Annotated in this window: 55 protein-coding genes (1 of these 55 cut by a window edge); 29 read left to right on the top strand and 26 right to left on the bottom strand. The window is 68.4% G+C overall.

Annotation, left to right across the window (positions count from 1 at the left end; all coding sequences use genetic code 11):
• The 4 genes from ACLJO0_RS04980 to ACLJO0_RS04965 form a co-directional block, all read right to left on the bottom strand.
• A protein-coding gene (locus tag ACLJO0_RS04980) for an ABC transporter ATP-binding protein (RefSeq protein WP_410576739.1) crosses the window boundary here: on the bottom strand, nt 1–446 show its 5' portion. Its footprint begins 343 nt before the window's first position; the window shows 446 of its 789 coding nt (coding positions 1–446); its start codon is at nt 444–446; the stop codon falls past the left edge of the window.
• Nucleotides 446–1,540, bottom strand: a complete 1,095-nt coding sequence (locus tag ACLJO0_RS04975) for a FecCD family ABC transporter permease (RefSeq protein WP_410576738.1) — start codon at nt 1,538–1,540, stop codon at nt 446–448. Before ACLJO0_RS04975 ends, ACLJO0_RS04980 begins: the two co-directional genes overlap by 1 nt.
• Nucleotides 1,521–2,261 carry a class I SAM-dependent methyltransferase gene (locus ACLJO0_RS04970; RefSeq protein ID WP_410576737.1) on the bottom strand — a complete coding sequence of 247 codons (741 nt, stop codon included), beginning with the start codon at nt 2,259–2,261 and terminating at the stop codon, nt 1,521–1,523. The genes ACLJO0_RS04975 and ACLJO0_RS04970 overlap by 20 nt, the downstream gene beginning before the upstream one ends.
• Before the next feature lie 394 nt (nt 2,262–2,655).
• Entirely contained in the window at nt 2,656–3,666 is a 1,011-nt protein-coding gene (locus ACLJO0_RS04965) for a helix-turn-helix domain-containing protein (RefSeq protein ID WP_410576736.1), read from the bottom strand.
• A 609-nt stretch (nt 3,667–4,275) separates the two neighbouring features.
• Between ACLJO0_RS04965 and ACLJO0_RS04960 the strand changes: the two genes are divergently transcribed.
• The 8 genes from ACLJO0_RS04960 (at nt 4,276) to ACLJO0_RS04925 (ending at nt 13,823) form a co-directional block, all read left to right on the top strand.
• Nucleotides 4,276–5,697: an FAD-dependent oxidoreductase gene (locus tag ACLJO0_RS04960; RefSeq protein WP_410576735.1), complete on the top strand. Its 1,422-nt coding sequence runs from the start codon at nt 4,276–4,278 to the stop codon at nt 5,695–5,697.
• On the top strand, nt 5,675–6,796 hold the full coding sequence (locus ACLJO0_RS04955) for a Gfo/Idh/MocA family oxidoreductase (RefSeq protein WP_410576734.1): 1,122 nt from the start codon (nt 5,675–5,677) through the stop codon (nt 6,794–6,796). Before ACLJO0_RS04960 ends, ACLJO0_RS04955 begins: the two co-directional genes overlap by 23 nt.
• Nucleotides 6,793–7,983, top strand: coding sequence for a hypothetical protein (locus ACLJO0_RS04950; RefSeq protein WP_410576733.1), 1,191 nt, complete (start codon nt 6,793–6,795; stop codon nt 7,981–7,983). The genes ACLJO0_RS04955 and ACLJO0_RS04950 overlap by 4 nt, the downstream gene beginning before the upstream one ends.
• A gap of 104 nt (nt 7,984–8,087) precedes the next feature.
• Nucleotides 8,088–9,446 carry a UDP-glucose dehydrogenase family protein gene (locus ACLJO0_RS04945; RefSeq protein WP_410576732.1) on the top strand — a complete coding sequence of 453 codons (1,359 nt, stop codon included), beginning with the start codon at nt 8,088–8,090 and terminating at the stop codon, nt 9,444–9,446.
• Nucleotides 9,447–9,514: 68 nt separating this feature from the next.
• Complete coding sequence (locus ACLJO0_RS04940; RefSeq protein WP_410576731.1) at nt 9,515–11,146, top strand: MFS transporter; 1,632 nt, start codon at nt 9,515–9,517, stop codon at nt 11,144–11,146.
• On the top strand, nt 11,100–12,092 hold the full coding sequence (locus ACLJO0_RS04935; protein ID WP_410576730.1) for an isopenicillin N synthase family dioxygenase: 993 nt from the start codon (nt 11,100–11,102) through the stop codon (nt 12,090–12,092). The genes ACLJO0_RS04940 and ACLJO0_RS04935 overlap by 47 nt, the downstream gene beginning before the upstream one ends.
• Before the next feature lie 96 nt (nt 12,093–12,188).
• Nucleotides 12,189–12,593, top strand: a complete 405-nt coding sequence (locus ACLJO0_RS04930) for a YciI family protein (protein ID WP_410576729.1) — start codon at nt 12,189–12,191, stop codon at nt 12,591–12,593.
• Nucleotides 12,594–13,823: an RNA polymerase sigma factor gene (locus ACLJO0_RS04925; RefSeq protein ID WP_410576728.1), complete on the top strand. Its 1,230-nt coding sequence runs from the start codon at nt 12,594–12,596 to the stop codon at nt 13,821–13,823.
• Between the two features lie 62 nt (nt 13,824–13,885).
• On the opposite strand, the gene ACLJO0_RS04920 is transcribed toward ACLJO0_RS04925, so the two are convergent.
• Both ACLJO0_RS04920 and ACLJO0_RS04915 read right to left on the bottom strand, forming a co-directional pair.
• The gene (locus tag ACLJO0_RS04920) at nt 13,886–14,743 is read right to left on the bottom strand and encodes a DUF11 domain-containing protein (protein WP_410576727.1); all 858 of its coding nucleotides are present in this window, start codon (nt 14,741–14,743) and stop codon (nt 13,886–13,888) included.
• A gap of 149 nt (nt 14,744–14,892) precedes the next feature.
• A complete protein-coding gene (locus tag ACLJO0_RS04915; RefSeq protein ID WP_410576726.1) occupies nt 14,893–15,570 on the bottom strand; it encodes a nitroreductase/quinone reductase family protein in 678 nt (225 codons plus the stop codon).
• Nucleotides 15,571–15,680: 110 nt separating this feature from the next.
• On the opposite strand from ACLJO0_RS04915, the gene ACLJO0_RS04910 reads away from it, so the two are divergent.
• Nucleotides 15,681–16,115 (top strand): MarR family transcriptional regulator, encoded by a 435-nt coding sequence (locus tag ACLJO0_RS04910; protein ID WP_410576975.1) that lies wholly within the window; start codon nt 15,681–15,683, stop codon nt 16,113–16,115.
• Nucleotides 16,116–16,123: 8 nt separating this feature from the next.
• Nucleotides 16,124–16,450, top strand: coding sequence for a YciI family protein (locus tag ACLJO0_RS04905; RefSeq protein WP_125792063.1), 327 nt, complete (start codon nt 16,124–16,126; stop codon nt 16,448–16,450).
• Here ACLJO0_RS04905 and ACLJO0_RS04900 read toward each other — a convergent pair.
• Nucleotides 16,447–17,274 carry a class I SAM-dependent methyltransferase gene (locus tag ACLJO0_RS04900; protein ID WP_410576725.1) on the bottom strand — a complete coding sequence of 276 codons (828 nt, stop codon included), beginning with the start codon at nt 17,272–17,274 and terminating at the stop codon, nt 16,447–16,449. The genes ACLJO0_RS04905 and ACLJO0_RS04900 overlap by 4 nt on opposite strands.
• Nucleotides 17,275–17,416: 142 nt before the next feature.
• Between ACLJO0_RS04900 and ACLJO0_RS04895 the strand changes: the two genes are divergently transcribed.
• Nucleotides 17,417–18,070 (top strand): NAD(P)-dependent oxidoreductase, encoded by a 654-nt coding sequence (locus tag ACLJO0_RS04895; RefSeq protein ID WP_410576724.1) that lies wholly within the window; start codon nt 17,417–17,419, stop codon nt 18,068–18,070.
• Between the two features lie 157 nt (nt 18,071–18,227).
• On the opposite strand, the gene ACLJO0_RS04890 is transcribed toward ACLJO0_RS04895, so the two are convergent.
• Complete coding sequence (locus ACLJO0_RS04890) at nt 18,228–19,148, bottom strand: proteasome assembly chaperone family protein (RefSeq protein ID WP_410576723.1); 921 nt, start codon at nt 19,146–19,148, stop codon at nt 18,228–18,230.
• A 104-nt stretch (nt 19,149–19,252) separates the two neighbouring features.
• Between ACLJO0_RS04890 and ACLJO0_RS04885 the strand changes: the two genes are divergently transcribed.
• Nucleotides 19,253–19,792 (top strand): PH domain-containing protein, encoded by a 540-nt coding sequence (locus tag ACLJO0_RS04885; protein ID WP_410576974.1) that lies wholly within the window; start codon nt 19,253–19,255, stop codon nt 19,790–19,792.
• Nucleotides 19,789–21,321 carry a PH domain-containing protein gene (locus ACLJO0_RS04880; protein WP_410576722.1) on the top strand — a complete coding sequence of 511 codons (1,533 nt, stop codon included), beginning with the start codon at nt 19,789–19,791 and terminating at the stop codon, nt 21,319–21,321. Before ACLJO0_RS04885 ends, ACLJO0_RS04880 begins: the two co-directional genes overlap by 4 nt.
• On the opposite strand, the gene ACLJO0_RS04875 is transcribed toward ACLJO0_RS04880, so the two are convergent.
• Nucleotides 21,312–22,220, bottom strand: coding sequence for an SDR family oxidoreductase (locus tag ACLJO0_RS04875; RefSeq protein WP_410576721.1), 909 nt, complete (start codon nt 22,218–22,220; stop codon nt 21,312–21,314). The genes ACLJO0_RS04880 and ACLJO0_RS04875 overlap by 10 nt on opposite strands.
• Before the next feature lie 111 nt (nt 22,221–22,331).
• Here ACLJO0_RS04875 and ACLJO0_RS04870 point away from each other — a divergent pair, with 111 nt between their 5' ends.
• From ACLJO0_RS04870 to ACLJO0_RS04860, 3 genes are all read left to right on the top strand, one after another.
• Entirely contained in the window at nt 22,332–23,111 is a 780-nt protein-coding gene (locus ACLJO0_RS04870) for an IclR family transcriptional regulator (RefSeq protein WP_410576973.1), read from the top strand.
• A 41-nt stretch (nt 23,112–23,152) separates the two neighbouring features.
• Nucleotides 23,153–23,647, top strand: a complete 495-nt coding sequence (locus ACLJO0_RS04865; protein ID WP_410576720.1) for a GNAT family N-acetyltransferase — start codon at nt 23,153–23,155, stop codon at nt 23,645–23,647.
• A 110-nt stretch (nt 23,648–23,757) separates the two neighbouring features.
• Entirely contained in the window at nt 23,758–23,952 is a 195-nt protein-coding gene (locus tag ACLJO0_RS04860) for a hypothetical protein (RefSeq protein WP_125788486.1), read from the top strand.
• Nucleotides 23,953–24,230: 278 nt separating this feature from the next.
• Here ACLJO0_RS04860 and ACLJO0_RS04855 read toward each other — a convergent pair whose 3' ends face one another.
• The 9 genes from ACLJO0_RS04855 to ACLJO0_RS04815 form a co-directional block, all read right to left on the bottom strand.
• Nucleotides 24,231–25,502 carry an aspartate aminotransferase family protein gene (locus ACLJO0_RS04855; RefSeq protein WP_410576719.1) on the bottom strand — a complete coding sequence of 424 codons (1,272 nt, stop codon included), beginning with the start codon at nt 25,500–25,502 and terminating at the stop codon, nt 24,231–24,233.
• Between the two features lie 373 nt (nt 25,503–25,875).
• Nucleotides 25,876–26,571, bottom strand: a complete 696-nt coding sequence (locus tag ACLJO0_RS04850) for a GntR family transcriptional regulator (protein WP_410576718.1) — start codon at nt 26,569–26,571, stop codon at nt 25,876–25,878.
• A gap of 4 nt (nt 26,572–26,575) precedes the next feature.
• Nucleotides 26,576–27,361, bottom strand: coding sequence for an SDR family NAD(P)-dependent oxidoreductase (locus tag ACLJO0_RS04845; RefSeq protein WP_410576717.1), 786 nt, complete (start codon nt 27,359–27,361; stop codon nt 26,576–26,578).
• A gap of 2 nt (nt 27,362–27,363) precedes the next feature.
• Nucleotides 27,364–29,073: a hydantoinase B/oxoprolinase family protein gene (locus tag ACLJO0_RS04840; protein ID WP_410576716.1), complete on the bottom strand. Its 1,710-nt coding sequence runs from the start codon at nt 29,071–29,073 to the stop codon at nt 27,364–27,366.
• Nucleotides 29,070–31,130: a hydantoinase/oxoprolinase family protein gene (locus tag ACLJO0_RS04835; protein WP_410576715.1), complete on the bottom strand. Its 2,061-nt coding sequence runs from the start codon at nt 31,128–31,130 to the stop codon at nt 29,070–29,072. Before ACLJO0_RS04835 ends, ACLJO0_RS04840 begins: the two co-directional genes overlap by 4 nt.
• Nucleotides 31,127–32,758, bottom strand: coding sequence for a thiamine pyrophosphate-binding protein (locus ACLJO0_RS04830; protein WP_410576714.1), 1,632 nt, complete (start codon nt 32,756–32,758; stop codon nt 31,127–31,129). The genes ACLJO0_RS04835 and ACLJO0_RS04830 overlap by 4 nt, the downstream gene beginning before the upstream one ends.
• Nucleotides 32,759–32,998: 240 nt before the next feature.
• On the bottom strand, nt 32,999–33,625 hold the full coding sequence (locus ACLJO0_RS04825) for an MSMEG_1061 family FMN-dependent PPOX-type flavoprotein (protein ID WP_410576713.1): 627 nt from the start codon (nt 33,623–33,625) through the stop codon (nt 32,999–33,001).
• Entirely contained in the window at nt 33,618–34,775 is a 1,158-nt protein-coding gene (locus tag ACLJO0_RS04820) for an NAD(P)/FAD-dependent oxidoreductase (protein WP_410576712.1), read from the bottom strand. The genes ACLJO0_RS04825 and ACLJO0_RS04820 overlap by 8 nt, the downstream gene beginning before the upstream one ends.
• A 17-nt stretch (nt 34,776–34,792) precedes the next feature.
• Nucleotides 34,793–35,773, bottom strand: a complete 981-nt coding sequence (locus ACLJO0_RS04815) for a glutathione S-transferase family protein (RefSeq protein WP_410576711.1) — start codon at nt 35,771–35,773, stop codon at nt 34,793–34,795.
• Between the two features lie 95 nt (nt 35,774–35,868).
• Here ACLJO0_RS04815 and ACLJO0_RS04810 point away from each other — a divergent pair, with 95 nt between their 5' ends.
• Nucleotides 35,869–37,245 carry a WS/DGAT/MGAT family O-acyltransferase gene (locus tag ACLJO0_RS04810; protein WP_410576710.1) on the top strand — a complete coding sequence of 459 codons (1,377 nt, stop codon included), beginning with the start codon at nt 35,869–35,871 and terminating at the stop codon, nt 37,243–37,245.
• A gap of 67 nt (nt 37,246–37,312) precedes the next feature.
• Here ACLJO0_RS04810 and ACLJO0_RS04805 read toward each other — a convergent pair whose 3' ends face one another.
• Nucleotides 37,313–38,299, bottom strand: coding sequence for a PQQ-dependent sugar dehydrogenase (locus ACLJO0_RS04805; RefSeq protein WP_410576709.1), 987 nt, complete (start codon nt 38,297–38,299; stop codon nt 37,313–37,315).
• A 315-nt stretch (nt 38,300–38,614) separates the two neighbouring features.
• On the opposite strand from ACLJO0_RS04805, the gene pqqA reads away from it, so the two are divergent.
• The 5 genes from pqqA to pqqB all read left to right on the top strand — a co-directional run bounded on the left by pqqA (nt 38,615) and on the right by pqqB (nt 41,685).
• On the top strand, nt 38,615–38,710 hold the full coding sequence (gene pqqA / locus ACLJO0_RS04800) for a pyrroloquinoline quinone precursor peptide PqqA (RefSeq protein WP_007033797.1): 96 nt from the start codon (nt 38,615–38,617) through the stop codon (nt 38,708–38,710).
• A 77-nt stretch (nt 38,711–38,787) separates the two neighbouring features.
• Nucleotides 38,788–39,477, top strand: a complete 690-nt coding sequence (pqqC, locus tag ACLJO0_RS04795) for a pyrroloquinoline-quinone synthase PqqC (protein WP_410576708.1) — start codon at nt 38,788–38,790, stop codon at nt 39,475–39,477.
• Nucleotides 39,478–39,479: 2 nt separating this feature from the next.
• On the top strand, nt 39,480–39,752 hold the full coding sequence (pqqD, locus tag ACLJO0_RS04790) for a pyrroloquinoline quinone biosynthesis peptide chaperone PqqD (protein ID WP_125788472.1): 273 nt from the start codon (nt 39,480–39,482) through the stop codon (nt 39,750–39,752).
• Nucleotides 39,743–40,825 carry a pyrroloquinoline quinone biosynthesis protein PqqE gene (gene pqqE / locus ACLJO0_RS04785; RefSeq protein ID WP_410576707.1) on the top strand — a complete coding sequence of 361 codons (1,083 nt, stop codon included), beginning with the start codon at nt 39,743–39,745 and terminating at the stop codon, nt 40,823–40,825. The genes pqqD and pqqE overlap by 10 nt, the downstream gene beginning before the upstream one ends.
• Nucleotides 40,822–41,685, top strand: a complete 864-nt coding sequence (gene pqqB, locus ACLJO0_RS04780) for a pyrroloquinoline quinone biosynthesis protein PqqB (RefSeq protein ID WP_410576706.1) — start codon at nt 40,822–40,824, stop codon at nt 41,683–41,685. Before pqqE ends, pqqB begins: the two co-directional genes overlap by 4 nt.
• On the opposite strand, the gene ACLJO0_RS04775 is transcribed toward pqqB, so the two are convergent.
• The gene (locus ACLJO0_RS04775) at nt 41,682–42,656 is read right to left on the bottom strand and encodes an aldo/keto reductase (protein WP_410576705.1); all 975 of its coding nucleotides are present in this window, start codon (nt 42,654–42,656) and stop codon (nt 41,682–41,684) included. The genes pqqB and ACLJO0_RS04775 overlap by 4 nt on opposite strands.
• Before the next feature lie 107 nt (nt 42,657–42,763).
• Here ACLJO0_RS04775 and ACLJO0_RS04770 point away from each other — a divergent pair, with 107 nt between their 5' ends.
• Entirely contained in the window at nt 42,764–43,282 is a 519-nt protein-coding gene (locus tag ACLJO0_RS04770) for a helix-turn-helix domain-containing protein (RefSeq protein ID WP_410576704.1), read from the top strand.
• The gene (locus ACLJO0_RS04765) at nt 43,279–44,499 is read left to right on the top strand and encodes an MFS transporter (RefSeq protein WP_410576703.1); all 1,221 of its coding nucleotides are present in this window, start codon (nt 43,279–43,281) and stop codon (nt 44,497–44,499) included. The genes ACLJO0_RS04770 and ACLJO0_RS04765 overlap by 4 nt, the downstream gene beginning before the upstream one ends.
• 44 nt (nt 44,500–44,543) lie before the next feature.
• On the opposite strand, the gene ACLJO0_RS04760 is transcribed toward ACLJO0_RS04765, so the two are convergent.
• Both ACLJO0_RS04760 and ACLJO0_RS04755 read right to left on the bottom strand, forming a co-directional pair.
• Nucleotides 44,544–45,920 carry an amidase gene (locus ACLJO0_RS04760; RefSeq protein WP_410576702.1) on the bottom strand — a complete coding sequence of 459 codons (1,377 nt, stop codon included), beginning with the start codon at nt 45,918–45,920 and terminating at the stop codon, nt 44,544–44,546.
• Between the two features lie 7 nt (nt 45,921–45,927).
• Nucleotides 45,928–46,917 (bottom strand): D-2-hydroxyacid dehydrogenase, encoded by a 990-nt coding sequence (locus ACLJO0_RS04755; protein WP_410576701.1) that lies wholly within the window; start codon nt 46,915–46,917, stop codon nt 45,928–45,930.
• A 98-nt stretch (nt 46,918–47,015) separates the two neighbouring features.
• On the opposite strand from ACLJO0_RS04755, the gene ACLJO0_RS04750 reads away from it, so the two are divergent.
• From ACLJO0_RS04750 to ACLJO0_RS04740, 3 genes are read left to right on the top strand one after another with little or no spacing between them, the layout of a single operon-like run.
• Entirely contained in the window at nt 47,016–47,756 is a 741-nt protein-coding gene (locus ACLJO0_RS04750; RefSeq protein ID WP_125792037.1) for an Asp/Glu/hydantoin racemase, read from the top strand.
• A gap of 44 nt (nt 47,757–47,800) precedes the next feature.
• Complete coding sequence (locus ACLJO0_RS04745; protein ID WP_410576700.1) at nt 47,801–48,571, top strand: maleate cis-trans isomerase; 771 nt, start codon at nt 47,801–47,803, stop codon at nt 48,569–48,571.
• 3 nt (nt 48,572–48,574) lie between these two features.
• Nucleotides 48,575–49,267, top strand: a complete 693-nt coding sequence (locus tag ACLJO0_RS04740; RefSeq protein WP_125788462.1) for a GntR family transcriptional regulator — start codon at nt 48,575–48,577, stop codon at nt 49,265–49,267.
• A 4-nt stretch (nt 49,268–49,271) separates the two neighbouring features.
• Here ACLJO0_RS04740 and ACLJO0_RS04735 read toward each other — a convergent pair whose 3' ends face one another.
• From ACLJO0_RS04735 to ACLJO0_RS04725, 3 genes are all read right to left on the bottom strand, one after another.
• Nucleotides 49,272–49,748, bottom strand: coding sequence for a DUF4262 domain-containing protein (locus ACLJO0_RS04735; RefSeq protein WP_125792035.1), 477 nt, complete (start codon nt 49,746–49,748; stop codon nt 49,272–49,274).
• A gap of 635 nt (nt 49,749–50,383) precedes the next feature.
• A complete protein-coding gene (locus ACLJO0_RS04730; RefSeq protein ID WP_410576699.1) occupies nt 50,384–51,445 on the bottom strand; it encodes a tartrate dehydrogenase in 1,062 nt (353 codons plus the stop codon).
• Nucleotides 51,442–52,905, bottom strand: a complete 1,464-nt coding sequence (locus ACLJO0_RS04725; protein ID WP_410576698.1) for an NAD-dependent succinate-semialdehyde dehydrogenase — start codon at nt 52,903–52,905, stop codon at nt 51,442–51,444. The genes ACLJO0_RS04730 and ACLJO0_RS04725 overlap by 4 nt, the downstream gene beginning before the upstream one ends.
• 88 nt (nt 52,906–52,993) lie before the next feature.
• Between ACLJO0_RS04725 and ACLJO0_RS04720 the strand changes: the two genes are divergently transcribed.
• Nucleotides 52,994–54,244, top strand: coding sequence for an aspartate aminotransferase family protein (locus tag ACLJO0_RS04720; RefSeq protein ID WP_410576697.1), 1,251 nt, complete (start codon nt 52,994–52,996; stop codon nt 54,242–54,244).
• Nucleotides 54,244–54,741 (top strand): DUF3830 family protein, encoded by a 498-nt coding sequence (locus ACLJO0_RS04715; RefSeq protein ID WP_125792031.1) that lies wholly within the window; start codon nt 54,244–54,246, stop codon nt 54,739–54,741. The genes ACLJO0_RS04720 and ACLJO0_RS04715 overlap by 1 nt, the downstream gene beginning before the upstream one ends.
• Before the next feature lie 61 nt (nt 54,742–54,802).
• Here ACLJO0_RS04715 and ACLJO0_RS04710 read toward each other — a convergent pair whose 3' ends face one another.
• The gene (locus ACLJO0_RS04710; RefSeq protein WP_410576696.1) at nt 54,803–55,786 is read right to left on the bottom strand and encodes a hypothetical protein; all 984 of its coding nucleotides are present in this window, start codon (nt 55,784–55,786) and stop codon (nt 54,803–54,805) included.
• Nucleotides 55,787–55,837 lie beyond the last annotated feature (51 nt).

Here is a 55,837-nt window from a genome sequence, read left to right as displayed (position 1 = left end):
GCCACCAGTACCCGTTGCCGTTCCCCGCCGGAAAGTGTCAGCACACTGCGCTGGGCGAGATGGGTGATGTCCATCCGCCGCAACGCTTCCCGGCACAGCGCGCGTTCGCGGGCCGAAAGCCGGAGGTTGCCGCGCTGATGCGGCGACCGGCCGAGCGCGACGACCTCCTCGACGGTGAAGTCCAGATCCGCCCGGCTGTCCTGGGTGAGCGCGGCGATCCGGCGGGCCGTGTCGCGCAGGCCCTGTTCCGCCAGGTCGATGCCGTCGAGCAGGACGGCGCCGCCGGACGGGGTCAGCGCCCGGTAGACGCAGCGCAACGCCGTCGACTTGCCGCTGCCGTTGGGGCCGAGGAGGCCGACGACCTCGCCCGAGCCGACGTCCAGGCGCAGTTCGCGGATCAGCGTCGATCCGGCCACCTCGACGGAAAGATCGCGCAGGGAAAGCATCAGCGACCCCCGAACGCGTAACCGCGGCGCCGCATCACGACGAGGAACACCGGGACGCCGATCAGCGCGGTGATCACGCCGAGCGGCAGTTCCTCCGGCGCGACGAGGGTGCGGGCGAGCAGATCGACCCACACCAGGAACACCGCGCCCACCAGCGGCGCGAGCGCCAGCACGCGGCGATGCCCCGAACCGGCGATCATCCGCACCACATGCGGCAGGACCAGCCCGACGAACCCGATCGAACCGCTGACCGCCACCAGCAGTCCGGTGACGACCGCGGTGAGCAGGAAAAGCCAGCGGCGCAAGGCGGCGGCGTCGGTGCCGAGGCTCATCGCGGTCTCGTCGCCCATGGACAGGACGTCGAGCGCGGTGCCGTACCGCAGCAGGACGATGATCGCCACGGCCACCCCGAGCGCGGCCAGCGGCAGGGACGCCCAGGTCGCCGCGCCGAGGCTGCCCAGCAGCCAGAACAGCACGGTCTGCGCGGCCTGGCCGCTCGGCGAGAGGTAGACGAGCACGCTCATCACGGCTTGGAAGGCGTAGGTGAGCGCGACCCCGGTGAGCACGAGACGCAACGGCGTCAGGCCGAATTTGCTGCGGGCGGCCAGATAGACGAGTGCCGTCGCGCCAAGCGCGCCGAGGAAGGCGGCAGTCGACAGCGCCAGCACGCCGAGCCCGGCGAACAAGCCGAACACCACGACGGCGGCGGCACCGACCGAGGCACCCGACGAGATCCCGAGCACGAACGGATCGGCGAGGGCGTTGCGGACCAGCGCCTGCACGGCGACCCCGACCACCGCGAGCCCCGCGCCGACCACGGCCGCCAGCAGCACCCGCGGCGTGCGGACCTGCCAGACGATCGAGTACCCGGTGACCTCGTCGCCGGTGATGGTGCCGCCGGTGATGGCCTTTCCCAGGTAGCGCAGGACATCCGGGAGAGCGACGGTGGACGGGCCGAGCGCGATGCCCGCGATCAGCGAGATCACCAGCGCCGCCGACAGCAGGAGCACCGGACCGGTGAGCCGCAGCGAGCGTGAGGTGTCGTCGTCCGGTTCGGCGAACAGGCGAAGCGTTTCAGCCGGCACGTTCACCACGCACGATCAGGCGGCGTGCGTGGTTGTCGTACGGCGAGCCGTCGAAGTCACCGAAGCACTCGACGCCGGTGAAGCCCACCGTCTCGAACAGTGCCTTCAGTTCAGCCGCGCTGTACAGGAAGGACAGGATCGACGCCTGCTTCGCCGCACCGTCGCGGACCAGCGTCCATTCGGTCTTGAGGCGGGTCCAGTCGTCGAGGATGGTGTCGCGCATGAACACCGTCCCGCCGTCGACGTCGACCGCTTTCGGACGGCCGACCCAGCCCGCGAGCACCTCCTTGCCGAGCACGTCGATCAGGAGCCTGCCGCCGGGCGCGAGGCTCGCGTAGGCGTTTCGCAGCACGGTGAGGTTGTCACCGGGCTCGGTGAAGTAGCCGAACGACGTGTACATGTTGATGATCAGGTCGTACGCGCCGGGCTCGGCGTACTCGAACATGTCCGCCTGGATCAGTTTCGCGGCGACTCCGGCGCTTTCGCAGGCCTCTCGCGCGCGTTCGAGCATCGCCGGGCTGAGGTCGACGCCGGTCACGTCGGCGCCCTTCTTCGCCAGCGGCACGACGTGGATCGCCGGGCCGCACGCCAGATCGAGCACCTTCGCGCCGTCGGCGACCTGGAGCAGCGGTGACGTGGCCGTCAGGCGTTCGGCCTCTTCGGCCCGGCTGGGCGGGAACATCACGTCCGCGAACCCGACCCACAGGTCGTCGTCCTCGTACCAGTGCATCTCTCTCCGCTCGCCGGACCACATGATTCAGCCCCACAAGTCGTCGAAAGGTCGTCTTCGGTTCCCGGTTTCGCCGCCTTTCTCGTGGAGTGATCACGCGATCGCCGGTCCAGGTGCCTGGTTGAGGTACATGAAGGCCCCCTTCCTGTACCTAGGCGCAAGGAAGGGGTCCTTCATGTACTTCGGCTGGCGTGAAGGCCGAGTTTCCTCGGCTGAGCGGAGGGAAGGGGTCCTTCACGCGCTGTCGCCGTAGTGCTGGGGCACAAGATGGCGTTCCTGCGCGCCCGCCGCCTCGGCTCGGGCCGAGCTCAGCCCGGCATGCCGTGAGGGCCTCCTTCCCTACCCTCAGGGTAGGTAAGGAGCCCTTCACGGACCTGCGATCCCGGCCGCACGCTCAGGGAGGCGGGATCAGATCGATGAGGAAAGTCTGGTCAGGCGCGCCGGAGCAGCGTTCCCGGACGACCTCCGTACCGGCGACGGTGTCCATGTCGCGCAGGCCGAGGCATTGGCTGGTGCCGACGGGACGGATGACGAAACGCCCCTCCTCCGTCGGACCGGCCGCGCCGATGGTGAACAACTGGTCCATACCATCGTCGTCGCAGTCGTCGCGGGGTTCGATCAGGTCGTGCCCCAGTCCCTCGTTCACCACCGTGAGGCAGCCGACCCCGCTTTCCGGATGGTGCCACTGGATCTGCACTGCGTTCTCTTCGCCGACCGGGTCGATGAACAGATGCGGAGCCGCGTCGCTGCCGCAGAGCTGCTGGGCGACGACGGTGCCGGCATAGAGCCTGGTCCGGTCCGCCCCTTCGGCGAGACAGAACTCGGGCGAGCGGGCGGGCCGGATCTGCGCCCAGCTGCCCACCTCCCGGATGTCCAGCCCCGGTATCACGGCCGCGGTGTCCTTGCCCTTCGTGGCCGCGCCGAAGGACCGGGTCAGATAGCCGAGTGCCCCGACGAGGACGATGCTCACGACCGCGGCCACGATCAGCGGTCCGCGCCAGCGAGGTCGCCGGGGCGGCGGTGCGGGCTCCGGTTCCGGTGCCGGCGGGAGCGCGGGAGTCACCTTCATGTCGTCGACGAGCCGCAGCGGAACCCCCATCGCGATCCGCGTCCTGGCGCCGAGCCACCGCCGCACGTCTTCGTCGTTCAACCCGCACGCGCGCGTGAACGTCTCCACGAACGATTCGCGGGGCAGTGTGGTCCGGCCGAGAGTGGTCGCGACCGTACTCGCCGGAAGCGTTCCCCCGAGTTCTTTCGCCCGTCCGGCCAGTTGTCGATAAGTCAATCCGGACCACGTTCTCAATACACGCAGTGCCGCTGTGAACTCAGCCGGTGAAGACGCTGAGTCCGGTGACGGAACCCCCGTCGACGACTCCCCGTCGTCGCCCCCCGCATCAACGATCATCGCTCTAGATTGACTGAACCGATCTCGACCCTGATACCGCCATTCAGCGGCGCCGGAATCTGCTGTTCGGGCCACTCGAACGATTTCGAACAAGGCCGAACTACCCGAAGGTTGCCCATGCGCTGGTCAGGAAGTCAGGCTGGCCCCAGTCGGTCCCCAAGCCGGCCACCTCGGGGGAGGCTCGGGAATACCGGGCCCGAAGAAAAATGAGCAAACCGGAAGAGCCCGCACGATCATCGTCAAGGGCGACGGTGAACCCGGCGGAAACACCCGGTTCATCTCGGAAGGCATCCACTGAAATCTCTGCTTTGAAGACCGGATGACGCCTGACGTCGCCCGCATCGGGCTGCATCTGCTGATTCCGAAGAGAAAACCTCGTGCGCCGCACATCTGAGCACACACGAGGAATGAAAGCTGCGATTCCAGCAGCGAACCGGCGGTTCGCAGACCGACGCGCCGCGCCGATCGTATCGGCCCGGTGACCGTGCGTTGACATAAGCAACAGCCATGTCTCGCGGCGGTATGGCCCGGTCTCGTTCGAACCCGGTCGTCCATGAATGGCGAACATCGGATTGTGGAGCGTTGTTGATGCATAGCGGGCAAAATGATGTGGCCGAGAGGCAGGTCGTCGTCGTCGGGGCCGGTAATGCGGGTCTTTGCGCCGGTATTGCGGCGCTGCAGGCCGGCGCGATCTCCGTCAGTGTCCTCGAAGCCGCGCCGAAAGAACTGCGCGGCGGGAACAGTTCCTTGACCAGGACCATGCGTTTCTCCTGGCAGGGAAGTCCCTTCATCGCGGCCCTGTTGCGGGAGGCGGACAAAGACCGGGCCGAAGAGATCCTGGACGGCCGGTCGGGGTACTCGGACGAGCAGTACGTCGACGACTGGCTGCGGGTGTGCGGCGACCAGGTGGACGTCGCCCTGATCGAGTCGATCGTCCGCCGTTCGACGGAAACGATCACCTGGATGCGCGACTTCGGGCAGCGCTGGGCCCCGCGGCCGACCCCGCTCCCCGGTGACGTGCCGATCGTGCTCGACGGCGGCGGTCAGAGCCTTCAGGACCGCAACTTCGCCCGGTTCGAACAGCTCGGGGGAACGGTCTTCTACGACAGCGCGGTCGCCGGCTTCGAGAAGACCGCCGACGGCCGGTACCTGGTCCACGGATCGGGGCCCGCTTTCCCGGTGATCGCCGACGCGCTGGTGCTGGCGTCGGCGGGCTTCGAGGCGAACACCGGGCTGCGTGAACGCCACCTCGGCGAGGAGTGGCGGGACGTGAAGCTGCGCGGTGTTCCGTTCAACGAAGGCGCCCCGCTGGCGGCCGCCGTCGAATTCGGCGCCGACACCGCGGGCAACTGGGAAAAGTGCCACACCACGCCGCAGGGCATCGAACTGCCCGACTACATGTTGCCAGGGCAGATGCACAAATCCCACGGCCTCGCCAGGTACGCCTTCCCGCTGGGTGTCGTGGTCAACCGGGAAGGGCGCCGGTTCTTCGACGAAGACGGCGGCTACAGCAATCTCACCTACGTCACGCTCGGGCAGAAGATCCAGGAACAGCCGGGACGGATCGCGTTCCAGATCTTCGACGACAAGGTCGTCTCGGCCGGGTCGCTCCCGAACGGTTACCTCGGCGACCCGGCGTCGGTGACCGTCTCCTCGATCGAGGAAGGCGCCCGGCGGCTCGGCATCGACGCCGCGAATCTGGCCGCCGAAATCGAGCGCCTGCATTCCGGCAGCACGGAGAAGCGGCTCGACACGCCTCCGTTCCTGTTCGTCCCGGTGGTCTGCGGCCTGACCTTCACCTACGGCGGGCTGTCCGTGTCCCCCGGTGCCGAGGTGCGTGGCGGCGGCGAACCGATCGACGGTCTCTACGCGGCGGGTGTGATCGTCGGCGGCCTTTACGACCAGGGCTATCCGGGCGGCACCGGCCTGATGGCGGGTGCCGTGCTGGGCCGGGCCGCGGGCACGTCCGCCGCCCGCCATTCCATCCGGTCGCGGGGAGGGGAAGCCCGTGTCGGCACTGTCGCTGGCTGAGAAGACGATCGTCATCGTCGGGCTCGGCAAGATCGGGTCGTTGTACGCCGCATGCTACGGGCAAGCGGGTCATCGGGTCCGCACCGTGGACGTCGGCGCCGGCGCCGACTGGGACCGGGTGGAAGAGGTGCCGGATCCGTCGGACGTCGACGCCTGGGTGGTCGCCACCCCGACGGCGACCCACCTCACCGTGGTCGACGAGATCCTGCGGCTTCAGCCCGACGCGCGGATCCTGCTGGAGAAACCGGCCTGCTATCCGGACGAACTCGACGCCCTCGCCCGCACGGTCCTGCGGCATCCCCGCGCCCGGATCATCGTCAACGACGTCTATTCCCACAGCGAAGCCGTGCAGCGCTTCGCGGCGTCAGTGCGGGAAGCCGGTGAATTCGATCCGATCCGGAAGGTCACCATCGAATTCACCAAGAACCGGGAGTTCGACGTCGCGAACGGCCGGTTCGTGGACACGCAATACGGCGAAGCCGGCTACGAGGGCTTCCACATGTTAAGCATTCTGCGCGCGATCCTTCCGGCCGATCAGTACCGGACGTATCTGCGCACGGCACCGTCGTCGGTGACGGCGGAGATGCGGGTGCTGACCTCGGCGATCGACCTGCCGGACGTCGAGCTCTACACGTCCTCGACCGGCGCCGTCGCCTTTCCGGCACTGGCCGGATTCGCGTTCCCCGAGGACGTGTCGAGGGATTTCATCGCCCCCGCCGCCATCCCCTACGGCTCCGAGTTCCGGTATCGCTTCGCCGACGTGGAATTCCGCTCCGGCAAACACGTCACCTTGGTCTTCGAACCGTTCTTCGGCTCGGACCTCGACCACAAGAACATCCACGCCGTTCACATCCGGCACGCCGGCGACCTTCTGGAACCGGTGGCGGCGCGCCATTTCCTGATCACCGTCAACCATTTCAAGGAGGCACTTCTGACGCAGCTGAACCTCTTGGGGCACCTCGACGAGGGCACCACGGTGACCCGGCCCGCCGAGCACCGGTTCCTCGCCGCGCTGGGTTCGGCGATGTTCACCGGCACCTTCCCGCAGACAACGGAAAACGACCACGAAGAGTTCGCACGAATTGGGAGCGAAGCATGACGCGAAGCATTGAGGACCTTTCGACACTGTTGCGACCGGCCAAGGACATGCTGGCCGAAGTCTCGGACCGGGAAGCGGCGCTGACCGAGGTCACGAGCCAGCTCAAGAACGACGACGCCGCCCGCGCGTTGTTCGGGAAGGTGTGCCGATTCGAGGCGCCCTTCACCGCGAGCTGGATCCACGGCCCCGGCGACAAATCCCCTTACCTGTCACTGGAACTGGCCGCGGCGTCGCTCGACGACGACCGGCATCGCGCCCTGCTCGCCGACATCGTGCTGTCGACGTCGCCCTCCATTCCCTACGACTACCGGGCGCTGGCCGCGGAAAAGCTCGTCCAGGTCGGAACGGGTGAGTTCGCCGACGCACTCCAGGAGGTCGTCGACTCGTACGAACCGCTGCCCAACCGTGGCCTCCAGGCCAAGATCGCCGTTCCCACCGACGGCATCGACCACCTCTTCGAGATCCCGGAAACGGTGACCGGCAGGCTCGACCTCCTGATCGCGGCCAGCAAGGCGAAGACGCTGGAGACCAGGCACCGGTTCGCCGTCCGGGTCCTCGCGAACGGCGTCCTGCCGTCGGAGCCGGTCGGCGACGCGGAGCGGCTGATCCTCGAAGACGTCGGGACGACCATGGTGGTGGCGTCGGACTACCTCGTGCCTTGGGACCAGGAATTCCCCGGGGAGCACGGCTCCGGCCTCACGCTCGCGGAACTGGTGCGCATCACGCTGATGTGCGGTGAATTCTCGCTTCCGGACACGACCGTCCGGCCGATCCTGGTCGACTTCTACCGGTCGGTGCTGCGGACCTGCGGCCGTTCGATCATCGGCCTCGCGGCAGGCGTCTTCCACGTGGAGCACGGCACGCTCGCCACGCCCTCGTACTACTACCAGGGCCGCGACGCGATCCTCGGCAAGGGCTGCGTGATCGACTGCGTCGGCGGGGCGGTCCTGCAGGCGGGTTCGTTCCTCGGCGGCGGCTACATGCCGATCCTGATCCACACCCACAAGCACATCCGCAAGGGCGGTCAGGCCGCCGCCTCGGAGCGCAAGCAGATCCTCCCGTGCATTTTCGCGGCGGAAGCGGGCGCTCGCTATCCGATGGACGCCATCGGCCTCTTCGAAACCGTGGACTACCTCGGCAAGGAGACGCCGTACCAGGGAATCCGGGCGATCCCGCACGCCGCGTGACGCACGACTTGTTCGGCTGAACACGAAAACCGTATCTCGCGATGCCATCGGGCAGGGCGGCTCCGTCCTGCCCGGTGGCATCGAAAAACTGGAGGGTGAAGAGAATGGGTTCAACATCGGGGGCCAAGGTCGCCGTGATCGGCGCGGGCTATGTCGGTCTCACGACGGCCGCGTGCCTCTCGTCCTTGGGGCATCAGGTCGTCTGCGCGGACATCGACCAGGAGAAGGTCGACGCGTTGCGCCGCGGCGAGGCGACCATCAGGGAACCGGGTATCTGCGAACTGGTGGTGGACGGGCTGGCGTCCGGGCGGCTGGACTTCGTGCTCGGCGCGAGCGCGGCGGCGGCCGGGGCGGACATCGTCATCCTTTGCGTGGCGACGCCGATGAGCGTCACCGGCGCGGCGGATCTGACCACGCTGGAGTCCGTCGTGACCGAGGTGCGGGATCTGCTGCCGACCGGCTGCGTCGTGGTGAACAAATCGACGGTCCCCGTCGGCACGGCGGCCCGCGTCGCGCACCTGATCGACCGCGCCGATGTGGCGGTCGTGTCCAATCCCGAATTCCTGCGTGAGGGGTTCGCGGTCCACGACTTCCTGAACCCCGACCGGATCGTGGTCGGCTCGGCCGATCGTGACCCGGTCTCCGCCCGCCGTGTCGCCGATCTGTACGAGAAGCTCGACACCGCCGTCCTGGTGACCGATTCCGCCAGTGCGGAAATGATCAAGTACGCGTCCAACTGCTACCTGGCGACGCGTCTGTCCTTTGTGAACACCGTCGCCGAGCTCTGCGAGTACCTCGACGCGAACGTCGACGACGTGACGGCCGGGATGGGGTACGACGCGCGGATCGGCAAGTCGTTCCTGCGGCCGGGGCCGGGCTGGGGCGGCTCTTGCCTGCCGAAGGACACTTTCGCGCTGCTGCACATCGCGGAATCCGCGGGCAGTGACTTCGCCCTGCTGCGAGCGGCGATCGAGACCAACCTGAAGCAGCAGGAACTGGTGGTGGACAAGGTGCGCAAGGCCGTCGGCGGCAACCTCGCCGGCACCCGGATCGGCCTGCTCGGCCTGACCTTCAAGGCCGGGACGGACGATCTGCGGGATTCCCCGGCGCTGGCCATCGCGGCCCGGCTCGCCGCCGAAGGCGCGGACCTGTCCGGCTACGACCCCAGCGTCCACGCGCCGGTGGCGGGCGTGACCGACAACGTGCGGGTCACCGGCACCGCCTATCACGCCGCGAAGGGTGCGGCCGCGGTCGTGCTGCTGACCGAATGGCCGGAGTTCCGCGCCCTCGACTGGTCGCGGATCGCCGACCGGCTCGACGGCCGGGCCGTCATCGACACCCGGAACCTCCTCGACCCGGTCGCCGTGGCCAGGGCGGGGCTCTCGTATCAGGGCATCGGCCGTCCGGACAGCACCAGGAAGCCGTTGCCCCGCACCGTCGGCATGGTGCGGCAGGCAGGGTGATCCCGGGGTGGACGACGAGTGGCCTTGCTCGTCGTCCCACCCCTCCGGCGTCGGGAACAGGAGGACGGATGCCGAAGCGAACCAAGTCCTGGTCCGCGCTTTTCGCGCTGTGCCTGGGTTTCTTCATGGTCATGCTCGACATCAGCATCGTGAACATCGCGGTGCCTTCGATGGTGCGCGAACTCGGCACCGACCTGACCGCGGTGATCTGGGTGACCAGCGTGTACCTGCTCGCCTACGCCGTCCCGATCCTGCCCGCCAGCAGGCTGGGTGACCGGTTCGGGCCGAAGCGCGTCTTCGTCGCCGGTCTGCTGGTGTTCACCGCCGCCTCGTTGTGGTGCGGGCTTTCCGGCGACGTGGAAACGCTGATCGTCGCCCGCGCGGTACAGGGTTTCGGCGCCGCGTTGCTGACCCCGCAGACCACGGCCTTCATCACGCATTTGTTCCCGCCGGACGAACGCGGTCCGGCGATGGGTGCCTGGGGCAGTGTCGCGGGCCTCGCCATGATCGCCGGTCCGGTGCTGGGCGGCGTACTCGTCGACAACTTCGGCTGGGAGTGGATCTTCTTCGCGAACGTTCCGGTCGGGCTGGTCGCGCTGGTGCTCACCCTCGTCCTCGTCCCCGACTGGCGGCCGGGGAACTCCCACCGGTTCGACGTTCCCGGCATCCTGCTCTTCGGCGCGGGTCTCGTCTGCGTCGTCTTCGGTATCCAAAATGGACAGACCTACGGCTGGGGCACGGTCGGCGCCGGGATCTCGATCTTCGACATCATCGTGGCCGGTGTGCTGCTGCTGGGCGGTTTCGTCCTGTGGCAACTCGTCAACCGCCGCGAACCACTGCTGCCGTTGCGGATCTTCCGGCACCGCGACTTCTCGCTGGGGACCGCGTCCGCGGTGGCGGTCGGCTTCGGGATGACCAGCATGCTCCTGCTGCTCGTCATCTACGTGCAGTCGGTGCTCGGCCTGTCCCCGGCCGAAGCCGGCCTGCTCATCGCGCCGCTCGCCTTGGTGTCCGGCGGTGTCGCGCCGTTCGCCGGACGGCTGTCGGACCGGGTGAATCCCCAGTACCTGTTGATGTTCGGGTTGCTCTGCCTGTCCGGCGGCCTTTGCGTCCTCTCGCTGGTGATCATCCCGGCGAGTTCGCCGCAGGCCTTGATCCCCGCGCTGCTGCTCTGCGGTCTCGGTGTCGGCTTCACCTTCTCCCCGATGAACAACGTGACCATCAACTCGGTCGACCGTTCGCTGGTCGGCAGCGCGTCGGGCATCTTCAACACCGCGCGCCAGGTCGGCGGGGTGCTCGGCGGCGCGGCCGTCGGCGTGCTGCTGCAGGCACGGACCAGCGCCTCGATGCCCGTCCGGGCGAACGAGGCGGCGGCCGCGCTGCCCGCCGAATTCCGGCAGCGCTTCGTCAGCGGCTTCACCGGTGAGGCCGGGTCGGCGGCCGCCGCGACCGAGTTCGGCGGCTCCCCCGCGGTCCCGGCGGACCTGCCGTCCGAGGTCGCCGCCCAGGCACGGGAACTGGCCGCACAGATCACCGGGGCCGCGCTCACGGACGCGGTCAAGACCGCCTTCCTGCTTCCGGTCGGTGTGCTGCTCCTCGGTCTGCTGTGTTCGGCGGGGTTGCGAGGCACCCGGCGCGGGCTACCGTCACCTCATGACTCTCGTACCGACGGTCGATCTGAGCAGCTGGAACGACGGTGACCGCACGGAACTCGCGTACACCGTCGACGAGGCCTTGACGCGTGTCGGGTTCCTCCAGGTCGTCGGGCACGGCATCCCGCGATCGACGATCGACGACATGCGCGAAGCGACCGCAGGGTTCTTCGCGCTCCCTGTCGAGGCGAAGCTCCGGTCCGCGCCTGCCGACCGCGCCTCGGATCGCGGGTACGCGGCCGAAGGCACCGAAGGGTTGGCGTACAGCCTCGGCGAGACGACGCCGCCCGACCTGTCGGAGTCGTTCGTCATCGGCGCGGAGGAGATCGACGGCGAGGATCCGTACGGCTTCTTCGCCCCCAACATCTGGCCTGAGCTGCCGAAGTCCCTTCAGCCTGCCCTCACCGAATACGAGGCCGAAGCGCACCGCGTCGCACGGGTGCTGCTGGAGATCTTCGAGACGGCGCTCGGGCTCCCGGACGGCTACCTCGGCGCGTACACGCGGCATCCGACGCGCACCCTGCGGGTCAACCACTTCGAGCGCCGCGCCGGCGCACCCGAACCACTGCCGGGGCAGATGCGGCTCGGCGCGCACACCGATTACGGCATCGTCACCGTCCTCTACGCCGATCCCGTCCCCGGCCTGCAGATCCACGGCCCCGACGGCGCCTGGCACGACGTCATCCCCGCCGAGGGCGCGCTGGTGGTGAACCTCGGCGACCTCACCGCGCAGTGGACCAACGACCGCTGGCGTTCCACCCTGCACCGGGTCGTGCCGCCGTCCGGGCCTGGTCCGGCACAGCGGCGAAGCGTGGCTTTCTTCTTCGACGGCGACCACGACGCGCGTTTCGAATGCCTCCCGACCTGCCAGTCCGCCGAGAATCCGCCGAAATATCCGCCGGTACTCGGCGGCGCGCACCTCTACGCGAAGATCACCGGCGGGAGAACTCTCGAACCGGCCGACGCGATGAACACCGCCGCCGACCGCGGTTGAGGAAGAATCCTCGGCGGACGGTGTCCGGTCCTGTCCGGCGGCTCCGACGTCTCCGGCAGAAGGCACCGCAGCGGTGCCGGCCGAGAGGAGCAAGCCATGAAGTACATGATCATGATGATGGGGTCGCAGAAGGACCTGGACAGCATCAGCGGCAACTGGAGCGCCGACGACATCACGGCCCTGCACGAGTTCATGGGCAAATGGAACAACGACCTGGTCGAATCCGGCGAGTTCGTCGACGCGCAGGGCCTCTCCCAGCCGGCGCACGCTCGCCGGATCTCCCTGCGTGACGGTGCGCCCGTGGTGACCGACGGACCGTATGCCGAGACGCAGGAGGTCCTGGTCGGTTACACGACCGTCGACTGCGCGAGCTACGACCGCGCGACCGAGATCGCGGCCAAGCTGGCGGCCACCCCGTATCCGGAAGGCACCGATTTCGGCCGCGAGTGGTACGTCGACATCCGGCCGTGCGCCGACAGCTTCGAAGAACTGGAGCTGTAAGTGCCGGACAGTGGCATCGAGGGCCTGCTGCGTGAGCTGTCGCCGCAGGTCCTCGGCGCCGTCGTCCGCCGCTACGGCCATTTCGACCTGGCGGAGGACGCGACCCAGGAGGCGCTGCTCGCGGCGTCGACGCAATGGCCCGCCGAAGGGCGGCCCGACGATCCGCGCGCCTGGCTCATCACCGTCGCCTCACGGCGGCTGACCGACCTGCTCCGCGCCGAGCAGGCGCGGCGCCGTCGCGAGGACACCGTCGTCCACCGGGCGTTGCCGGAGGAGCAGCTCGCCCCCGCGGCGGACCGGCGGGCCGCCGACTCGGACGACACGCTCGTCCTGCTCTTCCTGTGCTGCCACCCGTCGCTCTCGCCCGCGTCGCAGATCGCGCTGACCCTGCGGGCGGTCGGCGGCCTGACCACGGCGGAGATCGCCCGCGCGTTCCTGGTCCCCGAAGCGACGATGACGCGGCGGATCACCCGCGCGAAGTCCGGTATCAAGTCCAGTGGTGTCCCGTTCGGCATGCCCCCGGCGGCGGACCGCGCCGCGCGGCTCGACGCGGTACTCCACGTGCTGTACCTGATCTTCAACGAGGGTTACGCCAGCACGTCCGGCCCGGATCTGGTGCGAAGCGATCTTTCCGCCGAAGCCATCCGGCTGACCAGGGTCGTCCACCGGCTGGTGCCGGACGACAGCGAGGTCACCGGGCTGCTCGCGCTGATGCTGCTCACCGACGCGCGCCGCCCGGCGAGGACGGGGCCGGACGGCGCGCCGATCCCGATGTCCGAACAGGACCGGAGCCGGTGGAACACCGAGTACGTCACCGAGGGTGTCGCGCTGCTTTCCGAGGCGTTGCCGCACGGGCCGACCGGGCAGTTCCAGATCCAGGCGGCGATCGCCGCACTGCACGACGAGGCGCCGAGCGCCGAAGAGACCGACTGGCCGCAGATCGAGGCCCTCTATGAACTTCTGCTGCGTCTCTCCGACAATCCCGTGGTGGCGCTGAACCACGCCGTCGCCGTCGGGATGGCGCGAGGTCCGCGCGAAGGGCTGACAGCACTGGAAAAGCTCGGCGACCGGATCTCCGGCGACCACCGTTTCCACGCCGCCCGCGCGCATCTGCTCGAAATGGCCGGGGAAACCGCCGCGGCCGTTGAGTCCTATGTGGACGCCGCGCGACTGGCGACGAGCCTGCCGCACCAGCGCTATCTGCACTCTCGCGCCGCACGCTTGCGCTGACGCAATTCGTCACCTACTTGCGATGGTCCCATCCCGCAAGCAGGTGACGAATCGCGTGTGTGTCAGCAGCTCAGCAGGAGCCCGGTGACAGCCGTGCAGGTCGACGTCGACGCGTTGTTGGCCGCGTTCGGGTCGGCGACGGAGCTCTGCGTGATCTTCGCGGTCGTCTTGACCTGCCCGAGGGACAGCAGTCCGGCGGCCACCGAGAACTTGGCCGTCACGCTGGCTCCGGACGCGAGCGACGAGAAGTCGCAGTTGACGGTCTTCGCGCCGCCCGGGTTCGTGCAGGTGGACGAGCCGGTGAAGCGCAGCCCGGTGCCGAGGGTCGACACCACCCGGATCCCGGACGCCGCGGCCGGGCCCGCGTTCGTGACCTTGACCGTGTACTCGATCGACGACGTCAGGATCCCGCGCGGCGACGCGGTCAGGGTGACACCGAGATCGGCGGCGCTCGGCGTGCCGGTGACGGTCAGCACGGGTCCGTCGAGGATCTCGAAACTGTAGTTCTCACCGACGAACTGGTGCTGCAAAGTGACGCTGCCCAGCGGGGCGTCGTCCTTGACCCGGAAGGTGAACACCACGGTCTTGCTCTGGCCGGGGGTCACCGTGCCGACCCCGCCGCGGATGCTGCCACCGAGCATGTCGCAGGCGAACGCGCCGGGACAGGACACCAGGTCGACGATGCCCGGCAGCGAGGATTCCTTGCCGTAGAGCGTCGCCTTGCCACCCTCGATGTTCGATGTGGCTTCGGCGTTGTAAACGGTCTGCGTGACGGTGAATGTCTGTCCACGTTGGACAGTGGTCGGCGAGACCTCCACCGCACTGGTCGGCGGGGCCGCGTTCGCGGAAGCGGGTGCCACGAGCATGATCGTGGCCACGGCGGCCACCAGAGACAGAAGTGAGGCTCTTCGAAGCTTCATGGGTTCTCACTGTTCCGGTCGGGGGCGTCGCGCCGATCGGTGCGGACAACGATCAGTCGCCGAGGAACCGGCATTCGTTACCGGTGCCTCCGGCCGAGTGGCCCGACGGTCTCACCCGCTCGGAGTAACCGCGCCCGCTTGTTCCCTGGTCACGGCGGCGTCCTGCCGTCACCGCGGAGCGCGGGGAGCAGATTCGCCTCCTCGTAGGCGAAATGCTCCTCCAACCCATTCGCGACCCGATCGAACTCCTCGCGCAGCGCGGCACTTTCGATTTCCTTCTTGCCCTGCAGCAACTCATCGAGGTCGCGCAGGGCGCGGGACACGGTTTCGTGCTCCTGGCGCAGCCGGTCCAACGCCGGCGCGAGCCCGGGATGGGCCTTCTGGATCGCGGTGAACGCGCCGTCCTCACGGAGATGGTGCATGCGCAGGTCGTTGCAGAACGTCACGCAATGGCCGAGCAGTTCCCGCCGCAGCACCGGCCGGTCCCGCTGCGCGGACTGCTCGCCGTCGAGTTCGGCCCGCGCGGCCGCCAGCGTCTTGCGGAGTTCACCGTGATGGACGAGCAGCTGATCGGCGATCGCCCGGCCGCGGGCGGCGTCGACTTCCAGCAGATGCAGCGCGACACCGCGCTCCTCGCCTTCGAGCGGCACGGCCCGCGCGGCATGCGGGACCCCCTCGATCTGGAGTGTCGCTTGTGGACTGACGAGGAGGTCTTGGTACCAAGGTGAATCGACGTCCGGCGCGTACGCCAGGTACCGGCTCCCGGAGCGGCGGCAGTCGACGTCGACAGTGCGAGGACGGCCGGTTCCGGCGTCCGCGGTGGTCATCAGCAACGGTACTCCCCAGGTAACATCATCGAGAAAGCTATTTTGCTTTGCAAGCAAAGCCTCTTTGCTCGCAAAGGTATCCAGGAGGGTGCCCGGTGTCAACCGAGGACATGGAAGTCGACGACGCCGTACGGGCCTTGCTGCTGCTCATGCCACGCATGGTCGGCCGCGCGAAGCGGCTCAAGATCCCCGAAGAACTCCAGTCGCTGTCGCTGGCTCCGCGTCACTTGTCGCTGTTGTCGTACCTGCTCTTCGACGGGCCGATGACGGTGAACGAACTGGCCGAACGGCTCGAGGTCGCCCCGACCACGGTGAGCCTCATGGTCGGCGAACTGACCAAGAAGGACGTACTCGACCGGCGCGAGGACGAGGCGGACCGCCGTCGGCGGATCGTCGCCATCAGCGAACGGATGCGGCCCGCGATCGACGGCTGGCTAGCGCAGGGCGCCCGCGCCTGGCAGAAGGCGCTCGCACCGCTGACCCCGGCCGAACGGCGCATGTTCATCGGCACCCTGCGCGCCTACGAAGACGGACTGACCGACTAGGAGGAACGGTGCGCTACCTGCTCATGCTCTGCGGGACCGTCGGCGACGACGCGCTCGACACGGACATCACCGAGCCCTGCCGCGCCTGGGGCGAGGAGATGACGCGACGCGGCCTGCGCCTCAACGGGATGGGCCTGCGGCCGCCCGAGTCGGCGACGACCGTCCGCGTCCGCGGCGGCGAGGCATTGCTCACCGACGGGCCGTTCGCCGAGACGAAGGAACAGATCGGCGGCATCAACATCATCGAATGCGAAAGCCGCGAACAAGCCGTCGAGGCGGCGAAAACCCACCCCTGGGCCGCGATCGGGACGATCGAAGTGCGCGAACTTCTTTAGCCGGTGATCCGCGCGGTGACCTGGTTGTCGGCGTATGTGTAGGCCACGTATTCGAATTGGGTGCCGGTGCGCTCGACGTATTCCAGCCACGCTTTGTGCTCGTGCCGCTGCCAACCGGGATAATTGAAGAATTCGTCGAAATGCACGATACTGCCGGGCCGCAGGCGCGGGCCCGCCAGATCGAGTACGGTTTTCGCCGAGCTGTACAGGTCGCCGTCCACATGAAGGAAATCGACGACGCCTTCGTGCCGTTCGAGAAAGCCGGGAAGCGTGTCGGCGAAAAGACCGACGACGAGTTCGGCGCCGGGGACGTCCGGCAGGTCGTCGCGGGCGAACGAGCCGGCGGGCATCCCGTTGAGCCAGTTCTCCGGCAGGCCTTGGAACCAGTCGAACCCGTAGGTCTCGACACCACCGCGTGCCTTGGCGATCACCCGCAGTGTGTTCCCGCTCGCGACGCCGAATTCGAGGGCCATCCCGCCCGACGGGGCAAGGGAAAGCGCGTACGCGAGAGTCTCCTGTGGACGCGCGAAGTGCCGGGTGCCGGTCAGATGCTCGCGCGCGAACCGATTGCTGTCCCGCGCCGCGTCCTGATCACCGGCGTAGATGATGTCGCGACGGCTCCGGATTTCGAACTCGACGACCCGATCGAAACAACGATCCCCTTGCCGGACGATCTCCGCGCGCAGTTCCGCGGCGACCCGTTCCAGTTCCTCCGTATACGGATCGTGGAATCGCCGGGCGAGCCGGTGCAGGCCCCGGCCGAGCGTGCCGCGGGCCGATCGGCCCAAGGTCTTCAGTGCTGAATGGGGTACCAGGTGACGCATTCCGGGACGGTACACCATCACCGTTCGAGTGAACGGGTGCAGAACACCCGGGGGTCGGTTTCGTTGCGGTAACCGAGGGGTGTGCTCCTAGCATCGCGTTCGCCGCCGATGATCGGATACCGGCAAGGGAAAAGGGAGCACGATGAGCAGGATCGTCATCTTCGGGGCAGGCGGACGCGGGGGACGCCGAGCCGTCGCCGAAGCCGTGAGCCGCGGGCACCAGGTCACCGCCGCCGTCCGCGATCCCCGGCGCCACACGGATCTCGCCGGGGACAACGTCACCTTGATCGCCGCCGACGTCACGGTCGCGGACGACGTCGCGAAAGCCGCCGCCGGGCACGACGCCGCGATCAGTTCCGTCTACCGCGCGGACCTCCCGTCGCGGGACTACTACCCGGCCGCCGCGCACGCGTTGATCGACGGCCTCGGCAGGGCCGGTGTCGCGAGACTGGTCGTCGTCGGCGTCGGATCGGCGTTGGAGATCGCGCCGGGCGTCGCGTTCCACGACCAGCAGGGCTGGCCGCCGGAGCACCGCGAGTTCTCGCTCGGGCACACCGCGGAACTGGAGGTCTTCCGCGCGTCCGGCGGCGGGCTCGACTGGGTGATCATCGCGCCGCCGCCGGTGATGCTCGACGAACACGCCGGCCGCACGGGCGGATACCGCAGCGGAGACCACCGCGTACTGCCGCGCGCGGAGGACGCGGCAGCGTTCTCTTACGCGGACCTCGCGGTCGCGCTGGTCGACGAGATCGAACGGCCGAAGCACTCACGGGCGATGGTCGCCGTCGACTACTGACCGCGTCGTGAGTGGCGATTCGGGTTCTGACCGTCCCCTACCACTCACGAGACGCGAGCGGCTGCTTCAGTGCTTCCGATTGGGCCGGCGTCGAGCTCTTATGTCGGGCGTCCACTCACGTGAGCGCCTGACTGGAGTCCTTCACGGACTACAAAACTCAGCGCTCCGGCGTCTCCCCGCCGTTCTGCTCGGCCAGGAACCGCTCGAACTGGCTGCCCAGCTCCTCGGCGGTCGGCATGTGCTCGACCGACTCCGCGAGGAGGCTCTCCTTGCCGGACGCCTCCATGAACGTGTCGTACTGCTGTTCCAGCGCGCGCACGACGTCGGCGACCTTCTCCGAGCCGGCGACCTGGCGGGCGATCTCGGCCTCAGCCTCGTGCGAGGCTTCCCGCAGGTCATCGTCCGGCAGGTTCAGCCCGGTGGCCGAGGCGATGGCGCCGAGCAGGTTCAGCGCGGCGCTCGGGTACGTCGAGTCCGCCAGGTAGTGCGGCACGTGCGCGGCGAAGCCGGACGCGTCGTGCCCCCACTCGCCGAACCGGAACTCCAGCAGTCCGGCGATGCTGCCCGGCACCTGCATCCGGTTGGGCAGCGGGCGGTGTTCGCCGACCAGTTCGTTCCTGGTCGCGTGCGCGGTCACGCCGAGCGGGCGGGTGTGCGGCGCGCCCATCGGGATGCCGTGGAAACCGGTGGTGAGCCGGACGTCCCAGCGTTCGACCAGTCCGCGCACGGCCGCGCAGAACCGCTCCCAGTCGTGGTCCGGTTCCGGCCCGGTGAGCAGCAGGAACGGCACGCCGTCGGCGTCGTGCAGCAGGTTGACGACCAGTTCGGGGGCGTCGTAGTCCTCCCAGTGGTCGATGGAGTACGTCATCGCGGGGCGGCGCGAGCGGTAGTCGATGAGGCGGTCGACGTCGAAGCGCGCGACCACGCGGTGCTCGAAGGAGTTCAGCAGGTGCTCGGCGACGAGCTTGCCCGCCGAACCGGCGTCCATGAACCCGTCGAAGTAGTGCAGGAGCACGGCCCCGCCGAGGTCAGGGACGTCCGAGTCCACCTCGTACAGGTCTTCCGGGTCCAGCGCCACCAGATCCTCCAGGTTTCGTGGGTACGACCGTCTCCAGGTGGAACGCCTCGATAGGGGGTATCCATTCCGCCGACGGTGGCTTGGATCCTATCGGTCCGTGACAGCTGTCGTGGGCGGTCCACACGGAGGTGGTGCAGGGTGGAGGGGTGACAGAAGAGACGCTCAGCCTGCGCCCGCCCGCCAATCGGGTGAGCCGTCGCGCCATCGGCTACTGGACGGTGTGGGCCGCGGTCGGCTGGGCGGTGCTCATCGGCGTCCAGACGGTGTTCGTCCTCACGAGTGACGACGCACCGACGTGGCTCACGGTGACGCTCACACTCTCGTGCGTGCTCGCGCCACTGCATCTGCTGGTCATGCCGCAGTGGCGCTACCGGATCCACCGCTGGGAGGTCACCGGCGAGGCCGTGTACACCCAAGAGGGCTGGCTCAAACAGGACTGGCGGATCGCGCCGATCTCGCGGATCCAGACCGTCGACATCGAACGGGACCCGGTCGAGCAGCTGTTCCGGCTGGCGAAGATCACCGTGACGACGGCGTCGGCCGCGGGCCCGGTCAAGATCGCCGGTCTCGACCACGCCGAAGCGCTGGCGCTGGCCGCGGAGCTCACGAAGACCACGCAGGCCACTCCCGGTGACGCGACATGAGCACCGAGGCACCACCGGAAGCCGCGGAAGCCGCCGTCGGCCGGTGGCGACGGCTCGATCGCCGGATGCTGCTGATCCGGCCGGTGCTCGACGTCGTCAAATCGCTGCCGGTGCTGATCGGGACGGTGATCCTCGGCCGGGGCAACGGCTGGGAGTGGTTCGGACTGGGGGTCACCGCGCTGACCGTGCTCGTCGGCGTCTCGCACGTGCTCACTTCGCGGTACCGCATCGCCGGCGGCCAGGTCGAATGGACCACGGGCCTGTTGCTGCGCAAGCATCGCGCGATCCCGCTGGACCGGGTGCGCACGGTCGACGTCACCTCGGAACCGAAGCACCGCCTGTTCTCCCTCAGCGCCGTGCGCATCGGCACCGGACGGCATTCGGCGGGCTCGGGTGCGAGCGGCGACCAGCTGGTGCTCGACGCGGTCAGCCAGGCCGAAGCACACCGGCTGCGCACGGTTCTCTTGCACCGCAAGGAAGTCATCGCGGAAGCCGAGGACGCGCCGCCGCCGGAGCAGGTCGTCGCGGAGGTCGACCGGAAGTGGGTGCGGTACGCGCCGTTCACCCTGTCCGGGCTCGCCGTGGTGGGCGCCGTGTTCGCCGCCGTCTGGCATTTCGCGCACCAGCTGAACATCGCCCCGGAGAACGTCGGACCGCTGCGGGACCTCATGGACGACCTGGCGAACACGGCGTTGTGGCTGATCGTGGTCGTCGCGGCGGTGGCCCTGCTCGTGGTGGTCTCGCTGCTTTCCGTCGGCGGCTACGTACTCTCGTTCTGGAACTTCAAGCTGACCCGGGAGCCGGAAGGCACTCTGCACGTCCGGCGTGGGCTGATCACCACGCGTTCGGTGTCCATCGAGGAAGAACGGCTTCGCGGCGTCGAGGTGAAGGAACCGCTCCCGCTTCGGATCGCGGGCGGGGCCCGGCTCACCGCGATCGCGGGCGGACTGCGCGAGGGCAAGGGCGGGGACAAGGGCGGCGGGCTCCTGCTGCCGCCCGCACCCGTCGGGCGGGTCCACGAGGTCGCGGCCGAGGTGCTGCGGGAGAACTTCGACCCGGCCACCGTTTCGCTGAACCGGCATCCGCGACGGGCACTCACCAGGCGCCTCACCCGCGCGGTGGGTGGCGTGCTGATCCTGGCCGCGGCGCTGTTCGGCCTGGCCTGGATCGATTTCCTGCCGTCGTGGATGTGGCAGGTCGCGCTCGGCCTGGTGCCGCTCGCCGCTCTCGTGGGCTGGGACCGCTACCGCAACCTCGGCCACGCGATCGTCGGGCGGTATCTGGTCAGCCGTTCCGGCTCACTGGCGCGGGCGACGGTGGCGATCCGACGTGAAGGGCTCACCGGAATCGTCGTCAGCCGCTCGTTCTTCCAGCGCCGCGCCGGATTGATCACCGTGACGGCCCCGATCGCGGCCGGCAGCGGCGGCTATCAGGTGGCCGACGTCGGCGAATCGGCCGGGCTGGCGATGGCGGAGCAGGCCGCGCCCGGTCTGCTCACGCCCTTCCTGCGCCGGGAGGCTCAGCGGTAGCCGGTGACGTCCGCCGGCCTGCCGGGATCCTGGACCTCGACGAGATAGCGCCAGCAGTCGGGACGACTGCCGTCGAGGTCGGTGAATCCGTATTCCTTCGCCAATTCACCACTGGAAACCGATTTCCCGTTCCAGCGGCCGACTTTCGCGTCACCGGCCAGTGCCGCGACAGCCCTGCCGACGAACGCGGGGCTTTCAGAAATGGCGAAATGCGGCTGCACCTTCGTGGCGTCGTGCCAATTCTCTTCGGTCACCCGATAAGCGTCGAGCATCGCCTCGGAACGTAACCAGCCCGGGGTGACCGCCACCGCGGTACCGCCGTGCGGTGCCAATTCGTGCCCGAGCGCGAACGCCATCCGGTTCACCGCGGTCTTGGCGAGGTCGTAGAAGAACGAAACACGGTAGTTCTCCGAGTTGTACCCGGCCGTCCCGTCATTGACCTCGACGACCAGCGCGCCCGGATTCCTGATCATGAGCGGAAGCGCGAAATGGCTGGTGATGGCATGGGTGTCGATGGCGAGCCGCAGCGTCCGCAGTCCGACGTCCAAAGTGGACTCCCAGACCGTCTTGCCCCATTCGATGGGCGCGCCGTAGATGTCGTTGACCAGCACGTGCAGTGCGCCCTGTTCGGCGTCGATCCGTTGCACCAGTTCGCGGACCTGGTCTGCCGCCAAATGGTCCACACCGATCGCGATCCCGTGCCCGCCCGCTTCGCCGACGAGCGCCGCCGTCTCCTCGATCGTCTCCGGGCGATTCATTTCCGACCGCCGGGAACCGGTACTGCGGCCGGTCACGTAAACGGTCGCACCGGCGGCACCCAGCTGGACCGCAATTCCCCGCCCTGCCCCGCGGGTCGCCCCGGCGACCAACGCGATCTTGCCTGCCAATGGCTTTTCCATGGTCCGAACCTAGCAAGAAGCCCGCTTTTCGTGGACCAAAGACCCTGGCCCGCAATTCACACAATGTGCTACTTTCTTGACTCTTTGTGATTGCCCCGGCGAGAGGTCGAGATGACGCCTGCCGCACGATCCCTGGACACCACCGCCCCGCCGAAACGGACCCCCGGCGCCAGCAGCTCACGCAAGGTCCTGCAACTGTTGCTCTCCTTTTCCGAACGCCGCTGGGACGCCAGCGTCGCCGAACTCGCCGCGAGGATCGGCACCCCGGTCGCGACGACGTATCGCTATGTCGCACTGCTGAAGGAACTCCAACTCCTGGAGGAGGGAAGGACGGGGCGCTATCACGTGACGAGCCAGGTGATGCCGCTCGCGCGGGCGGCGCAGCTGGCCAACGACCTCGCCCGCCTGGCCCGTCCGGCGATGGAGGAGGCGGCACGCGCCCTCGGGGAGACAGTGTTGCTGTTCCAGCATTTCGGCGATTCCGCCGTCTGCGCGGACCGGGTCGAATGCGAACGCGCGATGCGGTTCACCTTCCAGCCCGGTCATTCCGTCCCGCTCGGCACCGGCGCGTCGGGCAAGATGCTGCTCGCCATGCTGCCGGAGGGCGAACGCGAAAGACGGCTTTCGTCGATCGTCCACCGCCGCGGCACGAGTGTGCGGGAAGAGGTCAAACGCGCCGGGGCGAACCGGTATTCGGTCAGCTGGGGCGAACTGGACGACGGCGTCTGGTCCTGTTCGGTGCCGATCCCGAACACCGGGCACCGGCCCGCGGTGCTGACCCTCGCCGCCCCGGCGACCCGGATCGGAGACGACGAGAAACGGGCCGCCATCGTCGCGCTCCAGTCGTACGCGAGCAGGATCCACCGGGCCGTTTCGTCGTTCTCCCTCTAATTCACGCGCGACCGCTCCCCCGGCGGAGTAGAACTCGATCCGTGATCCGATTCGCCGTCCCCGAAGACCTGCCCGTGCTCCAAGACATCGAACGCGCCGCGGGCGAACCGTTCCGCGCGCTCGGCATGGCCGCGATCGCCGACGACGACCCGCCGTCGATCGCGGACCTCACGGCCTTCCAGCGCGACGGCCGGGCCTGGGTGTGGGACGCCGGAGACGGCCCGGTGGCGTACCTGCTCGCCGAGGTCGTCGATGGCCACGGTCACATCGAGCAGGTGTCCGTTCATCCGGATCACGCGCGGCTGGGCCTCGGGCGGCGGTTGATCGAGCACGCCACCGGCTGGGCTTCGCGCGAAGGTCTCGCGGGGCTGACGCTGACCACGTACGCCGAGGTGCCGTGGAACGCGCCGTACTACGCCCGGCTCGGCTTCGTGACCCTCGACGAGGAGAGCCTCACCGAGGGCCTGCGCGCCGTCCGGGCCCACGAAATCGCCCTCGGGCTGGACGCGTGGCCTCGGGTGACCATGCGGCGATGACCCGCACGGGGGGTCGGATTGGCGAGGGTCATCGAACATGTGTTCTACTGTCGGCGCCGGCCCCGGAGGGGGAAGCTCCGCGGGCCGGCACCGGACTTCAGGAGGCATGGATGGCGGTCAAGATCACCCATCTCACCAACGGCCAGCAGGTGCGCTTCGCCAACGCGGACGGCGCCCGGCGGTACGCCGAGATCATCGGCGGCGGGGTCGACAAATGGCGATTCACCGTGGTCAGCGGGCATGAGCTCCCGGAAATGTCGGGGCGCGTGGTTAATGTGCCGGTATGGCGTATGACTTCCAGGTGACACCGAGACCGTCCGCGTCGATCATCACCGCGGACTTCGAGGGCGAAGAACTCCGCCTCCGCTGAAGCGGGCCCACGTGGGCCCGTCGCACTGGGGGTGTCATGAAGGGACCTGGTCCCGTCGGCTGCGCCCTTCATGGCCGAGCGCGAGGCCCTCGTGCACGTCACGCTCCGCCGCACCGGCACTCGCGGGACGCGGCGGACGTGACATGAAGGGGCCTTTCATAGCAAATTTTGCTATGAAAGGCCCCTTCATTGCGCTTGCGCCGGCGAAGCGCGCTAGACCAGCCGGTCCAGAGCGCGAGGCAGGGCCGAAGCGAGCAGGTCCAGTTCGGCCTCCCCAGCGATCAGCGGTGGCGACACCGCGATCCCCTTGGCCAGGTTCCGCACGAGGACGCCCTCCTCGCGCGCCATCCGCTGCAACCGGTTCGGCGCGCCGGCGTCGGACGCGAGGAAGTCGGCCTTCAGTTCCACCGCGCCGAGGAAGCCGAGCCCGGCCCGGACCTCCGCGACCAAGGGATGCGAAGCAAGCCCGGAAAGCGCGTCGGCCAGCGGCTTCTCCAGTTCCCGTCCGCGCGGGATGAGCCCGTCACGCTCGTAGATGTCCAGCGTCGCGTTCCCCGCGGCGCAGGCGACCGGATGCCCCGCGTAGGTCGCGCCGTGCCGCAGCACCGGCGCACCCGGCGCGCCGGTGAAGAACGGCTCGGCCACCCTCGGCGCGACGATCAGCGCGCCCAGCGGGATCGTCCCGCCGGTGATGCCCTTCGCGGTCGTGATCATGTCGGGTTTCACGGTCCACCGGTCGATCCCGAACCAGGTCCCCAGCCGACCGAACGCGGCGATCACACAGTCCGCGACGAACAGCACGTCATGCTTGCGGCAGATCCCGGCGACCGTCTCGATGTAGCCCTCCGGCGGCAGCAGGACCCCGCCCGCGCCGATCACCGGTTCGCAGAAGAACGCCGCGACCCGCTCCGGCCCGACACGCAGGATCTCCGCCTCGAGCGCTTCGGCGCTGTCGTAAGGCACGTGCGAGATGTCTCCCGGCAGCGGCCCGAAGCCCGCCGCGTTGGCCGCGATGCCGCCGACGGCCGTCCCGAAACCGTGCGTGCCGTGGTAGCCCTGCACGCGCCCGATGACGTGCACCTTCTCCGGGCGGCCGGTGTGCGCGAAATACGACCGGGCGACCTTGACCGCGGTGTCGATGACGTCACCACCACCCGAACCGAAGAACACCTTCGAGCCCGGCTCCGGCGCCAGCGCCGAGACCCGCTCGGCGAGCTTCAGCGCGGGCTCGTTGGCGTTGTAGCCGAACAGGTTGTACGAATCGAGCGTGCGCAACTGATCCCCGACGGCCTGCGCGATCTCCTCGCGTCCGTGCCCGAAGTTCGCGTACCAGAGCGACGCGGTCGCGTCGAAATACCGCTTCCCCTCGTCGTCCCAGACGTAGGAACCCTCACCACGGGTGATGACGAGCCGGTCGCCGTCGACCGCTCCCATGTCCGCGAAGGGATGCCACAGCGGATTGCGCGCGGACGCCGACGAAACCATGATCTTCCTCCTCGTGCTCGTGCCCCCATCCTCACCCGGAACCGGCCGGGACGCGAACACTCCATCGTGCACAGTTCGCGGCCCGGACCTGTCCGGACTGTCGCCGCGCTGATCGGTCTTGTTCGAAGTTGAGCATTCATGGGCGAAGTGCTAGGAAAGGTCCTTTCCTTGCGAAATTTGCAAGGAAAGGACCTTTCATGGCGTCCCTGCCGCCACCGGCCGGGTGCCCACGGACCTGGCACAGATGTCGCGAAAGCCACTTTCGGGACGCTTGCCGTCGCGAAAGTGGCTTTCGCGACACTCAAGATCGGCAAGCGGGGACCACCCGCGGCCTACGCTTCACGAGCCACCTGGGATGGCCGCCCGTCACAGCTCACGAACCCCGCCGGTCGTAAGCGGCCAACAGCTGCTTCTCCGCGTCCCGCAGATACTTCTCCAGCGCCGCCTCCGCGGGCCCGAAGCGCCCTCGTTCCAGGTCCCGCAGGATCCGCTCGTGCCGCCGCAGGAACGGCTCGAAGAACGTACGCGTGTTCTCCGCCAGCACGAAGAAGAGCCGCGTCTCCGCCAGCACCTGACGCATCGTCGTGCTGACCCGTTCGCTGCCCGCCAGGTCGCCCACCGCTTGATGGAACGCGATGCTCGCGGTCCCGACGGCCTGCCAGTCGCCTTCGCCCGCCGCGGCATGCCCCTCCCGCACCGCGACCTCGATGGCCGAAAGGTCCACAGTGGACAGTTCGGCCGCCCGTCGCAGCGCACCGCATTCGGTGACCCGCCGCATCACGTAGAGATCCGAGATGTCCTGCGCGGTCAACTCGCGCACGAACACGCCGCGGTTGAGCTCGTGCACCGCGAGCCGTTCGTGCGCCAGGAGCTGGAAGGACTCGCGCAGGGTGTTGCGTGAAACGCCCAACGCGGCGCTGATCGACGGTTCGGAAAGCCTCGACCCTGGCGGGAAGACGCCTTCGGTGATGCGCTGGCGCAGGATCTCGGCGACCCGTTCCGCTGTCCCGCTCCGTTCGAGCAAGGGTCTGTCGCGGGCCAGTGTCTCCTCGGCGGCAGGAGTGGACATGGCGCTACCTGACGCCGAGTTCGAAGTCGAGGCTGTACCGGTTGCCCGGCATGGCACCGGCGGCCTTGGCGCCGTCGATCGGGAGCGCGACCCCGTTGATGAACCGCGATTCGTCGCTGGCCAGGAAGACGACCGCCTTCGCGACCTCCCACGCCTCGCCGACCCGCGCCGCGGGCGTGCTCGCGGTCAGCTGGTGTTGTTTGGCTTCGAACTCCTCCGGCGACGCGAGGGTGCCGCGCAGCATGTCCGTGTCGATCGCGCCCGGGTTGACCGTGTTCGCCCGGATCCCCTGGTGCGCGTGCGCGACGGCGATCGATTTCATCATGCCGACGAGCGCGTGTTTGGTGGCGTTGTACACCGGGTCGCCGGGACGGCCCATCACCCCGCCGTTGGACGACGTCGTGATGATGCTGCCCGCCTTGTTCGCGATCATCCGCGGCAGCACCGCCCGCGTGCCGAGGAAGGCGGCGCGCACGTTCAGCGCGAAGATGTTGTCGAATTCCGCCAAGGTGGTGTCCGCCAGTGGCTTCCCGAGGTGGATGCCGACGTTGTTGAACAGCACGTCGACCCGGTCCGTCTCCGCGAGCACGCCGCGCACGAATTCGTCGACCTGTCCTTCGTCCGTGGCGTCCACAAGGGAGTGCCGGACGCCTTCGACGGGCTCGGCGAGTTCACGGATGTCGCTGGAGAACACGGTCGCGCCCTCGGCGACGAACTCCTTCACGGTGGCGAGGCCGATTCCCCTCGCGCCCCCGAAGACCACCGCGACCTTGCCGGCCAGCCGACCCATGCTCATCTCTTCCCTCTCGACGAAACCGCTGTGTAGTCCTCCGGAAGCCGCACCAGCGCCCCGGGTTCTCCGTGATAGGTGACTTCGACGCCGTACAGTTCGCGCGCGGCTTCCGCCGACACGTATCCGTCGACGACGTCGGCGAGCACAGCCTCCGGCTCCCGTTCGCACGGGTCGCCGTAACCGCCGCCGCCGGGCAGGACCACGTCCACGACGTCGTCCGGACGCAGGTTCACCCGGCTCTTCGACGGCAAGGGACCACGGGCGAGCTCGAACCGGCCCACCGCGCCGTCGTGTCCCGAGTCCACACCGGACGCCGGCCGGAGCACCCGGTCGACGTTCCCGTTGACACTCCACGAGATCTCACCGTGGGCGGCCATCGTGGTGCACTGACCGAGGCCGCCGCGCCATCGCCCGGCACCTCCGGAGTCCGTGCGCAGCACGCGTTCGCGCTGGATCAGCGGCGCCATCGTCTCGATGACCTCCGTCGGCGTGGACCGCAGCCCGCTCGGGAAGCCGGTGGTGCTGAGACCGTCCTTGGTGGCCCGTGCGCCGATCCCGCCGGTCTGGAAGACGTTGAGCATGAACTCGCGTCCACTGGCGTCGGCGCCACGCCAGATCGTCATCCACAACGCGTCCGCGCTGTGCGCCAAGGCGTTGCCGGGCAAGGCTTCGTGCAGCGCGGTGATCAACAGTGACGGCAGGAAGTGCCCGATCAGATGGCGGGAGGCGACCGGCGCGGGCGGCGCGCAGTTGAGCACCGAGCCCTCCGGCGCAGTGACGTGCACCGGCCGGAACGAGCCCGCGTTGTGCGGTACCTCCGGCGAAATGGCGGCCTTGACCGCGAACGAGGCATAAGCCCGGGTGTAGTTCAGGACGACGTTGATCCCGCGGCGGCTCTGCGGCGACGATCCGGCGAAATCGAGGTGGATCTCTTCGCCGACGATGGTCACCGCGACCTTGAGGACGACCTCTTCGTCGTCGAAGCCGTCGGTCACCAGTTCGCTGGTGTACGTACCGTCCGGCAGTTTCGCCAGCGCGTCCCGCAGAGCCCGCTCGGAGCGGTTCATGATCTCGGCGGCGACGTCGTCCAACGAATCGAGATCGAATTCCTCCAGCAGCCGCACCAGGCTGGCGGCACCGACCTCATTCCCGGTCACCTGCGCGTACAAGTCGCCGATGGTCTCTTCCGGCGTGCGGACGTTCGCGCGGATCAGCAGTTCGAGATCCGCGTTGACCTCGCCCGCGCGGAGGAACTTCATGATCGGCAGGCGCAAACCCTCTTCGAAGACCTCGTTGGCCTCGGCCGAGACCAGCCGCCCGCCGATGTCCGGTGCGTGGCAACAGGAAGCGAACCACGCGACCAGCCGTCCCCGCAGGAAGACCGGCGTGGCGACGGTGATGTCGTTGATCTGCCCTGCCGTCTGCCACGGGTCGTTGGTGAGCAGGACGTCGCCCGGCTCCAGGGTCTCCGGCGGGTACGCGGCGACGAAGTGGTGCATCCCGGTCGCCATCGCGTTGATGTGGCCGGGGGTCCCGCCGACGGACTGGCCGATCATCTCGCCGTGCGAGTCGAACACCGCGCAGGCGAGATCGAGAGATTCCCGCACCACGGAGGAGAACGCCGTGTTGACGAGCGCGTTCTGCTGTTCGGCCAGGATCGAATGCAGCCGGTTTCCCAGCACCCCCACCAGGATCGGGTCGACGCTCATACCGTCACCACCAGGCCCGCGTCCGCGCCGACAACACAGTTCGCGCCCGGCGGGACGACCACGGTGGACTCGCGTTCCTCCACAATGGCCGGTCCTTCGACGCGATCGCCCGGCTTGAGGCGATACCTGTCGAACACCGCCGTGTCGACAAAGCCACCCGCGGCGGGAAAGTACGCCGGACGGCTCCCCTTGCGCGCGTCACCCTCGACCTCGGCGCCCGCGAGTTTCAGCGTGACCTCGGGTGCCGGACCGCGGGAAACGACACGCCAGTTGAGCACCTCGATCGCGACGTCCGGCCCGGTCCGCCGATACAACGTCCGATAGGTTTCGGTGAACGCGTCGACCAGCGAATCCGGCCAGTTCCCCCGCTCGACCGGTACGCGGATCTCGTAGCCCTGCCCGGAGTACCGCATCTCGGCGATCCGGCGGTGCGCCACCTCCGCACCGTCCACACCGGACTCCTCCAGCAGTTCCCTTCCTTCGGCCTCCATCTCGGCGAACAGCGCGTCGACCTGATCCCAGGACAGGTCGAGTACCGCCGCACGCGCCGAACGCACGAAGTCGAAGGCCAGTGGCGCGGTGAGGAATCCCGCCGCGCTCAGCACCCCGGCCGCGCTCGGCGCGACCACCTCGGGCGCGCCGAGCGCCCGCGCCACACCGACCCCGTGCACCGGCCCGGCGCCGCCGAAGGTGAACATCGGCAGCTTCGCCGGATCCTTGCCGCGCTCGACGGCGTGGACGCGGGCGGCGTTGGCCATGTCCTCGTTGACGCTGGTGTGGATGCCCCAAGCGGCCTCTTCGACACTGACGCCGAGTGGGTCCGCGATCTTCGAGCGGATCGCCTCACGCGCGCCTTCGGCGTCCAAAGTCATTCCACCGCCGAGGAAATACCCCGGATCCAGGTAGCCGAGCACGAGGTCCGCGTCGGTCACCGTCGGCTCGGTGCCGCCTCGTCCGTAACAGACCGGACCGGGCTCGGACCCCGCCGAATCCGGCCCGACGGTGAGCAGGCCGAGCGCGTCGATGCGGGCGATCGAGCCGCCGCCGACGCCGATCTCGATCATGTCGATGACCGGCACCTTGACCGGCAGCCCGGATCCCGGCAGCAGCCGGTACTTCCGGTCCACTTCGAATTCGTGCGTCACCAGCGGCGCGCCGTCGGAGATCATGCACAGTTTCGCCGTCGTGCCGCCCATGTCGAAGGCCAGCAGATCCCCGGTCCCCGCCGCGGATCCGATCGCGGACGCGGCCAGCGCCCCGCCCGCCGGTCCGGATTCGAGGATGCGGATCGGGTGGCGCGCGGCGGTGTCGACGGTCGCGATCCCGCCGTTGGACAGCATGATGTGCGGCGACGGCCGCACCCCGGCCTCGTGCAGACGCCGTTCGAGATCACGGAGATAGCGTTCGGTCAAATCCTGGACATACACGTTCGCGACCGTGGTCGACGCGCGTTCGAACTCGCGGATCTCGGGGACGACCTCGCTGGACAGCGCGACCCGGAGCCGGGGCGCGACGTCCTTGAGCACCTCGGCGGCCCGCTGTTCGTGCGCGGGATTCGTGAAGGCGTGCAGGAAACAGATCGCCACCGCGTCGATCCCGCGGGCGTCGAGTTCGCGGCCGAGCCGCGCGACGTACTCCTCGTCCAGTCCTGTGTGGACCGCCCCGTCGGCGAGGATCCGCTCGGGGACGTCGAACCGCAGGTGACGCGGCACCAGCGGGGTGGGAAGCTCGATGAGCAGGTCGTACAGTTCGTACCGATGCTCGCGCCGCATCTCCAGCACATCGCGGAAACCGGCCGTCGCCAGCAGGGCGGTGCGCGCTCCCTTGCGCTCGATCAGCGCGTTCGTGACCAGCGTGGTCCCGTGCACGAACTGCTCGACGTCGCCGGCGTGCAGCCCGGCGTCGGCGAGTGTCCTCTTGAGACCTTCCTCCACCGCGCGAGCGGGCTCGTCGTGCGTCGTCAGCACCTTGCCGACGGCGACGACACCGGTCTCGTCGAGCACGCAGAGATCGGTGAACGTACCGCCGATGTCCACGCCGACGCGGAGCCCGGTCACGGGGATTCCTTGCGGTACCAGCGGGGCGAGGTGTTGAGCGGCGGCGCCATCTTCGCGCGGACGACGAGCACGTTCGGCTCGTCGGACTCGATGAACTCGGCGAGCAGCCGCCGGAACGCGCGCCCGAACCCGGACACCCGGTCCGCGTGCACGCCGAAGGACCTCGCCAGGCCGACGAAATCGGGACTGTCCCAGTCGACACCCCGGCGCGGGAGCCCGGCCCGGTCCTGGTCGTACCGAAGCATCCCGTAACCGCCGTCGTCGACGATGATCACCGTGACCGGCAACTGCTCCTGCGCCATCGTGGCGAGATCACCGCAGGCGAACAGGAAACCGCCGTCACCACTGACGCAGATCGCGCGGCCGGTGCCCGCCGCGCCGGCACCGAGCGCGGCCGGGAAGCCGTAACCGAGGGTGCCCCAGCCCATCGGATACGCGAGCTTGCGCGGCGCGCGGACACGGTGGAAGCCGCCGATCCAGTAGCCGGCCACGCACATGTCCGCGACCACGACGGCGTCGGCCGGCAGCACCTCGTCCAAAGTGGACAGCAGATCCGCGGCCTGTGGCTCCTCTTCCTTGATCCGCTGCCGGACCCGGGCGGAGACCTTGGCGAGCCTGCCGACGAGCGCCGCGATACCGGGCCGTTCCTCGACCTTGAGCGCCTCGGTGAGCACCCGGGCGTCCCCGACCAGTGTGATGTCCGGCTGGTAGTTCTTGGCGGCGTCGTCCGGGTCGACGTTGATCGCGATGAGCTTCTTCGGCTGCGGCATCAGCCAGTTCTGCGTCATCAGCCCGTCGAAGTCGGTGCCGATGGCGAGGACGACGTCGGCCTCGTCCCACAGCGCCCCGACTTCGGGCGCGTGCACCGGATTCGGGGCGAGACAGGGATGATCGACCGGCAGGAGCCCGCGAGCGCCGAACGTGGTGAGCACCGGCGCGGCCAGCCGTTCGGCGAGTTTCCCGATCACCTCACCCGCCTCGGCGCGCAGCGCGCCCCCTCCCGCCCAGATCAGCGGCCGGTCTGCGGTGGCAAGGAGCGCCTCGGCCTCGGTGAGGTCCGGGATCTCGGCGGGCCGGGCGTGCGACCTCGGCGGACGACGGGCGGGCGTCCGCACCGACAGGAAGTCGGCCGGGATGCCGAGGTAGACCGGCCCGCTCTGCGGCTGGAGCGCGAGCCTGGCCGCGCGGTGGAGCGTCGCGGCGACCTGGTCGGCGCTCGAGACGGTGAACCCGGCCTTGGTGACCGGCGCGAACATCGCCTGCTGATCCGACGTCTCGTGCAGCACGCCGCGAACCACGCCGGGCCGCCGTAGCGTGGAGGGGATGTCGGTCGCGATGACCAGCACCGGCGCCGCCGACGCCATGGCCTCGCCGACGGCGGCGAGCGTGTTCGCCGCACCGGGCCCCGTGGTCACCAACGCGACGCCGAGCTTGCCGGTCGCGCGGGCGTAACCGTCCGCCGCGTACCCGGCCGTCTGCTCGTGCCGGACCCCGACGAGCCGGATGTCCGTATCGGCCAGCGCCTCCCATAACGGCAGGTTGTGCACCCCAGGGAGACCGAAGACGACTTCGGTCCCCAGAGCGGTCAGCGCGTCGGCGAGATGCTGGGCTCCGGTGGGTGCAGGCACCCCGCCGATAGTGCCAGATCGTTCAACGATCCAGCAACCATCGCAGCCGGGCCGCGTGAGCAGTAGGGACGGTTAACGCAAAGGTGTCGGGTCGCGGGGGTTCACTCGCGGCCGTGAGGCGACCGTGTCGCGAAAGCCACTTTCGGGACCCCAGGCGTCGCGAAAGTGGCTTTCGCGACGCATCTCGACCTTCGCAACGAGCCAACCTTGCTTACCCCTCAAGAGAACTGCCCCTGCCACTCACGAGTACAACCCGGCCGAGTAGGCGGCAGGGGCGTAGTAAGCCTCGAGGTCGGCCAAGCTCTCCTCCGGCCGTTCGAAGGTCTTGGCGATCGCCGCGCGGGACGGCAGCGCGCCGGGCGCCCAACTCTCCGGCGACCAGAGCTTCGACCGCATGAACGCCTTCTGGCAGTGGTGGAAGATCTCGTCGATGTCGACCACCAGCGCCAGCTTCGGACGGCTGCCCTTCACGATCATGTCGTCGAAGAACGGCGCTTCCCGCACGAGCCGTGCGCGGCCGTTGATCCGCAGTGTGTCGCCGCGGCCGGGGATCAGGTAGATCAGCCCGACGTGCGGGTTCGACAGCACGTTGCGGAACCCGTCGGCACGCCGGTTGCCGGGGCGCTCCGGGATGGCGATCCGCGTGTCGTCCAGCACCAGCGTGAACCCGGCGGGGTCGCCCTTCGGCGAAACGTCGCAGGTGCCGTCGGCCGCCGACGTCGCGATCAGCACGAACGGTGACTCCGCGAGCCACTGGCGGTCCATCTCGTGCAGCTTCGGACGCGCCTTGTTCGCGGTCCGCTCCAGCGGCGGCGGCAGGATCTCGCGCAACTCGGCCTCGGTGGTGACTTCGACGAACTCAGACAATGTTGTGCTCCCTCGTCACGGCCCGGTCACCGGCGAACCGGCGGACGTCGAGCCCGGTGATGTCGATGGCCGGGACCCGCCCCAGGTAGAGGTCCCGCACGAGCTCCCCCACCGCCGGGCCCATCTGGAACCCGTGTCCCGAAAAGCCGGTCGCGTAGAAGAACCGCGACAGGAGGACGCTTTCCCCCACGATCTGGTTGCGGTCGGGGGTGACCTCGTACAGCCCGGCCCAGCCGCCGCGGATCCCCGCGTCGAGTACCGCGGGCACCCGGCGCGCGGCGATTTCGGCGAGTTTCGGCAGCCAGTCGCCGGGCTGGTAGCGGGTGTCGAAGCCGGGATCGCCGTCACCGTCGCAGAAGGACATCGCCAGGCCGAGGCCCTCGCGGTGGAAATAGAAGGCGGACGGCATCTCGATGGTCAGCGGCACGGATCCGGGCAGGTCCGCGACCGGGCCGGTGAACACGACCTGCCGCCGGAACGGCCGCACCGGGAGGTCGACGCCCGCGAGTTCACCGATCCGCCCCGACCACGCGCCCGCCGCGCAGACCACCGCGTTCGTCCGCACGAAGCCTTCGCCGGTCAGGACACCGGTGATCTCGTCGCCGTCGCGTTCGATCCCGACGACTTCGACGCCCGTCCTCAGCACCGCGCCGTGCCCGCGGGCCGCCCGCGCGTAGCCCTGGACCGCGGAGTCCGGTGTCGCCTTGGCGTCGTCCGGCGACCACAAGGCCGCGATCACGCCGTCGGTGTCGATCAGCGGTGAGAACCGCCGCGCTTCGGCGGGCTCGACGAGCCGGCTGCGGACGCCGTAGGAGTTCTGCAGTTCGGCGCAGCGCTCGAATTCGGGCAGGTCGGCCGGGTCGGTGACCAGGTACAGGTAGCCGTCGCGGCGGAAGTCGATCTCGGTCCCGTACGTCTCGGCGAAGGAGGCGTACTCGGCCAGCCCGCGCAGCCCGATCTCGATGTTGACCCGGGTGGTGAACGACGACCGGATCCCGCCCGCGGCCTTCGCCGTCGAGCCCCCGCCGAGGCTCCCGCGTTCGAGCAGCAGCACCGAGACCCCGGCCGCGGCGAGCCGGTACGCGCAGCTGACCCCGACGATGCCGCCGCCGATCACGACGACGTCGGCGCGTTCGGGAAGTGGCTCCATCTCCTGTCCCCGATCCGTTAGTCCTCGGGCGGCGGTCCCGGCGGCGTGCCGTCGCCGAACGGGCGCCCGCCCAGCTGCTCCCGGTGGTGCGGCGCCGTCCAGCCGGACAGGTCCGGTCCCAGTGGGACGATCCGCGTCGGGTTCACCTGCTCGTGCACCGCGTGGTAGTGCCGCTTGATGTGGTCGAAGTCGACGGTGTCACCGAAACCCGGCGTTTGGAAGAGGTCACGGGCGTAGGCCCACAGCACCGGCATTTCGGTCAGTTTGTTCCGGTTGCATTTGAAATGCCCGTGATAGACCGGATCGAAGCGGACGAGCGTGGTGAACAGCCGGATGTCCGCTTCGGTGATCGTGTCACCGACGAGGTAGCGCTGCTTTTCCAGGCGCTCGGAAAGCACGTCCAGCATGGCGAAGAGCCGGGTGTACGCGTCCTCGTACGCGGCCTGTTTGGTCGCGAAACCGGCTTGGTACACAGCGGCGTTGACGTCCGCGTAGACGCCCACGTTGACGTCGTCGATCTCGGCACGCAGTCGCTCCGGGTAGAGATCGGGCGCGCCGGGCCGGTGGAGACTGGTCCATTCGGTGGACAGATCCAGGGTGATCTGTGGATAGTCGTTGCTCACGAGCCGCTTGCTCGGAATGTCCACAATGGCCGGGACGCTGATGCCTCCCATGTAGTGCGGGTCGGCCGCGTGATAGGCCTCGGCCAGGTACTTGATGCCGAGTACCGGATCCCGGTCATCGGGATCGAGGGTGAACCGCCAGCTCTTCTCGTCCTGGATCGGGTCGGCGACGGCCACGCTCAGCGCGGACTCGAGGCCGAGCAGCCGCCGGACGATCAGCCCGCGGCTCGCCCAGGGACAGGCCCGGCTGACCACCAGCCGGTATCTCCCCGCCTCCACCGGCCAGCCGTCACGGCCGTCGGCGGTGACACGCGCGTCGAAATGGTTGGCGGACCGACGGAACTCACCAGTCTGCGGATCGGTCGGGATCGTCATGTGAGCCACCCTAAAGCGTGAGATGGTGGTTTCGGTGTGCGTAAACTCTGGCACCCGGCGTGCTCACACGCCGCCGCGCGGAAGGTGGTCCGACGATGCCGTTCATGCCCGTGACCGACTCGATGTTCCTTCTCGTCGAGACGCGCGAACATCCGATGCACGTCGGCGGGCTGCAACTGTTCAAGAAACCCGAGGACGCCGGACCCGACTACCTGCGTGACATCCGCCGGAAACTGCTCGATTCCGACAACATGCGCCCGGTGTTCCGGCGCCGTCCCGCCCGGCCGGTCAGCACCGCGGGCCACCTCGCCTGGTCGACCGACACCGAACTCGAACTCGACTACCACTTCCGGCATTCGGCGCTGCCCCAGCCCGGCCGGATCCGTGAACTGCTGGAGCTGACCGGACGCTGGCACAGCACCCTCCTCGACCGGCATCGCCCGCTGTGGGAGATCCACCTGGTCGAGGGGCTGCAGGACGGCCGGTTCGCGATCTACAGCAAGATCCACCACGCGCTGATGGACGGCGTCTCGGCGCTGCGGCATCTGCAGGGCACGCTGTCGGACGACCCGTTCGACCTCGACTGCCCGCCGCCGTGGGGCTCCCGGCCCAAACCCGAGAGCGGCCGCAACGGCAAGGCGTCACCCTCGCTGTTCCAGACCATGGGCAAGACGGTCAACCAGCTCGCCGGTATCGCGCCCGCCGCGATGAAGGTGGCGCGCGAGGCGTTCCAGGAGCACACTCTGACGCTGCCTTCGCAGGCGCCGAAGACGATGTTCAACGTCCCGATCGGCGGTGCCCGGCGGTTCGCGGCGCAGTCGTGGTCGCTGGACAGGGTACGCAAGATCGCCACGGCGGCCGGGGTGTCGCGCAACGACGTCGTCCTCGCGATGTGCTCGGGAGCGCTGCGGGACTACCTGATCGAACAGAACGCGCTCCCCGACGCACCGCTGACCGCGATGGTCCCGGTTTCCCTGCGGCGCAAGGACAGCGGGGACGCGGCGGGGAACAACATCGGCGCGCTGCTGTGCAATATGGCCACCCACCTGAGCGATCCGGCCGCGCGGCTCGCGGCGATCAACGCGTCGATGCGGAACGGGAAGAAGCTGTTCTCGGAGCTGACCCCGCTGCAGACACTGCTGCTGTCGGGGATCAACGTCGCCCAGCTCGGCGTGTCGCCGATCCCCGGTTTCGTGAACAACACGAAACCGCCGTTCAACCTGGTGATCTCCAATGTGCCGGGGCCGCGCAAGCAGATGTACTGGAACGGCGCGTCGCTCGACGGCATCTACCCGGCGTCGGTGCTGCTCGACGGGCAGGCGCTGAACATCACGCTGACCAGCAACGGGGACAACCTGGACTTCGGCGTCACCGGCTGCCGCCGCAGCGTCCCGCATCTCCAGCGCATCCTGACCCACCTGGACACCGCGCTGGTCGAACTCGAACACGCGGTCTCCCTGCCCCGCGTCTGACCCCCGCAATTCGTCACCTGGTTGCGATGCCGGACCGCCGCAACCAGGTGACGAATTGCGTCAGGGGCTAGCTGCCGTCGGAGACGTAGAGAGCGCCCGGGGTGATCGTGTACAGCTGGCCGTCCGGGCCCGCGACCGCGTCACGCGTGCGGCCGAGGTTGGTCCAGAGCTTGCCGCCGTTGCCGTTCAGGTCGAGCTTGTACGTGCCGCCCTTGAGCGAAGCCATGTACAGCGAGCCCTTGTAGGCCGCGAGCCCGCTCGGCGTCGCCGAAGACGTCGGCCAGGCCTTGACCGGGTTGGTCATCCCCGCCGTGTTGCACGGTCCCTCGCAGGTCGGCCAGCCGTAGTTCTTGCCAGACTCGATCTTGTTCAGCTCGTCGAGCCTGTTGGCGCCGATGTCGGAGACGTACAGCTGACCGTTCGCCCAGGTCAGGCCCTGGACGTTGCGGTGGCCGTAGGAGTAGACGCGGCTGTTGAACGGATTGCCGGGCGCGGCCGCGCCGTCGGTGGTGACGCGCAGGACCTTGCCGCCGAGGGAATTCTTGTTCTGCGCGTTGGCGCCGTTCTGGCCGTCGCCGGTGCCCGCGTAGAGGTAGCCGTCCGGCCCGAACCTGATCCGGCCGCCGTGGTGGTACTGCGAACCACGCGGGATGCCGGTGACGATCGGTGTCGGCGCCTGGCCCAGCTTCAGCTTGGCGATCCGGTTGTCGGAACTGGTCGTGTAGTAGATGAAGACCGTCTGGTCGGTGGCGTAGTTCGGCGAGACGGCGATGCCGAGCAGGCCGGCCTCCGCGGTGACGCTCACCCCGGGGATGGTCTGGACCGTGGTGACCTTGCCCGCCTTGTCGATCTTGCTGATCGTCTTGGCGTCCTTCTGCGTGAAGAGACCGGTGCCGTCGGGCAGGAAGTCGATCGACCACGCCTGGTTGAGGCCGCTCGCGAGTTGTCTGATCGCCTGGACGGACGGCGCTTCGGCGGCCGCCGCCGGAACGGCCGCGATCGACACGGCCGTCGCGGCGGCGAACGTGGCGGCGAGAGTACGACGTAAGGACATGGGACGCCTCCTTCAGCTACACCCCTGGAGCTCGGATGGCGGCGGTAGGCGGGTGGTCGGGGTGCACCCGTCGAGTTGGATACAAACACACCACAGGACGAAACGGACACCACTGGACGGGCTATCGACAGCGCCCGCCGTTAACCGTTATGTGCGCCGAGCGTGACGATCGGGGCGGCTCGATCGGCCATAGGTAGGAAACTTTACAAAACACCTCCGGAAGTCGGTCCTTACGTCTGGTCAGAATCGGCGGCCCGCTTCTAGGGTGACGGTGGCTCGGCCCTGTTCGATCCCATGTGGACGTTAGGAGCGGAAATGATCGAAACCATCGAGGTATGGACCACCCCCGACTTCGTCGAGTACGAAACCCCCATGGAGGTCACCGCCTACGCGGCCCGCATGGAGGACTGACTTCACATCCGGTGGTGGGGGCCGTCCCCCCACCACCGCGCCGCCGTCCCGATCAGCGAGCCGTTGGAGGCAGCACGGTGTCCCCCCTGTCGTCGTCGGAGTTCATCGCGGCCTTGCGCGGGCTTTCGCACCGCTATTGGGGCACCCACCCGTTCCACGAGCGGATGCACCGCGGCGACCTGTCCGAGTACGAGCTGAAGATCTGGGCCGCGAACCGCTGGTACTACCAATGCGTGCTCCCGCAGAAGGACGCGGCGATCATCAGCAACTGCCCGTTGCCGGAAATACGCCGGGAATGGCTCGACCGCATCGTCTATCACGACGGGGCGAAGGCAGGCGACGGCGGAACCGAGCGGTGGCTCCGCTTGTGCACCGCGGTCGGGCTCGACCGCGAAGAGGTTCTCGATCAGCGGCACGTCGCCCCCGGCGTACGGTTCGCCGTCGACGCCTACGTGACTTTCGCCCGCACGAAACCTTGGCTCGAAGCGGTCGCTTCGGGGCTGACCGAAATGTTCGCCGGCCATCTCATGCAGCGGCGGGTCGCCGACGTGCTGGCGAACTATTCGTGGATCGCGCGGGAAGACCTCGCCTATTTCACCAACCGCATCGACAAGGTCTCCGGCGAGGGCAAGGGAACGCTCGACATCGTCGTGCGGCACGCCGTCACCCGCGAGCAGCAGGAGAAGGCGATCGCCGCGCTCTCTTTCAAGACCGACGTGCTCTGGTCCATGCTCGACGCCATCGAGCGCGCCGCGGCCAAGGAGTAGCGATGAGCACCCTCGAAATGGGCTCGGTGCCGCGGCTGCGGCGCGGGGTCCGGCTGAGTTATGACCAGACCCGGGAAACACACGTCCTCCTGTTCCCCGAAGGCGTACTCGTCCCGAATCCGACCGCTGCCGCCGTACTCAAGCTCTGCGACGGCGTCGAAGACGTCGCGGCGATCGCTTCGGCGTTGCGCGAACGCTATTCCGGTGTGCGCGAGGAAGAGATCCTGGACGTCCTGTCCCGGCTGGGAGAACGGCGGATCGTCGAATGGACCTGAAAACCGCGGCGCCACCACTGGGCATGCTCGCCGAGCTGACCCACCGCTGCCCGCTGCACTGTCCGTACTGTTCGAATCCGGTCGAACTGATCGCCCGTGACGGCGAACTGTCCACAGAGGAATGGATCTCCGTGCTCTCGCAGGCGCGGGAGCTCGGCGTGCTCCAGGTGCACATGTCCGGCGGTGAGCCACTCGCCAGGCCGGACCTGCCCGTCCTGGTCGAACACGCCGCGAAACTGGGTTGCTACGTGAACCTGGTGACGTCCGGGCTCGGCCTGACCGAGTCCAGATTGGACGATCTCGTCGAACGCGGCATCGCGCACATCCAGCTTTCCGTCCAGGGCGCGACAGCCGAACGCGCCGACCGGCTCGCCGGCGCACGGGCCCACGACCGGAAACTGATCGCCGCCGAGCTGATCAAGAAGGCCGGGCTGCCGCTTTCGGTGAACGTCGTCCTGCACCGGCAGAACCACGATCAGCTCGCCGGGATCATCACCCTCGCCGAGGAAATGGGCGCGGACCGGCTCGAACTGGCCAACACGCAGTACTACGGCTGGGCCCTGCGCAACCGTGACGCCCTGATGCCGACCCGGCGGCAACTCGACGAGGCCGAGCCGATCGTGCGCGCGGCCACCGAACGACTGCGCGGCCGCATGGAGATCATCTACGTCGTCGCCGACTACTACGAGCGGTACCCGAAGCCCTGCATGTACGGCTGGGGCGCACGGCAGCTGACCGTGGCACCCGACGGGAACGTGTTGCCGTGTCCCGCTTCGACGGCGATCGAGACGTTGGAATTCGACAACGTACGGGACAGACCGCTGGCGTGGATCTGGTACGAGTCCAGCTCCTTCAACGCCTATCGCGGTGAGGATTGGATGCCGGACAGCTGCGGCACCTGCGAGCGGCGCGCGATCGACTTCGGCGGCTGCCGGTGCCAAGCGTTCCAGCTCACCGGCGACGCCGCGGCCACGGACCCCGTGTGCTCGCGTTCACCACAGCGCGACGTCGTCGACCTCATCCTCGCCACACCCCCGAAAACGGACGAACTCGTGATGCGCGGGCCGCGATGAGGGTGATCCTGCTCGGCACCGCGGCGGGCGGCGGATTCCCGCAATGGAACTGCGCCTGTGCGCTGTGCGTTTCGAACGCGCCGCCGCGGACGCAGGACTGTGTCGCGGTGAGCGCGGACGGCGAGGGCTGGTACCTGCTCAACGCGTCGCCGGACATCCGCGCGCAGATCCTCGCCACGCCACCGCTGCGTGCCGGGCCAGGGCCGCGGGAGATCCCGCTGCGCGGGGTGTTGCTCACCGACGCCGAGCTCGATCATTCACTCGGCTTGCTTCTGCTGCGCGAAGCGGGCGGGCTCCCGGTGTGGGCACCGGACGCTGTCCTTCTCGCGCTCTCCGAACAGTTCCCCGCGCGGTCGATCATCGACGGCTACGGCGGCTGGGACTGGCTTCCGTCGTCGGAGATCGCCATCGACGGCCTTCGGGTGAGCGTGCTTCCTGTGAGTGACAAGCGGCCGAAGTACGCGCGTTCGTCCACTGAGGACGGGCCATGGGTGGTGGCGTACCGGATCGAAGACGTCCAGACCGGCGGCGTCCTCGTGTACGCGCCTTGCCTGAAGAGCTGGCCGGACGGCTTCGACGAGTTCACGCGCGACGCCGGCCTGGTGTTGCTGGACGGAACTTTCTTCGCGCCGGACGAGATGTCGGGCGCCACCGCGGCCGAGGTCGGCGACGGCGCCCAGCTGGCGATGGGACATCTGCCGATCACCGGAAGTCTCGCGAAGCTGCGGCCCGGCCCGCGATGGGCGTACACGCATCTGAACAACACGAACCCGGTGATCGACCCCGCCTCGCCGGAGCACGCCGCCGTCCTGGACGGCGGCGCCTCGCTTCCCTTGGACGGTACCGAATTCAAGCTCTAGACGATGCCTTCCGGACTCGCGCCCGACACCGGGACGGCGCCGGCGGTGAGCCGATCGATCTCCGCGAGATCGTCCGCTGGCAGGTCGACGTCGGCCGCGGCGAGACTGGCCTCGATATTGGCCGCCTTGCGCGCGCCCACGATCGCGACATGCACGCCCGGCTGGGCGAGCGTCCACGCGATCGCGAGCTGACCGACCGAGATCCCCTTGCCCGCGGCGAATTCCTTCAGCCGGTCGACGACGGCGAGATTGCGCCGGAAGGTCTCCCCGGTGAACGCGGAAGACCGGGAACGCCAATCGGTCTTCTCGAACGTCGTCTCCGGCGTGAAGGAACCGGTCAGCAGGCCACTGCCCAGTGGGCTGTACACGAGCACGCCGATGTCGTTCTCCCGCGCGTACGGCAGCGGATCGGTTTCGATGTCCCGGCGGAACAGGTGATACGGCGGCTGCAAGGTTTCCACCGGACGGGTCCGGTCGAAGGCGGCCAGCCCCGCGGCGTCGTAGTTCGAGACACCGATGTGCCGGATCTTCCCGGCGTCGACGAATTCCTGCAGGATCGCCGCGGTCTCCTCGGCCGGCGCGCCGGGATCTGGCCAGTGGATCTGGTAGAGGTCGATGTGGTCGACGTCGAGGAAACGAAGGCTGTCCTCGATTCCCTGTGCCAGCCACTCGCGCCGGGAATCGCGCGGCCGTTCGGAACGCGGCTTGATTCCGCCTTTCGTGGCGATGACGAGGTTGTCGCGGTCGCGCTTGAGTTCTTCGCGCAATGCCTTCCCGAGCATCGCTTCGGACTTCCCGAAACCGTAGGCCTGGGCGGTGTCGAAGAAGTTGACCCCGAGTTCGCGGGCGTGGTGGATCGCGGCGATGGCCGCGTCCTCGTCGAAGGAACCCCAGTCCCCGCCGAGCTGCCAAGTGCCGAAAGCGACCCTCGAAACTTCGAGACCGCTCCTGCCCAATGTCGTCGTACGCATACCTTCAGCAGAGCACAGACGCCGGTTCACCGCACCGGATCTCCCGGCCAACGAAACCCCCAAATAACTGTTTGACGGTCGGCGTCCCGGCAGTCGATACTCGCTTCATGTCCGAGTCTCCCGGCCTCGACGGGCTGCGTGTCCTCGCCCATCCCGTACGGCTGCGCATTCTGTCGCTTTTGACCGGTGTCGCGATGAGTGCGGCCGAGGCCGCGCGCGAACTCGGTGAGACACAAGCGAATGTCAGCTATCACTTGCGACGGCTCCACGAGGCCGGACTGCTCGACGTCGTCGAGGAGGTCCGGATCCGAGGCGGGCTGGCGAAGCGCTACCGGCACGATCCGGAGTCCGGAGCCCATTTCACGTCGGCGAATCCGCGGGAGAAGCAGCTTCTCCTCGCGACAATGGCCGAAGAACTCAAGCGCCGCAGCGAATTCCGTGCCCTGGGCGAACGCGCGTCGACGACCGACGCCGAGATGTGGGTCGACCGCGAGACCTGGGAGAAGGCGCTCGCACACGCGCACGAACTGAGCAGGCTGCTGCACTCGGCCGCGCGGCCGCCCCGCACCCGGGGCACCATCCCGGTCAGCGCGACGGTGTCCCTGTTCGAAATGACGCGATCGTGACATCGCTGCGCGAACCCCTCCGCCACCACAACTTCCGCTGGCTGATCGGCGGCCGCACGTTCGGGGAGTTCGGCAACGCCGTCGCCCCGCTCGCGCTGGCGTTCGCGGTGATCGACCTGACCGGTTCGGCCGTCGACATCGGCATCGTCGTGGGTGCGCGGTCGGTGGCGAGCGTGGTCCTGCTGCTGTTCGGCGGGGTGCTGGCGGACCGCCTGCCGCGTTCGGTGATCCTGCAGGGCACCGAACTCGCCGCCACCGTGACCCAGGCCGTCATCGCGACGAGTGTCCTTTGTGGATTCGCGTCGATCCCGCTGCTGGTCGGCCTCAGCGTGGTCAACGGCGCGGTGTCCGCGATCTCCGCCCCCGCCTCGGCGTCGCTCACTCCGTTGACGGTGCCCGCGGCATTGCTGGCACCGGCCAACGCCCTCGGCAGGCTGCTCTCGAACTCCGGCCGGATCGCCGGCGCCGGCCTCGGCGGCATTCTGGTCACCGCGGTCGGCCCCGGCTGGGCGCTCGGCGGGAACGCGCTGCTGTTCCTGGGCTCCGCCCTGTCCTACCGGCGTATCCGCCTCAGCCGCCGGGAACGGATCCCCGGCAGCCGCCCGCTGGCGGAACTCGTCGAAGGCTGGCGCGAGTTCCGGTCACGGACCTGGGTGTGGGTCGTGGTCGTGCAGTTCATGGTGGTGAACGCGGTCATCGCCGGCGGGATCGCGGTACTCGGTCCCGTCGTCGCCGACAGCAGTTTCGGCCGCTCCGGCTGGGGGTTCGCCCTCGCCGCGCAGACGATCGGCTCACTCGTCGGCGGGATCCTCGTGGCTCGATGGCAGCCGCGGCGCGCGCTGTTCGTCGGCGTCGCGGTGATCCTTTTCGAAGCGCCGCCGTTGATCCTCCTCGGCCAGGCGCCGTGGCTGCCGCTGCTGCTGGCCGCCATGTTCGTGTCCGGCCTGGCGATCGAGCAGTTCGTGGTCGCGTGGGACGTCTCGCTGCAGGAGAACGTGCCCGAAGAAAAACTCGCGCGCGTCTACTCCTACGACATGCTCGGTTCCTTCATCGCCCTGCCCCTCGGCCAGATGGCGGCCGGACCGGCCGCCCAGCACTTCGGGGTCAGCACGACACTGCTCGCGTGCGCCGCCCTGGTCGTGGCGGCCACCTGTCTCGCACTGTGCAGCGGCCAGGTGCGCGGGCTCGTCCGGAAGACCCACGCCGCCCAGCCCTGACCCCGTGGAAGCGATAGCAAAGGTCCCTTGCTCCTTTCCGCAGGTCACGGCCAGGGACGGACCTCCTCCAGGAGCTTCGCGACCGCGAGGACCAGGTCGTCGGAGTGCCGCGGGCCCACGATCTGCAGACCGACCGGGAGACCTCGAGAGGTGCGGCCCGCCGGGACGCTGATGGCGGGCTGCTGGGTCATGTTGAACGGGTAGGTGAACGGCGTCCAGTCCGGCCAGCCGCTCAGACCACTGCCCGGCGGCACCTCGTGCCCGGCCTCGAAAGCGGGAATCGGGAGGGTCGGCGTGATCAGCACGTCGTAGCGCGTGTGGAACTCGCCCATCAGGATGCCCAGTGCGGCCCGCTCGGCGTTGGCGCCGAGATAGTCACTCGCCGAGAAGGTCTTGCCGAATTCCCACACCTTCAGCAGCCCGGGATCGACCTTCGCCTCCGAACCGGCGGGGAAGGCGTCCAGCCACTTGGCCGCCCCCGTCGACCACAGGATGTCGAAGGCGGGTTTGGGGTCGGTGAAGCCGGGATCGGTCTCCTCGATGTGCAGGCCCGCGTCGCCCAGCGACTGGACCGCCGACTTGACGATCGCCGCGACCTCCGGGTCGACGTCGACGAAACCGAGCGTCGGCGAGTAGGCGGCGATCAGCCCGCGTACGTCCCGGCGGACGGCTTCGCGGTAGGTCGAGACAGGCGGGGCGAGCGCGGCCGGGTCGCGGTGGTCGGGCAGCGAGAGGACGTCGAGGAGCAGTGCCGTGTCATCGACCGAACGCGCCATCGGGCCGGCGTGCGAGAGCGGCCCGAACGGGCTCGCCGGGAACAGCGGGATCCGGCCGTGCGTCGGTTTGAGGCCGACGATTCCGCAGAACGAAGCCGGGATCCGGATCGAGCCACCGCCGTCGGTGCCGACGGAGAGTTCGCCCATCCCCGCCGCGACGGCCGCGGCGCTTCCCCCGCTGGACCCGCCCGCCGTCTTCGACGGGTCGATCGGGTTGCGGGTGATCCCGGTCAGCGTGTTGTCGGTGACACCCTTCCACGCCAATTCCGGCGTCGTGGTCTTTCCCAGCAGTACCAAGCCGTTCTCACGCAGCCGCGCGGTGACCGGGCTGTCGACGTCCCACGGCTGGTTCGGGTCGATGCACCGCGAACCGCGCAGCGTCGGCCAGCCCTGGGTCAGGAACATGTCCTTGATCGAGGCCGGGACACCGTCGAGCCAGCCGATCGGATTACCGTCCCGCCAGCGGATTTCGGACGCTTTCGCCTGTTCGAGCGCGCCATCGGCGTCGACAAGGCAGAAAGCGTTCGTCTCGCCGTCGTGCTCTTCGATGAGACGCAACGCGTTCTGAGTGGCCTCGACCGGCGACAGCTCTCCGGTGGCATACGCGGCCACGAGCTCACTCGCGGTCGACTTGGTGTCGTTCATCCGGCCCCTAACCTTGGCGAAGCGTCTCCGACGGCACGTATCCGAGCTGCTTGTCCACGACGTTGCGCAGCGGCTCCCCCGCGCGCCAGCGACGGAAGTTGTCCGCGAACACCTCTACCAGAGTATTACGCCAGCCGACGAAGTCGCCCGACATATGCGGCGAGATCAGCACGTTCTCCATAGTCCACAAAGGACTCTCGGGCGGCAGCGGCTCGGTGTCGAAGACGTCGAGCGCCGCACCTCCGAGCGAACCGTCCCGCAAGGCGCCGACCAGGTCCGAAGTGATGACCAGTTCGCCGCGGCCGACGTTGACGAACCGCGCGCCGGGTTTCATCGCGGCGAAGGCCCCCGCGTCGAACATGCCCTTCGTCTGCTCGGTCAGCGGCGCGACCGCGACGACGTAGTCCGCCTCGGGAAGATGGCGAGCCAGGTCCGAAGAGGCGTACACGTCTCCGAAGTCGGGATCGCCCTCACGAGGACGGCGTCCGACGCCCGCCACCGACATCCCGGCCGCCCGCAACATCCGCGCGATCGACCGGCCGATCGGCCCGGTGCCCACCACGAGCACCCGGCGACCGGAGATCCGCTCACTCTCCCGGTGCTTCCACTGCCTCCGCCGCTGCAGGTCCCACGAACGGACGAAATCCTTGGCGAACGCGAGGACGACCCCGAGGACGTACTCGGCTATCGCCCCGTCGAACACCCCCCGCGAGTTGGTGAGCACGACGTCGCTCTCCTGCAGCCCGGGGAAGAGCACGGGGTCGACACCCGCGCTGGCGATGTGCAGCCAGCGCAGCCTGTCGGCCGCGTGCCAGGCACCCGGGACGGCGGTCGACAGGAAGTCGTAGACGAAGAACGCGTCCGCACCGGATAACGCATCGGCCAACCCGGCTTCGTCGGTGTAACGAACCACCGCTTCGGCTTCGATAGCGCGCATGTCCGGTGGGCGCGTGTCTCCGCAGAGCACCGCCAGCACAGGGGTCTCCGAGGCGATCACGTTGACACCGTAAAAGTGGCTCGTATGATTGTCAACAATCCGAGGAACGACCCCCGGAGCACCGGACTGTGACTGCAGAAGTTTCCGGAGGCTGAGACTTGGATTTCGACTTACTGGAGTTCGAGGGCCCGTTGGCGCAACGCGGAATCGGCGTCATCGCCCCCTTCGACCTTGCCCTGGAACGCGAGCTGTGGCGCTGGGTGCCCATGGAGGTCTCCCTCCATCTGGCGCGGACGCCGTACGAGCCCGTCCCCGTCAGCATGGAGATGGCCCAGCTCGTCAGTGACAGCAGGCATCTCGCCGCCGCCACGCGAGACGTGCTCCACGTGGAGCCCGAAGTCGTCGCCTATCTGTGCACCTCCGGAAGTTTCGTCAACGGTGTGGACTACGAACGTTCTCTGACCAAGGCGATCTGCGACGCCGGCGCTCCGGACGCCGTCACCACCTCCGGAGCGCTGGCCGAGGTCCTGCACCAGCTCGACCTGCACCGGGTCTCGGTGCTGACGCCCTACGACGGCGACCTGACCGGGAAGCTGCACGACTTCCTGGCCGAGCTCGGCGTCCGCACCGTCTCCAGCGACCATCTCGGCCTGGGCGGCGGCATCTGGAAGGTCAGCTACCGGACCATCGCCGAACGCATCCTCGCTGCCGACCACGCCGACGCGGAAGCCATCTTCGTCAGCTGCACCAACCTCCCCACCTACGATCTGATCGAGCCGCTCGAAAGCGCGCTCGGCAAACCCGTCCTCACCGCGAACCAGCTCACGATGTGGGCCTGCCTCCGGCGGATGAACCTGCCGATCGTCGGGCCCGGCAAGTGGCTGCGGGAGGTCGACTGACCTCTTCCCCTACGATTGTCGACAATCTGCCCTCCGGAGGTCCCGTGCCCATCTCGCCGCTCACCCCACCCGAGCCGCCGTCCGAGACGACCACGATCGGGTTCATCTACCCCGATCACGCGGCCGAAGACGACTACCCGCTCGCGGAACAGCTCCTCGGCGGGGACATGGCCGGGATCAAGCTGCCGGTCGAGCACATCTACGGAACCGATCTGCACGCCGTGCCGGAGCTGCTGGACCTCGGCAGCGAAAGCCGGCTCGCCGACGGCGCCGCGCTGCTGGCCAAACACGAACCGGACGCGGTGGTCTGGGCGTGCACCAGCGGCAGCTTCGTCTACGGCTGGGAAGGCGCCCGCGACCAGGCCGACCGGCTGGCCGCCGTCGCCGGTGTCCCGGCGTCGAGCACCTCCTTCGCCTTCGTCCACGCCGCTCAGGCCCTCGGCGTCCGGCGGGTCGCGGTCGCCGCCAGCTACCCGGACGACGTCGCCCGGCTGTTCGTCGAGTTCCTCGGCGCGGGCGGGGTCGAAGTGGTCTCGATGGGCAGCGCGGACATCGACACCGCCGCCGAGGTGGGCGAACTCAGCCCGGAAGCCGTCGTCGAGCTCGTCGTGAGCCGCGACCACCCGGCCGCCGACGCGCTGCTCGTCCCCGACACCGCCATGCGCACCCTCGGCGAGATCAACACGCTCGAGACCCGGCTCGGCAAGCCGGTGCTGACCGCCAACCAGGTCACCGTCTGGGAGGGCCTGCGGCTCACCGGGAAGTCGCCACTCGTCCGCACACTGGGCGCGCTGTTCGGGAGAAGGGGCAACTGAACCATGTCCTTGCCGGAAATCGAGCCGGTCAGCCGGGAGTCGACCGCCGGGATCATCGCGCGCCAGTTGCGGGACGCGATCATGACCGGCGCTCTCCCTCCCGGCACCCAGCTCGGCGAAACGGATCTGGCCTCCCGGTTCCAGGTTTCGCGGGGACCGCTGCGAGAGGCGATGCAGCACCTCGTTTCCGAAGGGCTCCTGCGCAGCGAGCGGCACCGCGGCCTGTTCGTGATCGACCTCGAACCCGGCGACGTCTACGACATCTATTCGGCGCGCTCGGCCATCGAGCGTGCCGCGATGCTGCGGGCGCTGCGCGGTGACCGGGAACGGGTCGCCACCGAACTCGAACAGGCCGTGAGCGCCATGGCCGCCGCCGCGGACGACGACGATCCGACCGCGCTCTCCTGGGCCGACCTCCGGTTCCACGAAGCGCTGATCGCCGCCTCCGGCAGCAAGCGGCTCGTCCGGATGGCCCGGACCCTGCTGATCGAGACCCGGATGTGCCTCACCGCGCTGCAGGCGACCTATCAGCAGGTCGAAGAACGGGTCACCGAGCACACCAAGATCATCGAGGCCCTCCGGGCAGGCGACGAAGAGACCGCGCTGTCGCTGCTGGAAGCCCATATGGAGGACGCCGTCCAGCGATTGGCCCCGGGAACCAGCCTGCGAGTGGGCGAAGCTCCCGCGGTGCCTTAAGGATTCAGCCACGGCCCCGTGCCCCCAGCACCGGCTGCCCGCCCGTCCCGCCGCGGAACTCCCTGTCCCACGGCCAATTGCCGTGCTCGTCCTCGTAGACCAATTGCAGGGCACGGAATTCCTCGCCGTACATGAGCACGGCGGTGATCAGGTGCGCCGACGGCGAACTGAGCGGAACGACCTCGAATGACGGCCATCCCACCGCGGCGGGCAGCACCTCACCCGCTTCCGGCGGCCCCGACCGGACCACCTGCTTGGCGAAATAGTTCAGCAACTGCCCCGATCTTCGCTCTCTCAGTCCGGTGACGACGAGCTCCGGGAGCCCGGCGTCGGTGAGCCCGACCGTGTACGCGAAACCGGGTTGGGCGCTTCCGCGCTCGACCGTCTGCACCATCCAGCCGTACTTCCGGATCAGCGGACGGACCTCCTCGATAAGGTAGTCGCGGCGGCTCTTCCCGGGGTTGTCGCAATGCCAGCACATCGGCACTCCTCCAGTCGTCGAATCCGATGATCGACACTGTGCACCGGGGCACCGACAAAAACTCGCGGCCCGGGGTGGCGCCCATGCGATGAACGGTCCTTTCGCGACGGGTTTCCCTTTCAGCGCACCATTTTCTTCTTGTCCGAGAAAATCGACAGGGGTCGGATTCACGGGACCGGCGCTCCCGATGTGGCGTTGAGAGCGCTCAGCAGGCCGCCCGAATGCCACTGGCTTACTCCGCAAGGTGAATACGGCGTATTCCTGGGCAGGTTCAGTGTCGCGAAAGCCACTTTGGGGACGCCTGAGGTCTCGAAAGTGGCTTTCGCGACACGGCCGTTAAGGGTGGCTGGCCACTCCAGAGGCGTTAGGGGCGTCTCGGCAGCCAGGCCAGGTTCCCAATGTCGCATCGGAGACGCTCAGTACCCCCAATGCGACATTGGGAACACCGGACCGCGGCGGCATCGAGCCCGCACCGCTCGAAACGCCACGACAGCCACACCTCCCTTAAGTACATGAAGGCCCCCTTCCTTGCGCCTAACGCAAGGAAGGGGGCCTTCATGTACTTAAACCCCGCCCGAAGTCCTGAATGGACCATTCATGACTACCGGGACTTGACACGCCCCTATGCGGATGGTTCAAGATAGAGCGGCGACCACCGCGGACCCGAGTTCGGCGGTGGTGGACTTCCCGCCGAGGTCTGGGGTCTGCACGGTCCCCTCCTCGAGAACCTTTTCCACCGCGACGCGAACATCCTGTGCCGCAAGGGTTTCCCCGAGATGGTCGAGCAGCATCGCCCCCGCCAGGATCTGCGCCACCGGATTCGCGATGCCCTGCCCGGCGATGTCGGGAGCGCTGCCGTGGACCGCCTCGAACATGGAAGGGAACTCACCGGTTGGATTGATATTGCCCGAAGGCGCCATTCCGAGCCCGCCCGTCACGGCCGCCGCCAGGTCGCTCAGGATGTCGCCGAAGAGATTGGAAGCGACCACGACGTCGAGCCGGTCCGGCGCCTGCACCATCCGCGCGGCGAGCGCGTCGACATGGCACTGTTCGGCGTGCACGTCCGGATACTCCGAAGAGATTTCGGCGAAGATCTCGTCCCAGAACGGCATCGAGTGGATGAGTCCGTTGGACTTGGTCGCCGAGCAGACCCGGCCCGTCCGCGTCTTCGCCAGCTCGAAGGCGTAGCGGATGATCCGCTCCACCCCGACCCGCGTGAACACGGATTCCTGTAAGACGAACTCATTTCCCAGGCCACGGTTGTGCCTGCCGCCGATCTCCGAGTACTCGCCCTCGGAGTTCTCCCGGACGATCACCATCTCCAGCTCGTCGGCGTCGCGGCCCGCCAGTGCCGACGTCGTGCCCGGCAGCAGACGGACCGGCCGGAGGTTGACGTACTGACTGAACGCCCGCCGCACCGGAATGAGGAGACCCCACAACGACACATGGTCCGGAACGCCGGGAAAGCCGACGGCGCCGAGAAAGATCCCATCGAAAGCGGAAAGCTGCTCGATACCGTCGTCGGGCATCATCGAGCCGGTCTTGGTGTACCGCTCACAACTCCAGTCGAACTCTTTCCAGGACAAGGAGAAACCATGCGATGCCGCCGCGCGGTCGAGGACCTTGCGGGCCTCGACCGTCACATCGACACCGATCCCGTCGCCGGGAATGCTCGCGATCCGATAAGAAGAAGTCACAGGGCCACCGCGATGTACTTGGTCTCGAGGAACTCCTCGATGCCGACAGTGCCACCTTCACGACCGAGTCCGGACTGCTTGATCCCACCGAAAGGTGCCGCCGGGTTCGAGACCAGCCCTTGGTTGAGGCCGATCATGCCGGCTTCCAACCGTTCCGAAACCCGAAGCGCCCGCTTGAGATCGGAGGTGTACACATAGGACACGAGACCGAACTCGGTGTCGTTCGCCGCCGCGATGGCCTCGTCCTCGCTATCGAACGGGGTGATCGGGGCGACCGGGCCGAAGATCTCCTCCGAAGCGAGCCTGGCGTCCTTGGGCACGTCGGTGAGCACCGTGGCCTGATAGAAGTTGCCTGGACCGTCCACAGTAGACCCACCGGTGAGGACGCGTGCTCCCCGATCGGTGGCGTCGGAGACCAGGCTGCTGACCTTCTCGACGGCGGCTTCGTCGATGAGGGGGCCGACGACGACACCTTCCTCGGTGCCGCGCCCCATCGGCAGGGCTTCCATCCGCTCGGTGAGGCGCCGGGAGAACTCGCCGACGATGCCCCGCTGGACATAGAAGCGGTTCGCGGCCGTGCAGGCCTCACCGATGTTGCGCATCTTGGCGGTCATCGCGCCTTCGATCGCCGCGTCGAGGTCGGCGTCTTCGAAGACGAGGAAGGGGGCGTTGCCGCCGAGCTCCATCGAGGTGCGGAGCACCTTGTCCGCGCACTGTTCCAGCAGCTTCCGCCCGACGCCGGTCGAGCCGGTGAAGGACAGCTTCCGGGCACGGCCGTCCCGGATCAGCGGCTCCATCACGCCGCCGGAGTCCGACGTCGTGAGCACGTTCAGCACACCTTCCGGCAATCCCGCTTCGGCGAGGATCGCCGCGAGGGCCAACATCGAAAGCGGGGTCTGAGCAGCGGGTTTGATGATCATCGTGCAGCCGGCCGCGACGGCGGGACCGATCTTGCGGGTGCCCATCGCCATGGGGAAGTTCCACGGCGTGATCAGGAGGCACGGCCCGACGGGCTGCTTCGTCACCAGGAAGCGACCCGACCCGTTGGGCGCGACGGCGTAGCCGCCGTCGATCCGGACGGCCTCTTCCGCGAACCAGCGGAAGAACTCGGCCGCGTAGGTGATCTCGCCCTTCGATTCCACGAGCGGCTTGCCCATCTCGAGCGTCATCAGCAGCGCGAGTTCGTCGGCGCGCTTGATCAGCAGTTCGTAGGCGCGGCGCAGGATCTCCCCGCGTTCACGCGGGGCGACGTTCGCCCAGTCGGCCTGTGCGGCGACGGCCGCGTCGAGTGCGCTGACACCGTCCGCCGGTGACGCGTCGGCCACCTCGCACAGGGCTTCGCCTGTCGAAGGGTCGAGGACGGGGAAGGTCTTCCCGTCCGTGGCGGGCACCCACTTGCCGCCGATGAACAGTTCCTTGCCGACCGCCTTGACTACGCCGGCCTCACTGATCGAGCTCATCCCAACGCTCCTCCATGTTGTCCCGAAAGCCATGCTATGGATATTGTCAACAATCGACAACAGCTCAGCCGACCTAGGAGCGCAGCCCATGGCCCAGCTATCACCGCTGCTCAAGCAGGCAACGCCGGTCGTGGTCGACCACGGTGAAGGGGTGTACCTCTACGACACCGATGGCAAACGTCACCTGGATTTCACCGCCGGTATCGGCGTGACCAGCACCGGCCACTGTCACCCGCACGTGGTGAGCGCGGCGCGGGAGCAGATCGGCAAACTCATCCACGGGCAGTACACGACGATCATGCACAAGCCGATGCTCGAGCTGACCGAGAAGCTGGGCGCTGTCCTTCCGGAGGGCCTGAACTCCCTCTTCTACGCGAACTCCGGCAGCGAGGCGGTCGAGGCGGCGCTCCGGCTGTCGCGGCAGGCGACCAAGCGGCCCAACGTCATCGTCTTCCAGGGCGGGTTCCACGGCCGGACCGTCGCGGCGGCGACGATGACGACGTCGGGCACCCGGTTCAGCGCCGGTATCTCGCCGCTCATGTCCGGGGTGCACGTCGCGCCGTTCCCGTACGCCTTCCACTACGGCTGGGACGAGGAGACGGCGACGAAGTTCGCCCTGCGCGAGCTCGACTACCTGTTCGCCACTGTCTGCTCGCCGAACGAGACGGCCGCGTTCTTCATCGAGCCGGTGCTCGGCGAGGGCGGCTACGTGCCGGCGAACCGCGAGTTCCTCGCCGGGCTGCGCGAACGCGCCGACAAGCACGGGATCCTGCTGGTGATGGACGAGATCCAGACAGGCTTCGGCCGGACAGGCAGGTTCTGGGGGCACGAGCACTTCGGGGTGAGCCCGGACATCGTGCTCATCGCGAAGGGTCTCGCGAGCGGCTTCCCGATCTCGGGCATGGCCGCGTCGGAGGAGCTGATGGCGAAGGCGCTTCCCGGGTCGCAGGGCGGCACCTACGGCGGTAACGCGGTGGCCTGCGCGGCGGCGATCGCCACGCTGGAGGTGATCCAGCAGGAAGGGCTCGTCGAGAACGCCGCCGAACGAGGGCGCCAGCTCTTGGAAGGCGTCCGGGTGATCGCGGACAAGTCGCCGTCGATCGGCGACGTCCGCGGCCTGGGGCTGCTGGTCGGTTCCGAGTTCACCACGCCGGACGGCGAGCCGGACACCGCGAAGGCACAGGCGGCCCAGAAGGCCGCGTCCGCCAACGGGTTGCTGCTGCTGACGTGCGGGGCGTACATGAACGTCGTGCGGATGGTGCCGCCGCTGATCGTCGACTCCGAGCAGGTCGACGAGGCGCTGCGGATCTGGGGCGACGTCGTGGCGGGGGTCGCGTGATGGCCCGCTACATCACGATCACGCTCGACAAGCGCGGAGTGTCCTGCCGGGCCCGGCTGCTCGACGCCGAAGCCCCGCGGACCTGCCGGGCGGTGTGGGAAGCGTTGCCGCAGAGCGGTTCGGCCTACCACGCGAAGTACGCGCGCAACGAGGTCTACACCCTCGTCCCGCCTTTCGCCGAACCGAAACCGGGCCGCGAAAACCCCACGGTGACCCCGATTCCGGGGGATGTCGTGTACTTCGGGTTCGAGGCTTGGGAAATCGGCAACCCGGCGTACGGCTACGACGAGGACAGTGAGGCCCACAGTGACCAGGGCGCGACGGATCTCGCGATCTTCTACGGCCGCAACAACCTGCTGATCAACGGCGACGCGGGCTGGGTGCCCGGGAACGTGTTCGCGACGATCGAGGAGGGACTCGCAGAAATGGCGGAAGCCGCGCAAGACCTCTGGCTGCGAGGTGTCGAGGGCGAGACGCTTTCGTTCGCACGCGCGTGAAACCCGTGGGCGGTGCGGGTTCCTGCCCCACACCGCCCACGGGCCGGCACCCCTCCCTGGCTTACTGCCGCGCTTCGCTGAGCCGGTATTCGACGCCACCGACCTCTTCGCCGCGCTGGTCGACCTGGGTCACGTGGACGGTGTACTGCCCGCCGGCCGCCTCGGCTCCGGCGGTGAAGCTCAGCTTGGCGTCCACCTGTTCGCCCGACTTGAACGTCAAACCGCTGATCCGGGCGCGCTGCGGGTTCACGATGGCCAGCTCGGTCTCTCCGACACGTTCGACGCCTTCACCCTTCGCACCTGCCGCCCGCCAGCGTGCGGCGAGGTCGGGTCCGAGGTCGATGGTGATCCGTCCCGGGCCGGTGAACGGCCTGCCCGGCTGTGTGAAGACGATGTCGCCGACCGCCGTGGGGTCGGGACCGTCCCAGCCGAACACGATCGGCCGGTACTCCGGGATCTTGATCTTGAACGGCAGGACGTTCACGTTGTGCCAGGCGATGTTGTTGTTCTTCCGCGTGTTCATCGACGTGCTCAGACCCTCGGTCGGCAGGTCGGTCGGCGAAAGCCACCGCGCCAGCAGGCAGAAGTGCGAGCCGAACGGGACCTTCCACGGGATGACGACCCGTTTGGAGCCGTAGGGCACGCTCACATTGGTGGCCGAACCGATGTAGTTCCACTGGCTCGACCACTGTGCCACGGTGCCTTGCTTCGTGTAGTAGACCTGCAACGTTCCCTTCTCGAGGCCGTCCCCGTACGGGCCGGGGTTGTTCAGCGTGACATGGATGTAGACGAGGTCTCCCTGGACGACCGGGTCGTCGGTGACGCAGGGAGTCATTCCCTTGCACACCCGGATGTCGGGGCTGGAGTAGAGCGAGCCGGTCGAGGGTTCGAACCCGACGTCGGACGTGTTGTCCCGGATGAAGACGTCGGCCCGGGCTTCCGGCGCGGCCTGCACCGCCGGTGCGACACCCGCGAACAGCGTCGCGACGGCCAAGACGGCCGAGGCGAGCAGCGTTCGACGGCGCCGCGGATTCCTGCTGATCATGTTCCCCTCCTTGGGCGAAAAAGTCGGTCCGTTGACCGTCGGCCAGACCGG

The sequence above is a fragment of the Amycolatopsis sp. lyj-108 genome (assembly GCF_046549005.1).
Lineage (GTDB): Bacteria > Actinomycetota > Actinomycetes > Mycobacteriales > Pseudonocardiaceae > Amycolatopsis.
Note: the sequence above shows the minus strand (reverse complement) of the source record. Positions and strands in the feature narration are given on the sequence as shown.

Excerpts from the sequence above, each read along its gene's own strand:
- ACLJO0_RS04970 (WP_410576737.1), bottom strand. The coding sequence starts at position 2,261 with ATGCACTGGTACGAGGACGACGACCTGTGGGTCGGGTTCGCGGACGTG.
- ACLJO0_RS04880 (WP_410576722.1), top strand. The coding sequence starts at position 19,789 with ATGAGCACCGAGGCACCACCGGAAGCCGCGGAAGCCGCCGTCGGCCGG.
- ACLJO0_RS04725 (WP_410576698.1), bottom strand. The coding sequence starts at position 52,905 with ATGAGCTCGATCAGTGAGGCCGGCGTAGTCAAGGCGGTCGGCAAGGAA.
- ACLJO0_RS04840 (WP_410576716.1), bottom strand. The coding sequence starts at position 29,073 with ATGAGCGTCGACCCGATCCTGGTGGGGGTGCTGGGAAACCGGCTGCAT.
- ACLJO0_RS04805 (WP_410576709.1), bottom strand. The coding sequence starts at position 38,299 with ATGTCCTTACGTCGTACTCTCGCCGCCACGTTCGCCGCCGCGACGGCC.
- ACLJO0_RS04920 (WP_410576727.1), bottom strand. The coding sequence starts at position 14,743 with ATGAAGCTTCGAAGAGCCTCACTTCTGTCTCTGGTGGCCGCCGTGGCC.
- ACLJO0_RS04945 (WP_410576732.1), top strand. The coding sequence starts at position 8,088 with ATGGGTTCAACATCGGGGGCCAAGGTCGCCGTGATCGGCGCGGGCTAT.
- ACLJO0_RS04710 (WP_410576696.1), bottom strand. The coding sequence starts at position 55,786 with ATGATCAGCAGGAATCCGCGGCGCCGTCGAACGCTGCTCGCCTCGGCC.
- ACLJO0_RS04815 (WP_410576711.1), bottom strand. The coding sequence starts at position 35,773 with ATGACGATCCCGACCGATCCGCAGACTGGTGAGTTCCGTCGGTCCGCC.
- ACLJO0_RS04895 (WP_410576724.1), top strand. The coding sequence starts at position 17,417 with ATGAGCAGGATCGTCATCTTCGGGGCAGGCGGACGCGGGGGACGCCGA.
- ACLJO0_RS04770 (WP_410576704.1), top strand. The coding sequence starts at position 42,764 with ATGTCCGAGTCTCCCGGCCTCGACGGGCTGCGTGTCCTCGCCCATCCC.
- ACLJO0_RS04860 (WP_125788486.1), top strand. The coding sequence starts at position 23,758 with ATGGCGGTCAAGATCACCCATCTCACCAACGGCCAGCAGGTGCGCTTC.
- ACLJO0_RS04760 (WP_410576702.1), bottom strand. The coding sequence starts at position 45,920 with ATGAACGACACCAAGTCGACCGCGAGTGAGCTCGTGGCCGCGTATGCC.
- ACLJO0_RS04940 (WP_410576731.1), top strand. The coding sequence starts at position 9,515 with ATGCCGAAGCGAACCAAGTCCTGGTCCGCGCTTTTCGCGCTGTGCCTG.
- ACLJO0_RS04930 (WP_410576729.1), top strand. The coding sequence starts at position 12,189 with ATGAAGTACATGATCATGATGATGGGGTCGCAGAAGGACCTGGACAGC.
- ACLJO0_RS04935 (WP_410576730.1), top strand. The coding sequence starts at position 11,100 with ATGACTCTCGTACCGACGGTCGATCTGAGCAGCTGGAACGACGGTGAC.
- ACLJO0_RS04900 (WP_410576725.1), bottom strand. The coding sequence starts at position 17,274 with ATGCGTCACCTGGTACCCCATTCAGCACTGAAGACCTTGGGCCGATCG.
- ACLJO0_RS04810 (WP_410576710.1), top strand. The coding sequence starts at position 35,869 with ATGCCGTTCATGCCCGTGACCGACTCGATGTTCCTTCTCGTCGAGACG.
- ACLJO0_RS04715 (WP_125792031.1), top strand. The coding sequence starts at position 54,244 with ATGGCCCGCTACATCACGATCACGCTCGACAAGCGCGGAGTGTCCTGC.
- ACLJO0_RS04845 (WP_410576717.1), bottom strand. The coding sequence starts at position 27,361 with ATGGGTCGGCTGGCCGGCAAGGTCGCGGTGGTCTTCGGGGGCGCGAGG.
- ACLJO0_RS04850 (WP_410576718.1), bottom strand. The coding sequence starts at position 26,571 with ATGTCCACTCCTGCCGCCGAGGAGACACTGGCCCGCGACAGACCCTTG.
- pqqB (WP_410576706.1), top strand. The coding sequence starts at position 40,822 with ATGAGGGTGATCCTGCTCGGCACCGCGGCGGGCGGCGGATTCCCGCAA.
- ACLJO0_RS04870 (WP_410576973.1), top strand. The coding sequence starts at position 22,332 with ATGACGCCTGCCGCACGATCCCTGGACACCACCGCCCCGCCGAAACGG.
- ACLJO0_RS04720 (WP_410576697.1), top strand. The coding sequence starts at position 52,994 with ATGGCCCAGCTATCACCGCTGCTCAAGCAGGCAACGCCGGTCGTGGTC.
- ACLJO0_RS04735 (WP_125792035.1), bottom strand. The coding sequence starts at position 49,748 with ATGTGCTGGCATTGCGACAACCCCGGGAAGAGCCGCCGCGACTACCTT.
- ACLJO0_RS04965 (WP_410576736.1), bottom strand. The coding sequence starts at position 3,666 with ATGATCGTTGATGCGGGGGGCGACGACGGGGAGTCGTCGACGGGGGTT.
- ACLJO0_RS04820 (WP_410576712.1), bottom strand. The coding sequence starts at position 34,775 with ATGGAGCCACTTCCCGAACGCGCCGACGTCGTCGTGATCGGCGGCGGC.
- pqqD (WP_125788472.1), top strand. The coding sequence starts at position 39,480 with ATGAGCACCCTCGAAATGGGCTCGGTGCCGCGGCTGCGGCGCGGGGTC.
- ACLJO0_RS04775 (WP_410576705.1), bottom strand. The coding sequence starts at position 42,656 with ATGCGTACGACGACATTGGGCAGGAGCGGTCTCGAAGTTTCGAGGGTC.
- ACLJO0_RS04875 (WP_410576721.1), bottom strand. The coding sequence starts at position 22,220 with ATGGAAAAGCCATTGGCAGGCAAGATCGCGTTGGTCGCCGGGGCGACC.
- ACLJO0_RS04855 (WP_410576719.1), bottom strand. The coding sequence starts at position 25,502 with ATGGTTTCGTCGGCGTCCGCGCGCAATCCGCTGTGGCATCCCTTCGCG.
- pqqE (WP_410576707.1), top strand. The coding sequence starts at position 39,743 with ATGGACCTGAAAACCGCGGCGCCACCACTGGGCATGCTCGCCGAGCTG.
- ACLJO0_RS04950 (WP_410576733.1), top strand. The coding sequence starts at position 6,793 with ATGACGCGAAGCATTGAGGACCTTTCGACACTGTTGCGACCGGCCAAG.
- ACLJO0_RS04915 (WP_410576726.1), bottom strand. The coding sequence starts at position 15,570 with ATGACCACCGCGGACGCCGGAACCGGCCGTCCTCGCACTGTCGACGTC.
- ACLJO0_RS04740 (WP_125788462.1), top strand. The coding sequence starts at position 48,575 with ATGTCCTTGCCGGAAATCGAGCCGGTCAGCCGGGAGTCGACCGCCGGG.
- ACLJO0_RS04910 (WP_410576975.1), top strand. The coding sequence starts at position 15,681 with ATGGAAGTCGACGACGCCGTACGGGCCTTGCTGCTGCTCATGCCACGC.
- pqqA (WP_007033797.1), top strand. The coding sequence starts at position 38,615 with ATGATCGAAACCATCGAGGTATGGACCACCCCCGACTTCGTCGAGTAC.